The sequence below is a fragment of the Streptococcus parasanguinis genome, assembly GCF_016648855.1.
GTDB lineage: Bacteria > Bacillota > Bacilli > Lactobacillales > Streptococcaceae > Streptococcus > Streptococcus parasanguinis_L.
On record NZ_JACLQU010000003.1, the window covers coordinates 57,672 to 115,342 of the forward strand.

Here is a 57,671-nt window from a genome sequence, read left to right on the forward strand (position 1 = left end):
GGGAATCTCGAACTTCTTGAGTCGCTCCCACTTGGTCATCCCAAAGGCGATTCCTGCTTCTTCAAGGCTTGGATCAATCCCCTGTAAACCGGTGATGGTATTTTGAAGGATCGGGAAAATGGCATAGATGACAAGAGCTGTTAAGGCCGGAAGCGTCCCGATTCCCATAATAGGAATGAAGAGGCCCAAAAGAGCCATGGAAGGAATGGTCTGGAAGATCCCAGCTATCTGTAAAACCCAGTTGCTTGTTCTTTTGTGGATACTCAAATAAATAGCTAGAGGAACAGCTAGAAAAATCGCAAGGAGCAAGGTCAGTAATGACAGTTGCAAATGTTGCCCCAGTGCAGCGAGCCAGTCCCCAAAGCGTTCTTGAAAGGTTGCAAGTAGTTTAGACATGGTGAGCACCTCCAAATAGATCTGCGACAAAGTCGTTGGCTGGCTGGGCAAGAATGGTCTCAGAATCCGCTACCTGTACAATCTCTCCTTCTTGCAGCACTGCAATCCGATCCCCTAATTTTAAGGCCTCGTCCGTATCATGGGTTACGAAGATGGTCGTCATGCCGAATTCTTTGTGCAATTCTTTGGTAAGAGCCTGCAACTGCTTACGGGAGATGGCATCCAAGGCTGAAAAAGGTTCGTCCATCAATAAAATCTTTGGTTCCCCAATGATAGCTCGCACAATGCCAATCCGTTGTTGCTCTCCACCAGATAGCTCGCTTGGTAAACGATGGGCATAATCTGCAGGGGGCAGGCCTACCTTGTTCAAGAGTTCTTCTGTTTTAGAAGCGATTTGCTCCTTGCTCCAGCCCTTCATCTCAGGAATAAGAGCTATATTTTCCGAAACCGTCAAGTTTGGAAATAGGGCAATGGCTTGAAGGACATAGCCGGTACTGAGACGTAACTCCCGTTCATCATAGCCCTTGATACGTTTTCCATCCATATAGATATTGCCATCAGTCGGCTCCAAGAGACGATTGACCATCTTGAGCATGGTGGTCTTTCCAGATCCTGAAGGACCCACTAGCACCATAAATTCTCCATTTTCAATGCGGAGATTGACATCTTTTAAAATATCCTTTTCTGTATAGCGCAAGGCTACATGTTTGTATTCAATCATATTTTTCCTCAATAAGTTTTCTGTCTCTTAGAATATCCAATAGGCTGCTTGCTGGATGCCCTAGGACTTTTTCGACATCTGTAGAAACCCCAGCTTGTTCTCCAGCTTTAATCGCTGTATAGGTGCTGACCCAGGCATCGTACTCCCATGTTTGTGCTGGCCATTTTTTCCGTGACTCATAAGCTTCTTCTACTGATTCATCCACATACGTGATGGTTTTACCGCTCTCTTTTGAGAGGAGCGCTACGATTTCTTCCATGGAAAGGTTCTCTGGTCCTGTTAGATTCAAGGTTTGGTTTTCCCATTTCTTAGCATGTGAGAGAATCTCCGCTGCAACACTAGATGTGTCCTTACGGGCAACTGCTGAAACCTTCCCACTTCCTGCTGGACCACGAATCTCTCCATTTTCAAGTGCAATATCAATCAAGAAATCCAAATAAAAATTGTCTCTCAAAAAAGTATAGGTGAATCCTAATTCCTTGATATAGGCTTCCGTCTGGGCATGATCTCGAGATAGGGTAAAAGTTGCCTTCTCATCTGCCCCATAAAAGGAGGTATAAACGATATGTTGCACTCCTGCTAGCTTTGCGGCATCTAAAAAGTCCTTGTGCTCTTTGACACGCTCTGGATTTTCCCGAGCAGAGACCATCAATAAGACATCGATACCCTTTAAGGCCTCAACCACCTCTGGAGTATTGGCATACACCATCTTACGAATTTCCGCTGACGCGTAGACTGTTGCCCGCTCTGGACTTCTTGCCAGATGGATAGAAGCAATTCCTTTCTGATCTATGAGATCAGCTACATAAGAACCTAATTTTCCTGTTACACCTGTCATACCAATCATAAGCATTTTCCCCTCTACTATAATTCACTCTCTTTAGCTTTTAGATTTGAGATTATCCGCTCTTGATAGGCTTCAAATTCTCGGATTTCTTGATCAGAAAATCCTTGATAAAAAATCTCTCCCAGCTCTTTGCTGACACGGTCTCCAATTTCTTTTTGCGCCCAACCGAGGTCTGTCAAAGAGATATATTTTTTCCTTTTATCTTGCGTGCAAGGTTGAATCGTAACCAAGCCTTGTTCTTCCAATTTCTTAACCATACTGGTCAATGTATTATTAGCTAGCCCCGTCGCAAGAGCGATATCTGTCGCAGTAGCGCACCCCAACTCTTGCTTCCACAAAATCGTTAAAATTTTTCCTTGTTCACTTCTGTATTGAGCATCTGGTTCCTTGCTCAAGAGTTTTTGAAAGATACGCCCGTTTAACAAACGAATCTGTAGAGCTTGATAGCCCCCTTGCATCTTGTCCATTTTGTCTCCTTTTTATTTCTATATCGAAATATCAAAGTCATTGTACCATTGCTTATTACATCTGTCAACTATTTCGATATAGAAATAGTATTTTTTTGACAAGTGGCTCTTCAAAGGATTCTTGCACAGCTCCAAATGACCAGACTTTTTTACCCCTTTTACACAAACTTCTTTGGAATACGGTCAAAAATTCGCTATAATAGTAACAAATGTTAAACTCCTTTTGTAACGACACTTGGTTTTACGATGTGGTAATCTGTTAACTGTATGATAGAAAGATCGGAGTATTTGTGATGCATATCCCAGATAATTATTTGAGTCCTGCAAGTTGTGCCCTCTTAGCTGTAGCGGCTGCCCCTGCGATTGGCGTATCCATTGCCAAAGTCAAAGTTCAATTAAAGGAAAATAAAGAGTTGGCCCCTATGCTTGGCGTCGCAGCCTCTTTATCCTTCTTGTTAATGATGTTTAATGTTCCAGTTCCAGGGGGGACAACGGCACACGCTGTCGGTGGTGCCCTGCTGGCCATCCTGATTGGTCCCTATGCAGCTTCCCTAGCCTTATCTGTCGCCTTGATCCTCCAGGCCTTCTTATTTGGAGATGGAGGAATTCTAGCCCTTGGAGCCAATATCTTTAATATGGCCGTTGCCATGCCTTTTATCGGCTATGGGATTTACAGTTGGTTCCGCAAACACCATCATGAATCTCTTGGAGTGATCGTGGGTTCCTATGTTGCCATCAACGCCGCAGCTCTCTTAACAGGGATTGAACTTGGCTTGCAACCCTTAATTGCATCTGAAGCTGGACAACCCCTCTACAACCCTTATGGATTAGAAGTCACGATTCCTGCCATGATGGCTGCCCATCTTGTGGTCGCCGGCTGGGTCGAAGCCTTCTTCACCTATGTGATTTACCGCTTTGTCAAACAAGTGGCCCCATCTGAATTGTATACACCAAGTAGCAAAAATACGACTTCATTTGTCAAAAAAATCCGCTGGGTCCTCTTGGGTCTGATCGTTTTGAGCCCTCTCGGTCTCCTAGCAGAAGGAACGGCTTTTGGAGAATGGTCTTCTGAAGAATTAGGATCCTTGCTCAAGGGAAAAGTCCCAGCTGGTATCAAAAATGGATTTTCTTTTGAAGCCTTGTTCAGTGATTACACCATTCCTGGAACTAAAATTGCGATTGGCTATATTCTATCAGCCATTACAGCTGTTCTCATTTTCTATATCATTAGCAAAATGATTCGATCAATAAACGGAGCAAAAACTTCTCATGCGTAAACTTCCTGACTGGCTCCTTCAAGAGCAAACGACTCTAGAAGCATCCAAAAGCCATCACTATTTACAAATGAACCTTCACACATTGCGCCATTTTCTTGGCAAAATGAAACAAACGACACCCGCATTCAAGGCCAAAACTTCCTCTTGGATGCGGCTTGTTTACTTTTTAACCCTAGCCATTCTCATTACAACAGCCCACCATACGATCCAGCTCTGGATCCTCGGTATCCTCTTACTACTTCACATTGCTATGCTTCCAGGAGAAGCCCTTCTTCACCTGTTTAAGGTCCTCGTCAAGGTCCTTCTTTTCTCTGCCATTGTGATTTTACCGAGTATCTTATTTCAAGGATTTCAAAATGGTGGACTCTTTTTGTTACGTGCAGGGATCATTGTTCTCAATATTTCTCTCTTCTTAGCCACTACCACAAGCGTCCAACTGGTGGATGCCCTAAGGCAGTTGCATGTCCCAAAGACCTTTGTCCAGACCATTGATATTACGCTAAAATATAGTTATATTTTAGGAAAACACCTTCACCAACAAATCGAGTGTGTCCAACTTCGAACCGTTGGTCAAAAAGTGAGCCTCCATCTTTTTGGCTCTCTGCTGGGTCTCTTGTATCTCTCAACAAAGAACCATACCAAAGAGGTCTACGAGGCCATGTTGCTGAGAGGATATGGCATGGACAGGAAACAAAAAGAGCCCTTCTGTTGGAAAAAAGAAGATGGCCTTTTACTACTGGAATTAGTCTTCCTTATTGCCGTCACCACTCTATTCCGTTAGAAAGGATAGCTTATGATTACCATTCAAGATGGAAATTACCATTACACAGATGAGATTGGAATCCACGATATCCAACTACAGATCAAGCAAGGAGAAACGATCGCTTTGATGGGACCAAACGGAGCGGGAAAATCCACACTTTTCAAAATTCTGGTTGGACTTTTACCCCTGTCTTCTGGTCAATACCACTTTAAGGATTGGACGATAGATGACACTTTCTTAAAAGATCCCCATCGTGCTGGTCAGTTATTTCAACAGGTGGGGCTTATTTTTCAAAATAGCGATACGCAACTCTTCAACACAAGCGTCTATGATGAACTCGCTTTTGGCCCACGTCAACTCGGCTTAGCTGCAGTTGAAATCGACCAACGCGTCAATGACACACTGGCTCTTTTAGAGATTGAACACCTGAGAGATCGCATTCCCTACCATCTCTCCGGAGGGGAGAAGAAGCTAGTCGCTATCGCCAGTGTCCTCACTATGAATCCTAGTCTCTTGCTTTTTGATGAGCCTTTTAACGGCCTCTCCCCCAAATACCAAAAGCTGATCATCGCCTTACTCCAAGATCTCAAAACAGCAGGAAAAACAATTGTGATTTCCTCCCACCATTTCGACCAAATCGCTCCGATTGTGGAACGGGTTCTGCTTTTTTCAGAGGAACACACCATTACAGGCAGCTACGATCGAGCTGATTGGGAACATCATCCAGATATTCAACAATCGTTTTCGACATGTTAAAAAGCCTCGGTAGGGTTCTTCCTACCGAAGCTTTTTTGATGAAAGAGATAAGGGTTAATGTCCTTTATGCTTGTCTCTTCGTTTTTGCTGTTTGCGTTCGAATTTCTCTTGTTTGAGCAATTGTTTTTGGACACTAGATTGATGTTTTGAAATCTTTTTCCTTTCCTCATACTGCGACTGCAATAGTTCTTTCGACTTGGAAGAAATTTTCTTCTTTACTTGTTTCTTCACAGTTCGCTGTAATCGTTTAGGATTCTTGATTTTTACATGTTGCTTAACTGTAGCTTCTGGACTAAAAGATAAATGAGTAAACTGAGTCTGTAACATCTCTAGAATTTCATCATCTTTTGGCTCCTGACCAAATGTCACACGACAAACTTGATAAGTTTCTCGATACACTTGTTCGAACAAACCATGCCAAAATCCATCTTCAAAATAAACTGTCAATCCAATTGAAATTGTTTCCACGACAGCACCTCCTTAAATCTATCCCTAAGAATGGACAACCAAGGAGGAAGGTTACTGATAGGCTTGCCTACGTCTGGACTACCAACCAGAACTGTGTTTTTATCTTAGTTGGAACTATTATAGCATATTTATAATCTATTTTTATTTCTTCTTCAAATGCCTATCAAAAAAATGAATCGTAGCTAGCCAAGAATCCTTACTCTCTCTCATCAATAAACGCCAATCTTTTCGATAACGGTGATTTGGTTGATAAGCCACTGTCAACATGTGACCTGTTTCATGATATTTTTTAAATGTAATGTGGTGTCCTTTATAATCTGAGACAATATCATCAATTGCTGACGAGGCATCCCATATTTCATCAACAGTACTTCCGAGCAATAAGATAGGTGAATGCATTTGACCAATATCTATCTTAGCAGTACGATCTTTAGGGAAGCTTTTTCTAAAAAGTTTGCTAAACAGATAATCTCTAAGTCGAAACTTTTGATAGGGAAGTTCTCTTTGCAAATACGTCCAAGAAGAAGTATGGGAGTTCCATTTCCCTTTTATCCCTTCATACACCACATCAGAGGGTGAATTTAGTACCAAACATTGAACGTCATTAAAAATGCTCTCCTCAGCTAAAACTAACTCTGCTCCCTTAGACCGTCCATAGATTCCAATTCTTTCACTATCTACTTGATGATGCTGACGTAGATAATCCTTTGCTTCCACAAGGCACTCTAAAGGAATACGTTCCAAATGTTTTGGCAACCCCTCTAAACCAAAGTAGGCAACTGCTAGGCAAATATAACCTCTAGAAGATAGAAGCTGAGCTATATTCTGTGCCTTTTCAATCCTTCCTTCACTACCGCTCACAATAATCAATGCTGGTGCTTTTATTGCCTTTTGATCATAAAAGAGTCTCCCTTGAAAATGTTTCCCGTAAATATCTTGATGACTAATTTGCGAACTCATGTAATGTCTTGTGAAAGTTCTCTCTGCAATGACAGTACTTCCTTGCATAATTTTGACTTCCACAAAAAAATGATCTAATAAGGGAATTTTAGAAAGAGAGTTTGACAGTTTCTTTTCCTTATTGGTCAAGGGCTTGGCATTAAAGAATAACCCCATTATTGCAATATCTTCATCAGAGCCAGAACAAGATGGAGTTTGTGAAATATCAATAATACCATTCATATCCGATACAAAAGTCGCTGTTGATTTCCATAAGACATCATGAGCTAATAGCATGGGAGCATTGATACAATAATAATCGGATAGAAACATTTCGACTCGATATGTTTCTCTTGGTTTTAAGCCATCGATGACAATATTAAAAGATTCGTCTGCTAAATCAGACTCTGAAATCAGTTCAATTTTTATATTCATATCTTCCTCTTTTTGTTAATATAATTAACAATATAGTTTTAAAATTACCGTGATTTTTACCACGGTAATTCTTGCCATACCTTTTCAACATCATCCATCAATTTCATAATCATTTGAAGGTCCTTTTCACTATAGTTATTTAAAACTGAAAAAATGGCTGTCTCTATATATTCTTGCTGTTCTTTATGAATGTTAAAAACGTCAACCCCTTTTTGGGATAATATCAGATATTTATTCTTTTCATTATCCGATGCAAATTCAAAAGCAACGAGGTCTTTCTGGGTTAAACGTCTAACACTCTGAGTAATGGCACTCCTAGATACTTCAAGTAACTCAGATAATTTCACTAGATTCACAGGCTGATTGCGGCCTATCAGGTCGATCAAATGGACTTCATTAATAGTGATTGATTTATCAATACTGTTCCTATGCTGAGCTTTTTTCAACTGTTCAAAAGCTAAAGCAAAGCTGTTAAAACGATTATTAAACTTATGCAGTTCTTTCTTATTCATAACGCCCCTCTTTTGTTAATGATATTAACAAAAATACTATTTGTTGTCAAGCTGAGCCTAAAAAATCCTCCAAAGCTTAGCTCTGAAGGACTTTTAAATTTATTTCACAACAATATTTACAAGTTTGGTTGGCTTCAATAGTCCAGTGGACTATTGAAGGAGGCAGATATGGCTAATAAACTCGTTATTTAACGACAATATTCACGAGCTTATTCGGTACCGCAATCACTTTCACAATTTCCTTGCCATCGATCTCTGCTTTGACTTTTTCGTCAGCGAGAGCGACTTCTTGCAATTCTTCTCGTGATAGGTCTTTAGCGACCATGAGTTTAGCACGGACTTTACCTTTGATTTGGACGACGATTTCAATTTCGTCTTCAACCAATTTGCTTTCATCCCATGTTGGCCAAGCTACATAAGAGATAGACTCACCTGTTGCTGCGACTGTTTGCCAGAGTTCTTCTGCCAAGTGAGGCGCAAATGGGGCTATCAATTGGATAAAGCCTTTGGCGTAATCCACATAGAGTTTGTCTTCCTTATTCGCCGCATTGACAAAGACCATGAGCTGAGCAATGGCTGTGTTGAATTTCATCGACTCTATTTGCTCAGTGACAGCCTTAACAGTTTCGTTATAAACCTTGTCAAGAGCGCCATTGTTTTCCGCAACGATTTCTTTACTTGTAATCAAACGGTAAACACGGTCAAGGAATTTACGGCTTCCTTCCAAACCTTCTTCTGACCAAGCGATAGAAGCATCTAGTGGTCCCATGAACATTTCATAGACACGAAGGGTATCCGCACCGTATTGTTCCACCACATCGTCTGGGTTAACCACGTTCTTGAGGGATTTAGACATCTTGGCTGGTGCTTGCTCCAACTCTTCGCCTGTTTCCACATGGAAGAAGGAACCATCACGTTTTTCAACCTTGTCAGTTGCCACAAGAGCACCACGGTGGTCACGGTAGCTTGTTCCTAAGATCATTCCTTGGTTAAAGAGTTTTTGGAAGGGCTCTTTAGTCGGTACAACACCAAGGTCATAGAGGAATTTGTGCCAGAAACGAGCGTAAAGCAAGTGGAGAACAGCGTGTTCTGCACCACCCACATAGATATCGACTGGCAACCATTGTTTGAGGAGGTCCTCATCGGCTAATTTCTCAGTGTTGTGTGGATCGATATAACGGAGGTAATACCAGCTTGAACCTGCCCATTGTGGCATAGTATTTGTTTCACGACGACCTTTAACACCATCTTCACGAGTCACTTCAAGCCAGTCTGTCAAGTTCGCCAATGGGCTTTCTCCAGTACCTGAAGGGCGTATGTCCTTGGTTACTGGCAAGACAAGTGGCAATTCACTTTCTGGAACAGCTGTTGAAGTTCCATCTTCCCAATGAATAATTGGGATTGGTTCACCCCAGTAACGTTGACGGCTAAAGAGCCAGTCGCGGAGACGGTAGGTAACCTTTTCTTGACCAAAGCCTTTTTCTTCTAGCCAAGACACGATTTTAGCAATCGCTTCTTCTTTGTTGAGACCGTTCAAGAAGTCAGAGTTGACGTGAAGTCCATCTTCTGTGTAGGCAGCCTCTTCAACGTTCCCACCTTCAAGTACTTCTACGATTGGAAGACCAAACTGTTTAGCAAATTCCCAGTCACGTTGGTCATGGGCAGGTACGGCCATAACAGCACCTGTTCCGTAGCTGGCAAGAACATAGTCCGCAATCCAGATTGGGATTTCTTTACCATTGACAGGGTTGACGGCATAAGCACCAGTCCAAACCCCTGTTTTTTCCTTAGCAAGGTCTGTACGAGCCAAGTCTGATTTAAGGCTAGCTTGGTGTTTGTAGTCAGATACAGCCTCAGCTTGTTCAGGTGTCGTGATAGCATCTACTAGTTCATGCTCAGGCGCTAAGACAGTGAAGGTCGCACCAAAAAGAGTATCTGGACGTGTCGTAAAGACGGTGAATTCCTTGTCTGTTCCTTTTACTTTAAAGGTGACATTGGCACCAGTTGATTTCCCAATCCAGTTGCGTTGCATGTCCTTGATAGACTCTGGCCAGTCAAGGTCATCCAAGTCCGCCAACAAACGTTCCGCATAGGCCGTGATTTTAAGCATCCATTGGCGCATTGGTTTGCGGACAACCGGATAGCCACCACGCTCAGATGTTCCATCTGGAAGAACTTCTTCGTTGGCGATAGCTGTTCCTAGTTCCTCAACCCAGTTGACTGGCACTTCCGCTTCATAGGCCAAGCCTTTTTCGTAAAGCTTAGTGAAGATCCATTGTGTCCACTTGTAGTAGTTCGGATCTGTCGTATTGACTTCACGGTCCCAGTCGTAAGAGAAGCCAAGCGCATTGATTTGGCGTTTGAAGTTAGCAATGTTTTCTGCTGTGAATTCCGCTGGGTCATTCCCTGTATCCATAGCGTATTGCTCTGCAGGCAAACCAAAGGCATCCCATCCCATTGGGTGAAGGACATTGTAGCCTTGGGCACGTTTGAAACGGCTGAGGATATCAGTCGCTGTGTAACCTTCTGGGTGTCCTACGTGAAGACCCGCTCCAGATGGATAAGGGAACATGTCCAATGCATAAAACTTAGGTTTTGAAGCATCTGTTCCTGTCTTAAAGGTGTGATGGTCAGCCCAGTATTTTTGCCACTTAGGCTCGATTTCTTTATGATCGTAAAAACTCATAGCGTCTCTCCAATTTTCGTGATGCTCCTATTATACCATTTTTAGGCGATTTTTAAAGGTTCAGACAAAGAAAAAGACAGGTCCCATATGGGACCTGTCTTTCCTGTTTTCTTCAAGAAAAGTCTATTTTACATGCTTTTCAAGTTCTTCTTGCGCTTTTTTATTGGATTTTTCTTTTTCTTTCTTCCATTGTTCACGCGCTTTGTCGTAGTCTTTTGCCGATACGACCTTGTCTTGAACTTCCAAATATTTATAGTTGAAGGATTGACCCTTGTGGCCTGTCCAAGCAAAGGCTGCAGAGTATGGCACAGTCTTACGGACGCCTGGAGAAGCCCCATCTGAATGGATCGGAATCAAGAGGGCACTATCGGTCAACCAAGCTTGAGCCGCAGCATATTTTTCGTAACGCTTGTTCACATCTGTGGTTTCTTTTTGAGCATCCTCAATCAACTGATCATATTCATCAAAACCAGCTGCTTTTGCGGCCGCATTATCCGTACCAGCATCGAATCCAAAGTAGGCATTGGCATTTTCGCCAGATTTACCACTAGTGATGTCGATGTAAGAAGATGGGTCCGTATAGTCTGGTCCCCAACCCAAGTTATTGTTCAAATCCCAGTCTTGTTGCGAAGCATTTTCAGCAAAGTAGGTGACCCGTTGAAGATCATCATCTGAGATCATTTTCAGATCAATAACAATATTTTCTGCTCCTAAAGTTGACTCGATCGACTGTTTGAAGGATTGGGCTTGTTTGATTCCTTCTGTATAAGTTGAAGAAGTTGGAAGGTCCAAATGAATTGGGAATTCAACTCCTTGAGCCTGCAAATCTGCCTTAGCTTTGGCAAACTCTTCTTTGGCCTTAGTTGGATTGTAGAGGGTATCTTTTCCATCTGCGACAGAGACCCCTTTCCATTCATCCCCATAAGCTTCCAAGTCTTTTTCTACTGCATCCCCAAATTGTTGGCCATTGATTTGAACAAAGTTTGGTGGCGTAAAGGTATTACGGATGACCTTATTGGCAGCAGCTTCCCCGTTCGCCTGAGCTACATATGCCTTACGGTTGAAGGCAAACATAATGGCTTGACGGAAGTCTTTATTTAAAATTGCTTTCTTAGTTGAAGTCTTTTGAGCATCTGTGGTCTTGGCTGTAATTTCATAAGACTGACGGTCAATGTTGAAGGAAAGGTTGTAGGTTGAGGAACCTTGGTCACTAAAGACGATATCGTCTTTGTGCTTCTTCTCTACACTCTTATAGTTAGAGCCACTTGGGAAGACACGGGCAACCGTATAGTCGCCTTTATCAAATCCACGGATCAAGGATTCTGAATCTTGTCCATCATAATAGGTCAACTTGACTTTACTGATCTTGACATTATCCGCATCCCAATATGTTGGGTTCTTTTCCAAGGTCGCAGAAGATTTAGAAGTGATGGACTTGATCAAATAAGGACCGCAGTAGAGGATACTAGATGGAGAAGTCCCTTGACCATAGTCATCTCCTTTAGATTTCAGGAATTCTTCGTTAACCGGCATCAAGATCCCCATCGTAGTCTTAGAATTCCAGAAACTTTCTGGTTGGCTCAAGGTATATTGGACTGTGTAATCGTCAATAGCTTTCACACCAACAGTTGAGAAATCAGATGTCTTCCCTGAAACATAATCATCCAAGCCTTTGACAGATTTTTGGACCAAGTAAATCGCTTGTGATTTCTTGTCTGCCGCGTGTTTGAGGCCTGTGACAAAGTCTTGGGCTTTGACTTCTCCATATTCTTCCCCTTCAGAAGTCATCCATTTGACCCCTTTACGGAGTTTATAAGTATAGGTCAAGCCATCCTTGGAAACAGTCCAGTCTTTAGCAAGCGATGGGATCAAATTCCCATACTTGTCCACTTCCAACAAGCCATCTATCGCATTTCCTGTAAACTCGGAAGTCGATTTTTTATTAGAAATCGAATAGTCGAGTGTATCCGGATCCTGGGTATAGACATAGCTAAATGTCTGACCACCAGAGCTACTAGATTTTCCTCCTGAGCAGGCTGCCAGTACACCAGCTGATAAAAGCAGAGCGCTGGTAGCTAAGAGTACCTTCCCTTTGTTCATATAAATCACCTCATTGTAAAAAATGTTATACTCAATTTAAATTATAGCACTTTCTAGGGAAATGTAAACGCTTTTACTGCGAAATTATTCTATTTTTTCTTTATTTTTTCAATTTCTACTTTTTCTAGAATTTTTTCAAGTTGAATCTCTGGCCTGTATGATATAATGGAATCTATGAATTATGTGAGACATTTACACAAACGACTAAAACACAGCCTCTTGTCCCTCCTTGTAGGAGTCTTGACATTAGGCCCTATTTCCACTGCCTTTGCGGACGACATCTACCAGCAAGAAGATGTCATGAAAATCGCAGCTGATGCTGGACTGGTATTGGATGATTTTTACAAGCCTAAGGCTGACATCGTCATCGACGCCAATACTGGAGCTATATTGTACGGAGACAATATCGACACGGTCCGGGACTCAGGAAGCATGGCCAAACTCATGAGTGCCTATGTAGTCTTTCGGGCCCTCAAAGAAGGCAAGATCAAATATGATACCGTGGTTACAGCAACAGAGGCAGACCAAGCCATCTCGGAAAACAATCTGTTAAGTAACTCACCTATTGTAGCTGGTGTTGACTACAAAGTATCTGAATTGATCAAGATGCTCTTTGTTCCATCTTCCAGTGCGGCCGTGATTATGCTGGCCAACGCCGTTACTGACAATGATCCCGATAAGTTTTTGGACTTAATGAATCAGTACGCACAAGAAATGGGGATGAGCCATACCAAATGGCACAATCCAAATGGGGCGATGATTTCGGTCCTTCAGGGCTACTACAATCCTCAGCGCTACGACGTCAATGCCAATAACGAAATCACAGCGCGGGACATGTCTATTCTGGCTTATCACATCGTAAACGACCTGCCAGAAATGTTGGAATACACCAAGCAAGCTCATACTACGATCATGGAAGGAACCCCTTACGAGCAAAGCTACGATAATTACAACACTTCCCTCGAAGGTGGAAAATTCGCCCTTAAAGGAACAGATGGACTCAAAACTGGATCCAGCCCGACTGCTGACTACAACTACACCGCGACAACCAAGCGGGGTAAACAGCGGATTATCGAAGTGATTTTGGGGGTTGGGAACTACGATGTCGAGATCGCCGAAAGCTACCGCAATCAAATCGGGAATACCTTGGCTGAGAAAATGTTCGCAGACTACCAGTATAAAAAAATCCTCTCTGCAGGCGATCATACCATCGACGGGAAGACCATTCACTTGAAGCAAGACTTCTATGCGACCGTTAAGAAGGGGACGAAGCCAGCGCTAAAACTAGAAAATAACCGCCTAGTCGTCCAGAACGGCTTGCAACAGGTATCTCCAAGCATTAAACCGGGAGTGGCCGTCAGTGAGTCTAAAGCAACGACCTCTAGCAGTAAAAGCAAGGGACTCGATGTTATGTGGCTCTTCTGCTTCCTGCCTGCCGGAATTTTATACCTGATCTTTAAACAAACCGATCCAAAAAGAAGAAAATAGAAAAAGAACTCCCATTACCATAAGGTATGGGGGTTCTTGGTTTGTCGACAAAGCCATCTTAGGCCAAACCTTGAACGTAGGCATCTACTGCTACGATGGCTTGGGCAATATCAGAAGCCTTCACTTCAAATGGCATTTGATGGATGGTTTCTCCTTCGATGGTGGCCTGTTGGCCAACCTTGAGAAGATCTTCATAACTTGCAGTTTCAAGATGCATTTCTTTCAGAGTGGTTGGCATACCGATTTGTTGATAGAAACGAATGTATTTATTCAATTCTTCCTTAGGACGGTTTTCTAAGAACAATTGAACTAACGTTCCGTAGGCTACTTTTTCACCGTGAGTCAAATGGTGGATGTCCCCAGTAAGGGCTGTAAAGCCATTATGGATGGCATGGGCAGCTGCTAACCCACCACTTTCAAACCCAATACCACTAAGAAGGGTATTGGCTTCAATGATGTTTTCAAGAGCAGGGGTTACGACTTTGGCTTCACAAGCAGCCATGGCTTGGAGTCCATCAGCAAATAAGGTTTCTTCACAACGTTGTGCAATGGCGACACCCGCTAAGGTTTGTCGTTGACCCAACATGGTTTTTCCATTGGCTTGCATTACCGCACGCGCTTCGACCCAAGTCGCTAATCCATCTGCGATTCCAGAAGCGAGCAAACGTTTTGGTGCTTGAGAGATGACTTTGCTATCCACCAAGACCAATTCTGGGTTTTTAGAATAGAAAATATAGCGAGCAAAGGCACCTTCATCCGTGTAGATAACTGACAAAGCGGAAACGGGAGCATCTGTAGAGGCAATGGTAGGGGCAATCACAACTGGTGATTTTAAAAGATCGGCAATAGCTTTCGCACTATCGATGGTCTTTCCTCCACCAAGTCCAATGACCAAATCACAGCCATTTTCTTCTGCCAAACTAACCACACGATTGATTTCGTTATCAGAAGCTTCTCCATTAAAGAAGACTGGCAAGACTGTAAATCCATACCGAAGGAGATATTTTTCAAATCGTTCTCCTACGATTTCATAGACTACTGAGTCGCATAGTAATACAGGATGACTCCCCAGTTCTAAAATAGGTTTTGCATTTTCAAATAAGGCATTTTCCCCTTGAATGTAACGTGACGGACTTGCAAAATTTCTCATATACTCCTCCTTTATCAAATTATATTCTGATGATGAATAGCTGACCAATCATTTGCAAAATCATTCACCGCTTTTTCAATTGACGGCATTCCAAAAGCCGCTTCAAAGACATCAGCCCCAGCAGTGATGGCTTGTGCCCCTTCTTTGAATGCTCGATTGACTTGACCGACATTCTTAAAGGATGCTGCTAGAATTTTGCTTGATGATTGATTTTTTTCGATTGAATCTGCCAATTGTGCTATTACCTGTGCTGAATCAATATTCAAGTTCTCCATTCGATTATAATAGGGAGCAAGGTAATCTGCGCCTGCTTCAATAGCCAAAAGACCTTGAAATACAGTATAAATTGCGGTTGCAGTAATTTTATAACCTTCTGATTTTAATGTTTTGATAGCTGCCAACCCCTCAGGAGTAACCGGAACTTTAATAAAAACATTTCCGCCACATTCTTGTCGAATTTTCGCAGCATCTTTTAAAATACCGTCATAATCTTTCGCAACAACTTGCACATGGATAGAAGGAGCTTCACCAATGATCTCCCGAACCTCATGAATCCGTTTAAAGAAATCGATTTCTCCTTCTTTTTTGGCAATTGTTGGGTTAGAGGTTACCCCAGCAAGAGGTAACACTCGAGCCCATTTTTTTATTTCATTTATATTTAAAGTATCAAGCATAAATTCCATATACATACCTCTTTACTATAGAGTATGCTCTGTCCGTCCAATAATATCATCTTGTGTAGCTCTTGATAGTACATTGAAGAAAGCTGAGTAGCCTGCAACACGTACAATTAAGTCACGGTGTTTTTCCGGATGTTTTTGAGCATCTAATAACGTTTCTCTAGAAACCACATTATATTGAATATGGTATCCATGTAGACGATTAAAGAACGTACGGAGTAAAGCAATAAGTTTTAATTTATCTTCTTCTTTGGCTAAAGTTTGTGGGTTTACTTTTTGGTTCAGTAAAACACCACCAACTATTTCATCTGTTGGCAATTTAGAAACTGATTTTAGAACAGATGTTGGGCCATGTTGGTCCATATTGTGGGATGGAGAGCATCCTTCTGCTAGTGGAGTTCCAGCATTACGACCGTCCGGAGTAGCTAATGTTCCACGACCTTGTCCTACATTGGCTGAAATAGAAGATGTACCTGAGTAACGGATACCACCGATTGGCCCACGTCCATAGCGAGTATTTGGATATTTAGCAATTTCATCCACATAAATATCGTATGCTTCTCGAACTAAGCTGTCTGCATAGTCATCATCGTTTCCATACTTCGGTGCATCATGGATAAGCATCTCTTGGATTTCTTTTCCACGTTCGCCCTCGTAATCGGTTTCCAGAGCATGCCATAGTTCTTGTGGTGTTAAGCGCCCTTCTTCAAATACCAGTTTCTTGATCGCTGCAAGCGAATCGGATAAGTTTGCAATACCCACTTGTAAACCAGAAATATAATCGTAGACAGCCCCACCTTCTTTTAGGTGTTTTCCACGTCCAATACAGTCATCTGTCAAAGCTGAACAGAGGATATCTGGCACTTCTCTTTCAAGAGATAGGTCGATAGAGTTTTCTACGATCACACTCATGCGGGTTAAGTGGCGTAAGGTCTTGTCCCATGCTGTTTGCAATTCATCGAAGCTCTTCATGTCTTTAAAATGACCAAAGCTTGGTGCAAAGCGCTTGCCAGAAGCAGGATCGATTCCGTCATTCATCGTAATGAGCAAAACTTTAGGGAAGTTCATATAACTCATACCTGTACAGCGATATCCCCACTTACCTGGAACAGCTGTTTCTACACAACCAATTGCACTGTAATCATAAGCATCTTCTTCAAGCACGCCTTTTGAAATAAAGGATGGAATAATGATCTCATCATTATTGAAAGCAGGCATACCGAATCCGAGCTTCATAACTTCAATACATTCGTTCATGAAGCGGGCATCCAAACCAGCATGGTAACGAACAGTTAAGTTTGGTTGAGGAAGGTGAGTTTGAGCAACAGACTTCAACACTAAATAAGACAATGGGTTAACAGCGTCTTTCTTATCACGCGTTTGACCACCAATCGTAACATTTTGATAAAGCGGACTACCTGCAGATGAGAAGGTATGTGCTTGACTACGTACTTTGTTAATTGTAATAGTCTTAATCCAAAGGTTGGTCAAGCGTTCAACAATACTCTCTTCAGTTTCCCGTCCACTTTCCAAATCAGCTTTAACGTATGGATACATATATTGGTCAAAACGGCCATATGAAAGTGAGTGTCCATTTGATTCAATCTGAAGAATACATTGGATAAACCAAACAGACTGAACAGCCTCTGCAAATGTACTTGCAGGCTCGTATGGAACTTTTGAGCAAATCTCTGCAATTTCAAGCAATTCCTTCTTACGTTCAGGAGTTGCTGTCTCAGCAAGTTGTTTAGCAAGTTCAACAAATCGTTGAGCATAGGTCTTAACAGCATCAACTACGATAAAGATAGAATCGTAAAAATGGTACTTATCAATGCTAGCTGGATCCGTTAGATCTAGGGCTGCTTTAGCTTGGCGGGCTCTTTCTTCAAAACCTTTCAAGCCATATTGCAATAATTTTTGATAATTGACTGCTAAGTGGGCATCTCCTGAATTCATCTTCCCTTCCATACCGAAGAATCCTGTTTCCATATAGACAGATACTTCTTCAGGTAGAAGAGCTCCAGCTCTTGCACGTAAGTTATTATTTTCCCAGAACGGTGCGATACTACGGAGCTGCTCTTTCGTTTCTTCCGTAATATAGAAGACGTCACCATCCCGCTTTTCAAAAAGATCCAATTCCTTCAGAACGAACTCTAAAGTATATTCTGGGAAGATCGGAGCATCTTTATTAGAGGATGCTTGGTTTCCAGCAATCATGGATTCATCCTCAATATAGATTGTCATATTTTCAAGAATCTCTTTCAACATATAGGCACGTTTAAGAACATTTGGTTGTTCCTTATAACGATCATATGCCTTAGTTGCAAGAACGGCACGTTCAGCGTCGATATAAGGCTTCTTGTTTAAGACATCTTCACGATACTTATTCATGCGTTCAGTGAGGCTTCCAAAATATTCTGTTTTAATGCTTGTACTTGCTACTTCTACTTGTTTCATTTTTTCAAAACCTTTCTTTTGAAATTATTTTGTTTTCTTTCGTAACTATAGTAGCATTAAATTTTACGAATTTCAATGAATTATGGATAATACCTATAAATTCTATTCTAGTCGCACATCTGTGCACTCCTAATAAACGCACTATTTTTCAGCTTGTAATTCGTTGTTATAGGCAAGATTATCTTGGAATTTGAAGAATGGGAAATATACGACAGTCGAGGTTGCGAGAACCAGCACTTGAACGAAAGCACCTTGCCAACCTCCAACCATAAATCCAGAAATAATGGCTGGTGTACTCCAAGGAAGGGTCACACCTGAGAATGGATGCATGAACCCAATAGCAATTGAAGTATAAACAATTATCGCTGCTAAAATTGGAACGATAATAAATGGAAGGAACATCACTGGGTTCATTACAATTGGGAAGCCAAATACGACGGGTTCATTAACATTGAAGATTGCAGGAAAAGCTGCAACTTTCCCAAGTGCCTTATATTGTTTTGACTTAGCAGCAAATAACATAGCAACAACCAAACCAAAGGTTATACCTGATCCAGACAAAATAAGGAAACTATCTAGGAATTGTTGAGTTACAATGTGAGCACCATTTTCAACGGATAGCTTCCCAGCTGCCAACATTGATTTATTGGCATCCAGGTTAGAAAGTAGTAAGGCTGTTACTACACCATTGACAACTGATTGTCCGTGCACACCAAACCACCACAAGAACGAAATAAAGAAGGCAATTCCAATCGCTCCGTAAAGTGATCCTGTTAGACCTTGTAGAGGAACCTGAATGACATCATAGATCATTTCAATGAAAGTACCGCCACTTGTCACTACTTTTGATACGATATAGACAATCATTGATAGTAAGAAAATCACGAAAGCAGGAATCATCGCTTCAAATTGTTTGGCAATGGCTTGAGGTACTTGTTCTGGCATTTTAATAACAATGTGTCTTTGGATAAACACAGTATAAATCGCACCAACTACCAGACCTATAATAATAGCCCCGATAATCCCTTGACCACCAAACCATACTTTTGCAATGGCATCACCAATTGGTTCTCCCTTAGCTGGTACATAAGAAGATTTTAACAAGATAAAGTATGAAGATAGGGACAAAACTCCTGCTGGCAAGGGTTCTACTCCACTGTTTTTAGCATATGAATAACCAATGGAGAAGCACGAAATTAAGCCCATGATGGCGAATGTTCCTGAATAAACCTGCATAAATGGCTCTGTCCACGTATCGCCAAATACACTAGCAATAGCCTGATTAAGGCCTTCAAATGGTAATTGCCCAATAATCAGGAACAAACTACCAACTACCGTTAATGGAAGGATCGCTAACATCCCATCTTTAAGAGCAATAATTCCTTTCAAGTTTACAAACCGCATGATTGGAGCGATAATTTTCTGAGAATTAAAATTAGACATGGGAAGCCTCCTTATTTTTCTCCTAGCAATTCTAGAGCTAGATTTAGTACTTTCTTACCATCCAACATCCCATAATCTGCCATAGGGATGACAGCAATAGGAATATGGTTTGCCTCACAAATCGCTTTTGATTTATCCAAAGTATAAGCTACTTGAGGGCCCAACAAAGCGACATCGATTTCAGGAGCAAAATCTGCTAATTTCGCTTGAGAATAGGCATCGATTTCAGCATCAATCCCTAATTCCTTAGCCGCCACCTTCATATTATTTACCAACATTCCTGTTGAAAATCCTGCTGCACAAAACAATCCAATTTTCATCTTCTTTTCCTCCTTATTGTTTCGCTGAAAGTTCTTTACGTAAGTCAATCATTTCTTTGATCAAGTTAATCTCTGTGATTGAAGTCATTAAGTGATCTTGTGAGTGCACAAACAAAGCTGTAATCTCTGTCTTTGTCCCACCTGCTTCCTGGGCTAAAAATTGTGTTTGCAAGTTATGCGCTTCTAGCAATGCTGCATCTGCTTTCGCAATTTCGTCTTCAGAAGATGTAAAATCGCCCTCCTTAGCATATGATAAAGCTTGGTAAATATGCTGTTTAGCATCACCCGCATTTAAAATCAATCCCATAATAATTTGGTCTGCAACAATTATTTCCATGTGCACTACACTCCTTTATCAATCTACTGAAAGCGCTTTTTCTATTGTCAATATACCATTTATATTTTTGCCGGTCAATAAAAATCACAACATTTGATTATTGTTTTTGTTTTTTGCACATTTGTGCTATTTAACTCAAAAAAATAAGGACTGCATTCCTGCTGTCCTATTTTTTAGTAAATTGCTGATCACCATCTAATTCTAAGACTTTTAAGATCGTTGCTTCATCTGTGACTAAATGATTGATATAGTTGGCTTTCAAAACCGATAAAAGTGCTTTTGCTTTCTGATCACCGTAGGCCAAAGAGATGGTGTTTGGTACCTCTCTCAATTCCTCCAATGTGATAGATATTGTTCTTTCCTGTAATTCAGGATAAACGGGGATACCTTCTTGATCAAAGAAACGACAGCATACTTCTCCTACAGCATGTTCTGACTCCAATTTCTTAAAATCATTTGATGTCAGCATATCAAACCACTGAGGATTCTTGCTATCTGCATAGCCACCAATCCCTACAGCCGCAACATCCAAACAACGCCAACTAGCTTTCAAATCCTCAAAATACTTAGAAGATAAGATGCCTTCCGTCACCTCAGAATTTTCTTGAATGACACTCGCGTTTATAAAATGACATTCCCCATGAAATTTACTCGCCATACTGTAGATCAGCGTATTGACATGGTAGCGAGCATGAATATGACTGGGACCTCCAGCTAGGGGATAAAACTGTACACCATCCAAGCGCTTCGTTCCAACTTGTTCTACCATTAATCTGAGAGACTTGCCCCATGAAAATCCGACTGTCATTCCATCTTCAATCAAATTACGAAGCATGACCGCACTTGCTTGCGCCAGTCGCTTTTCAAGGCTTTCTCGAGGTTCATCAACTAGATTCGGTATAATCTCGATAGCTTTTAAGCCATATTTTTGTTTGATATAATTTTCTAAATGGAAGAGGCGAGTATCAAAGTTTTCGATTTCAATTTTTACTACGCCCTCTTTCTTGGCCTCTGCTAGCATTCTGCTGACAGTTGTACGGTAGATTCCAGTTTCTGCTGCGATTTGCGATTGACTTTTGTCTTCAACATAGTATAGATAGGCTAATTTAGCAAGTAACTTTTTCCGTTCATCTTTCAATTGGCTTCTCCTTCTTATACTAAAGTTAAAATTGTTTGTGAATCCTCAAGTTTTTCTTTCGCTTCTTGAGATATATTCTTATCTGTTATGACTCTCGAAACTTGTGAAAGTGCAAATCGTCTGACAGTTCCACATTTCCCAAATTTACTTGAATCTGTTAAGACAATCACTTCTTTAGAAACATCGGACATAGCTTGAACAACTTCACTTCTCATCATATCTTTCCCAGTAAAGCCAAGTTCGTCATCATATCCGTCTACCCCTACAAAAGCAAAGGGAACTCTAAAAGAGCGGATTAATTCTTTCAAAAGCGGACCTACAGTCACTCTCGATTCTTTTTGAAATTCACCACCAAGTAGGATGATTTTACAAGAATCATATTCCTGAATATAATCTGCAATAAAGTAAGAATTTGTCACAATCTTGACATTCTTTTTTGTTTGGCAAATTTCTTCCGCTAGCAAGGCACATGTAGAGCCCGATTCAATCAAAACCGTGTCGTTATCCTTAATTAATTTAGCAGCTTCCCTGGCTATTCTTTTCTTGGTATCATATTGAAAGGACAGTCGAACATTGATATCATCTCCACTATTTAAAACAGCATAGCCGTGTTCTCTATGCAATAATCCTTTGGATTCTAGCTTGTCCAAATCCTTTCGAATGGTCACTTTAGAGACTTGTAATTTCTCAGACAAACTATTAACATCAATCTTTTCAAATTCCGATACTAATTTCAATATTTCATCTAAACGTTGCATTGTTTTTACCTCTTCTCTATTTTAGCAAATTTTCGAGTGAATTCAAAACAAAATAAACTTTCGTTCGTAATTGAATTAGTTTCTTAAATAATGTATAATGGACTTACTAGATTGATAGGAGAGCAAAAATATGGAACAAAATCGCGGCATAATCTTTAATATCCAACACTTTAGTATCCATGATGGCCCTGGAATCCGAACTACTGTATTTTTAAAAGGATGTCCCCTACGTTGTCCATGGTGCTCCAATCCTGAATCCCAGCGTGCAAATCCTGAAAAAATGTTGGATGCTGTTACTAAAAAGGAAACCATCACAGGAGAAGAAAAAACAGTTACCGAGATCATAGATGATGTCTTAAAAGACGTTGACTTCTACGAAGAATCTGGTGGTGGCCTTACCCTGTCTGGTGGAGAAATCTTCGCTCAATTTGAATTTGCCAAAGCTATCTTAAAAGCTGCGAAAGAAGTTGGACTTCATACTGCAATCGAAACGACAGCTTTTGTTGAACATGAGAAATTTGTCGATCTCATTCAGTATGTTGATTTTATTTATACAGACCTTAAACATTACAATACACTTAAACATAAGAAGGTTGTCGGAGTCAACAATCATCTGATTATTAAAAATATTCATTATGCCTTTGCTCAAAACAAAACAATCGTTTTACGTATTCCAGTCATTCCTAATTTCAATGACTCTTTAACTGATGCTGAAGAATTTGCTTCCCTTTTTAATTCTCTCAACATCGATGAAGTACAACTTCTCCCATTTCACCAGTTTGGAGAAAACAAATACAAGCTTTTAGGACGTCGCTATGAAATGGAAGGAATAAAAGCCCTGCATCCAGAAGATTTATATGACTACCAGCAAGTTTTTTTAGATCATGACATTCACTGTTATTTCTAATCCACTCAAAAATCCCCAAAACTAGTTTCAGTAGATTGAAACTTGGCTTTGGGGATTTTTATTTTTTTACGACCGTCGAGAAAAAGAGAGATTGCCTGGTGGGCATGGCCCACATGGTCAATCTCCTATTTTCTTCTCGCTTTTTTTACGGGCTTAGTATCTTAGACTACCAAATGATCACGCGGTCTTCTGGTGCGCGCCACATGCCGTCGCCTTCTTTGACATCAAAGGTTTCAAAGAATTCGTCAAAGTTTGGTAATTGAACATTGGTACGTAGTTTTCCTGGTGCGTGGACATCGACACTTGCGAGGAGTTGCATGTACTCTGTCCGAGCTTTCATGCGCCAGATGCGAGCAAAGTTGGTGAAGAATTCTTCTGCTGAGAAATCTTCCTCTTTCTTCGCTGCCTCAAGGGCTGCAGCGATACCGCCGAGGTCTGCCACGTTTTCAGAAACGGTCAATTTCCCGTTGATCTTAGCACCGTAAGAGTCTTGCCCTTCAAACTGATCGATAACTTTTTGTGTACGAGCGGTAAAGGCTTCGTAATCTTCTGGTTTCCACCAGTCTTTCAAGCTACCGTGCTCGTCAAAGGAAGCACCATTAGTGTCAAAGGCGTGGGAGATTTCATGGGCAATGACTGCACCGATTCCACCGTAGTTGGCTGATGATGATTGGTGAAGGTCATAGAAAGGTGCTTGTAAAATCGCTGCTGGGAAGACGATTTGGTTCTGTTGCGGATCATAGTAAGCATTGACCAGATGGGCTGGCATGTGCCATTCGCTCCGATCAACTGGTTGGTTCCACTTGCTCCAAGTATGGGCAATGGAAATTTCGTAAAGGGCTTGAGCATTTTCCACCAAGGTCTTGCTTTCGTCGATGATTTTTTTGGCGTATGTTTCTGGTAATTTTTCAGGGTAGCCGATATGTGGTGTGATGACATTGAGTTTGACAATGGCTTTTTCACGAGTTTCAGGAGCGAGCCAGTCTGCTTTTTCTAAGCGCTCCTTATAGACGTCAATCATGGTCGCTACTTTATGCTCTACGTCTGCTTTTGCTTCTGGTGAGAATTTTTCTCCCGCATACCAGAGTCCAAGTGCTTGGCTATAAGGTCCTTCTGCCAAGGCCAGAGCTGCTTTTTCTTTTGGACGAGGTTCTGGAATCCCCGTGATGATCCGTCCATATTCACCAGACAAGACACGGATTTCTTCCGTCAAGAAAGACGTCCAATCTAAAGCTGCACCGAGTTTCAATTTAGCATGAATGGTTTCCCAGTTGGCTGCCGAGTAGTATTTTGGTGCGAATTCCTTCCAGAAACGCTCTTCTGGCACGATGATTTTATCTGGTGTTTGTCCGATCACTTCAGTAAAGAAGGCATCGAGTGGCAATTCTGGGACCAAGGCCTTGAAATCTGCCCACTCATAAGGATGATAGAGTTTGTTGTACTCGGATCTTTCTTCATTTGACAAGACATATTTGGCCAATTCTGCATCCGCCGCAATGACCTTATCCAGGATATCCTTGATTTCTTCCTCTGAGAATTCAAATTTAGGTAAGAGTTTTTCCATCATTTGGCGCCAGATAGCCAGTAATTCTGGGCCTTTTTCGTTGCCTTCTTCATAATAGGTTGTATCTGGCAAGATGAGAGCAAGAGACTCTCCCCACAAGACATTCATTTGGGCATTCATAAAGTCTGGTGACACGCTAAATGGCATGAGATTTGGTTTGCCAGATAGTTCATAGGTCCCCAACTTGCTGGTATAGTCTTCAAAAGAAGACAGAGCCTTAATTTCATTGATCAAGGGCATAGCTGGAGCGACACCGGCTGCTTCTCGCGCATCAAAATCTGCCACCATTTTGTGGTATTTGACGAAGTTTTGCAGAATGCTGTCTTCAGGCAGCTCTTCTCCCCGTTGCCATTTTCCAGTGATATCCAACATCAAGTTTTCGATATCTTGGATCAAGTCCATAAAACCACCAGTTGACGGTTTGTCATCAGGAATCACAGCTGTCTCAGCCCATTCCCCATTGACGTAATCATAAAAATCATCTTGTAAACGTACCATGATCTTCTCGCTTTCATTCTTTTCTAATAACCTTATCAAAAATAGGAACTTTTTTCAATGATTACAAGAAATTTAACCTAAATTATTTTAAAAATTAACTTGACTTAATTTTTTTATTTATGTATATTAATAGTAAAGGAGCAAAATCATGATTCAAATTGAACATCTAAGTGTTGCTTACCAGCAAACACTGGCCTTGGAGGATCTTTCCCTCACCATCCAGGGTCCAACCATCCTAGGCATTCTTGGACCCAACGGAGCTGGAAAATCAACCCTGATCAAGGCCATGCTAGGACTTCTCCCTCATTCGGGAAAGGTCCTGCTCGATCAAAAAGATCTCGGCCAAGCTCTTCAACGGGTGGCCTACGTCGAACAGAAATCCGCTATTGATTTCCACTTCCCCATCACGGTGCGGGAGTGTGTCTCACTGGGTCTCTATCCCCATCTTTCTATCTTCAAGAGAAAAAGCAAAGAAGATCTCCAAAAGGTGGAAAATGCCATGAAGCTTGTCAATCTTCTTGATCTAGCAGATCGCCAGATTGGTCAGCTTTCAGGAGGGCAATTCCAACGGGTCCTAATCGCCCGCTGCTTGGTTCAAGAAGCAGAGGTCATCTTTTTGGATGAGCCCTTTGCAGGGATTGACTCCGTTAGCGAAGACATCATCATGCAAACACTAAAAACCTTGAAAAAGGAAGGCAAGACCATCCTGATCGTCCATCACGATCTCAGCAAGGTCCCAGCTTATTTCGACCAGGTCCTCCTCCTTCACCGCAAGCTGATCGCTTTTGGAAAAACAGAGGAAACCTTTACCAAGGAGAATCTGCATGCAGCCTATGGGCATGAACTCTTTATAGGAGGTGGAGTCGGATGATTACAGAATTTATCGATGGATTACAGCAATTCCACTTCTTACAGAATGCCCTGATCACAGCCATTGCCATTGGTATTGTCGCTGGAGCTGTCGGATGCTTCATTATTTTGCGAGGCATGTCTCTCATGGGAGATGCTATCTCGCACGCAGTCCTTCCAGGGGTGGCCCTGTCCTTTATCCTTGGCATCAATTTCTTTATTGGCGCCATTGTCTTTGGGCTTCTAGCTTCCATCCTTATCACCTATATCAAGAGTAACTCCATCATCAAGAGCGACACAGCGATAGGGATTACCTTTTCTTCTTTCCTTGCCTTAGGAGTCATCCTGATTGGAGTCGCAAAAAGTTCCACCGACCTCTTCCACATCCTCTTTGGGAATATCTTGGCCGTGCAAGACCAGGATATGTGGATGACCATCGGTGTTGGGGTGGCGGTCTTGCTGGTAATTGTCCTGCTCTTTCGCCCCTTGCTACTTACTTCTTTTGATCCCGTTCTAGCTCAATCCATGGGCGTCCGGGTCAAGATCTATCACTACCTCCTCATGGTGCTCTTGACTTTGGTTTCTGTCACTGCTATGCAGAGTGTCGGGACCATTCTGATCGTCGCCATGCTCATCACACCTGCTGCGACAGCCTATCTCTATTCCAATAGCCTCTGGTCCATGATGCTTTTGTCCTCTAGCCTAGGTGCTCTTGCATCCGTTCTGGGACTCTTTATTGGCTATAGTTTGAACATCGCCGTTGGATCTTGTATTGTCCTCACTTCTGCCGTCTTCTTTCTCATCAGCTTTTTTATCGCTCCTAAGCAGAGAAAGAACAAGCACGCTCTTTCATCTCATTAAAGGAGAAACACATGAAAAAAATCGCTTCTGTCCTCGCCCTCTTTGTGGCGCTCTTATTTGGCCTTCTAGCCTGTAGCAAGGGGTCTTCTTCTGGAGCTTCTGGTAAATTGAAAGTGGTCACCACCAATTCGATCCTTGCAGATATGACCAAAAATATTGCTGGGGATAAGATCGAACTCCACAGTATCGTTCCCGTCGGCAAAGATCCCCACGAATACGAACCACTACCAGAAGATGTCAAAAAAACTTCGCAAGCAGACCTGATCTTCTACAACGGGATCAACCTTGAAACCGGTGGCAATGCTTGGTTTACCAAGTTGGTCAAAAATGCCAATAAAGTAGAAAACAAGGACTATTTTGCTGTTAGCGAGGGAGTCGACGTCATCTACCTGGAAGGCCAAAACCAAGCTGGAAAAGAAGACCCTCACGCTTGGCTCAACCTTGAAAATGGGATTATCTACGCTAAAAACATTGCCAAACAATTGATCGCCAAAGATCCCAAAAACAAGGACTTCTACGAAAAGAATCTAGCTGCTTATACTGAAAAACTCAGCAAGCTCGACCAAGAAGCCAAGCAAGCATTCAATAACATCCCAGCAGAGAAGAAGATGATCGTAACCAGCGAAGGTTGCTTCAAGTACTTCTCCAAAGCCTATGGCGTCCCATCTGCCTATATCTGGGAAATCAATACGGAAGAAGAAGGCACACCTGACCAAATCAAAACGCTGGTAGAAAAGCTCCGTCAAACCAAGGTGCCGGCCCTCTTTGTTGAATCCAGTGTCGATGAACGTCCTATGAAAACTGTGTCTAAGGATACCAATATCCCTATCTATGCAAAGATCTTCACTGATTCCATTGCCAAAGAAGGAGAAAAGGGCGATAGCTACTACAGCATGATGAAGTGGAACTTAGACAAGATCGCAGAAGGTTTGAGTCAGTAGCCCCTTCAGATTTCTAAACAAATCAGTGGCCCCTCCTCCGGTATTGCGGTACAATAAAAACAAAAAAAGGAGTCTTTTTATGGCAACATTTTTAGGAAACCCTGTTACCTTTACCGGATCTCAACTTCAAGTTGGCGATACTGCTCATGACTTTTCATTGATTACTCCAGCTCTGGAGAAGAAATCTTTAGCTGATTTTGCTGGCAAGAAAAAAGTTCTCAGCATCATCCCATCCATCGACACAGGGATCTGTTCGATGCAAACACGTCACTTCAACAAGACCTTATCGGACTTGGAAGACACTGTCGTCTTGACGGTCTCTGTCGACCTTCCTTTTGCTCAAGGTAAATGGTGCGCTGCTGAAGGGCTCGACAATGCTATCATGCTCTCAGACTACTACGACCATTCTTTCGGAAAAGCTTACGGCCTCTTGATCAATGAATGGCACTTGCTTGCGCGCGCTGTCTTGGTCTTAGATGCAGATAATAAGGTGACTTACGTTGAATACCTAGACAACATCAACAGCGAACCCAATTACGACGCTGCAATCGAAGCCGTCAAAGCACTTGGATAAATGAAAAAAGAGGTCTGCGACCTCTTTTCCATTGCTATAAAATCCGATGAAGTCCATTCTGTAGGAGGACGCGCCAGCGTAAGCGAGGGATGCCTCTGAGGAAACTCCGCACGCGCTGTGCCACTTGTTGCTTGTAGCTCTTGCCTCCTTGTGCAAAGACCCCTTTTCGACTCCAGTAGCCTTCGACACTGCGATCATTTTTAGGGGCTAGATAGCGAACACCTTGACGATAAAGGACCTGCTTCCGAAAGGCTGGGTCCCAAGCTTTGACGGGGTCAATATCTAAGTCCTTATGGGTCCGTCCCCTAGCCAGCCCGTAGTTAAAACTAGCCCCATTGACAATGCCATTTTCAGAAACTTCTACTGGATCGACTTCATTGAGAAAACGCCCGGCTTGATCGAGAATATACTCCGTATGGAAATTTAACAAGACCTTGAAATTGACTTGTTGGGAGGCCCCTGATGGATAATGAAGGTGACCATCTGGCCCTAGGGAGACCTTATTGTGAAGGCGGGCAGCCGCATAAGCATCCACCGTGACCGCTCTAGCCTTTTGTATGTAAGCTTGTAAGGCCTCCTCGTCAGTCTGTCCAGCTCTGGCCTTATGCGTCCGAACCCATTGGGCTTGGTAACTTGAAAGTAGGTAGCGTAACTGGTGAACCTGGCGTTTCAAGAGCTGATCTCCCGACTGATCTGATAAGGAATCCTTTTCAAAGGCGATTTGCACGACGTGTGAAAAAGCCTTCCAAAAGTCGGAACCTGGCGGACAATCTGGAGCCATCCTACTCAGAAGAAAGGCTGTTTCTTCACAAGTTCCGGACAGGTCACTTGGCATAAGAAGAATTTTCATGACTCCCCTCAGCAAGTCTTGGGCAGCTGTTTCCGTTAGATCTTTGATCTCTTGAAACCACATATTTTGAAACAGAGGACTGGCAAAGAAAAAGACAGACTGGTATTGTTCTTGATAGGCTTGTGGATCTCTCAATCCCTGCAAGTGCTTCTCTAGATAGGCTAAACTACTCTCTCTCCAGCCTAATCTCACTAATTCCCGTCTGTTCATAGTGCCGTCCTTTCTATGCTTCTATACTACCATCTTTTGGAGCTTGAGACAATTCTCATTACTCCACTAGCGTTTTTGAGGAGATTTTTGATATACTAGAAGTGAGCGAAGAAAAGAGGAAAGCATGACACCAAACAAAGAAGATTACCTCAAGTGCATTTATGAAATTGGCACAGAAGTAGAAAAAATTAGCAACAAGGAAATCGCGAGTCGCATGCAGGTCTCTCCACCCGCTGTGACCGAGATGATTAAGCGCATGATCTCAGAGGGTCTCTTGGTGAAGGACAAGTCTCGTGGGTATTTGCTAACGGATCTAGGATCGCAGTTGGTCTCTGATCTCTACCGCAAGCACCGCTTGATCGAAGTATTTCTTCTGGAAAAACTTGACTATACAACTGAAGAAGTCCATGAAGAGGCAGAAGTTCTCGAGCATACCGTTTCTGAACATTTCATTGACCAGCTGGATCACATGCTTGGAACTCCTAAGACCTGCCCTCACGGTGGGACAATTCCAAAGAAAGGCGAAAGGCTTGTCGAAGCCTACCAAGACCGTCTCAGCGAAGCGACCCAACCTGGTCTGTATATTCTGCAAAGGGTCCATGACACCTATGAATTGCTAAAATTCTTAGACCAGATCCATCTCCAGATTGGGAATACTATCGCGTTTCAACGGTATGATGACTACACAGGCCTCTATCACTTAATCATCCATGGACAAGAAATTTCTATCAACCAAGTGATCGCCCAACAACTCTATATCGAAAAACATGCAGTCTAAACCGACTGCATGTTTTCTTACTTATGGATTTTTTGTATCTAACAAAATCGTCACTGGACCATCATTGATCAATTCAATCGCCATATCGGCCCCAAAGATCCCTCGTTTGACAGGGACTTCTTTTTCTAATTGATCATTAAAGGCATCATATAACTGACTGGCCATATCTGGCTTGGCAGCCCCTGTAAAAGCAGGACGGTTGCCTTTTTTGGTATCCGCAAAGAGGGTAAATTGAGAGATCGACAAGATTTCCCCTTGGACATCTTTGACCGAAAGATTCATCTTATCTTCCTCATCTGAGAAAATACGCATCTGCGATACCTTGCGGACCGCATAATCCAAATCCTTCTGGTCATCCTCAGGCCCCACTCCCACTAGGAGCAACAAGCCTTGCTGGATCGCATTGTAGACTTGACCATCAATGGAAACCGAGGCACTCTTAACCCGTTGAATCACTAATTTCATTTGATTATCCTATTTTATAAATCTATTTGGCATTCACTACTAACCTTCAAAGAACATCAACTTCAGACAAGGCAGTGAGACGCAGGCAGACTATCCGAAAACCAAAGGCTGTTCAGTTGCTTTTAGGGCAAGGCAGCGAGACACAGACAGTACTTCAGTACGGCAAGGCGAGCTAACGAAGCTATAAAAGATAACTGAGTAGCCGTTTAGCCGTTAGTACGCTTAACAGAGTACACCTCCGGCACACTCTTAATCTTATCCACAACCGTTGTCAACATCGATAGGTTCGGAATCCCAAAGGAAATGTGGATATTGGCAAATTTCATGTCTTTGGTTGGTTGGGCATTGACAGTTGAGATCATCTTAGCTGTATTGGAGAGGACTTGGAGTACATCGTTAAGAAGTCCGGCACGGTTGAGTCCATAAATATCGATATGGGCGATGTAGTCTTTAGTCGTGTTGTTATCTTCCCATTCTACATCAATCAAGCGTTGCTCGTAGTTGTCTTGAGCGCGAAGATTCATGCAGTCTCGGCGGTGAATCGCGACACCACGCCCTTTGGTGATGTAGCCGACAATTTCATCGCCTGGAACTGGATTACAGCACTTAGCAATCCGAATCAAGAGGCCAGAAGCTCCTTGGATAACCACGCCGCCTTCATGACGGACCTTCAAGGTATCTTTTTTATTTTCAACCTTGACCTCGCCACCTTTGACCAGCTCTTCTGCTTCTGCGCGTGCCTTAGCCCGCTCTTCTTCTCGGCGTTCATCCTCCGTCAAGCGGTTAAAGATGGTAATAGCCCCAATCTCTCCAAAACCAATCGCCGCAAACAAGGCTTCTTCTGTCTTATAGCTTGATTTTTGTAGCACTTTGTCCATGTGCTTTTTATCCATGAACTTATTGGCTACCAAGTCATGCTCGTGGAATTGGGCCATCAAGAGGTCACGGCCACGGTTAATAGACAATTCCTTGTCTTGATTTTTAAAGAATTGACGGATCTTGTTGCGCGCCTTGCTAGTTTTAACAAGGGTCAACCAGTCACGACTCGGACCAAAGGAATTGGCATTGGTGATAATCTCCACCTGGTCTCCCGTCCGAAGTTTGGTATTAAGGGGCACCATCCGGCCGTTGACCTTGGCACCAATCGCTTTTTCCCCAACCTTGGTGTGGATTTCATAGGCAAAATCGATCGGCCCAGAATCTTTCGGAAGCGAGCGCACGGTTCCATCTGGTGTGAAGACGTAAATCTCTTCTGCCAGGATGTCTTCTTTTACATTTTCAACAAATTCTTTGGCATCGCCTGACTGGTCTTGGAGTTCCATCATCTCCTTAATCCAGTTCATCCCAATAGCCGATTCCTTGCTGTTAACTTGACCCTTGATCCCTTTTTTATAGGCCCAGTGAGCCGCAACCCCGTACTCAGCAACCTCATGCATTTCCTTGGTTCGGATCTGGAACTCAATCGGTCCTTTAGGGCCGTATACAGTCGTATGGATGGACTGATAGCCATTGGCCTTCCGGTTGGCAATATAGTCCTTAAATCGACCCGGCATTGGCTTCCAGAGCTCATGGATATAGCCCAGCATGGCATAAACATCACTTGGAGTGTCCAGGATGCAGCGGATGGCAATCAAGTCATAGATTTCATCGAAGCGTTTCTTCTTATCCTGCATTTTGCGATAGATCGAATAGATATGCTTTGGTCGACCATAAATTTTCCCATGCAGATGGCGTTCCCCAGCATAGGTCTCGATCTTGTGGACAACCTCTTCGACCAACTCTTCTCGCTCGCGACGTTTTTCCTTCATCATATGCGAAATCTTGTAGAATTCAACTTCATTCAGATAACGGAAGGACAAATCCTCAAGCTCCCACTTGACGCTGGAAATCCCGAGACGGTGGGCTAGTGGCGCATAGATTTCCATGGTCTCACGCGAAATTCGCTCTTGCTTATCCTTGCGCAAGTGCTTCAGAGTACGCATATTATGCAAGCGGTCTGCCAATTTGACCAAAATGACACGGATATCTTGAGACATGGCCATGAGCATCTTGCGGTGGTTTTCCGCCAACTGCTCTTCATGGGACTTGTACTTGACCTTCCCGAGCTTGGTCACCCCATCGACAATCACGCGCACATCATGACCAAATTCGCGCTCTAAATCATCTAAAGTCGCATCCGTATCTTCTACGACATCATGCAAAAAGCCGCAGGCGACCGTCACAGCATCCAGTTTCAGCTTGGCAAGGATTCCTGCTACTTGAATTGGGTGGATGATATAAGGCTCGCCAGACTGACGGAATTGCCCATTATGGCAATCAACCGCATAGACCAAAGCCTTTTGCACAAAAGCAACATCTTCAGGTGATAAATATTTTTTTGTAAGGGCAACGACTTGGTCCCCTGTTAAATTCTCTTCTTTCGGCATGTACTTTCTCCAGTTTCTTGGATACTATTTTAACACTTTTAGCAGCAGATGGGAACCAATGAAGCTACTTTAATATACGGATACTTCTCGAAGATCATTCTGGGATCCACCTTGCTTTCATCATTCTTGTAAAAAAACTAACGAAGCGATTTCTTCACTTCGTTAGTTCATTAATTCTGTGACAACACTCACTGCGCTAAGAGCGTAGAGTGGGGCTGTTTCTGCTCGCAGGATGCGAGGTCCAAGTCCTGCTAACACTGCTCCTTTAGCTGTAAAACTTTCAATTTCTGCAGGGGAGAGGCCTCCCTCTGGACCAAAGATAAAGAGCAATTTGCTTCCAGCTTCCAATCCGGTCAGAGACTGAAGTAAAGCTGCCGCCTCTCCTTCTTTAGCCGACTCTTCATAAGCCACCACGATCCGATCAAACTGGTCGAACTGAGCCAGAAAGTCTGCCTTTTTCTCAAAAAGGGTAATACTTGGGACCAAATTCCGCTTGCTTTGCTCGGCTGCTCCAAGGGCAATTTTTTCTAACTTTTCGACCTTCTTGCCCAATTTTTTGCCATCCCACTTAGCGACTGACCAGTCCGCAGGGAAGGCCCAGATTTGGCTAGCACCGAGTTCGGTTACTTTCTGAGTGATGAACTCGAGCTTGTCTCCCTTGGGAAAGCCTGATGCGATGGTCACTTGGACTGGCAGCTCCACATTGTCTGCTAATTCCTCGATTAGCTCCAACTGACGGGATTCTACATTGACCACGCGCGCCAAGCGCTTGATCCCATCATCAAAGACCAAAATCACCTCATCATCTTCTTTCAGGCGCATAACCTGAAACATGTGCTTGCTGGTTTCCTTGTCCTCGATAGTGACAGATGAGCTAGCCAAACCTTTTACAAAATACTGCTGCATGCTAGCCTCCAATCACACCGGAGACATCCTTGGTCTTCTTGAAGACGCAGGCATTCCATTCCCCTTGGATCATGTGGGTTTCAAGGAAAAATCCAGCTGACTCAGCCGACTCACGCACCATGTCCCACTTGTCCTTGATAATGCCACTCATGATCAGGTAACCTTCGTCCTTGACCAAACGATAAGCATCCTCTGTCAGATGGATAAGGATATCCGCCAAGATGTTGGCCACGATGACATCTGCCTCAATCTCCACACCCTTGAGCAAATCGCCTGGGGCTACATGGATGTTTTCCATGCCCGGATTGAGCTCAATATTTTCCTGAGCGACGCGAACCGCTACATCATCCAAGTCATAGGCAAAGATTTCCTTGGCACCGAGAAGGGAGCTGGCAATGGAAAGGACGCCTGATCCTGTCCCCACATCTAGCACTGTCTCCCCGCCACGAAGGACTTGCTCCAAGGCAAAGAGGCTCATTTTGGTTGTTGGGTGGGTTCCTGTTCCAAAGGCCATACCAGGATCCAGCTTGATAATCTTTTCTCCCGCCGTTGCCTCATAGTCTGTCCATGACGGCACGATGGTCAAGTCATGAGTGATGCGAGCTGGTTCATAGTATTTCTTCCAGTTGTCTGCCCAGTCTTCCTCAGCCAAGGCAGTCGTCCCCATCTTGACCTCTCCTAAATCCATAAAGTCAGTCAATTCTGCGAGCCGAGTCTGCAAGTCCGCTTCAACCGCTGCTACATCAACCGTTTCCGGGTAGTAGGCTGTCACCACGATTTCTTCTTGCTGCTCGACATCAGGAAATATCTCACCAAAGCGATTGACGTTGCCCACATAGTCCATGCTGTCTTCGATTGCGACCCCTTGGGCGCCTAATTCGATCAAGAGGTTGGAGACTAGTTCCTCACCCTCACGCTTCACTGTAACTTTTAGCTCTTGCCATGTTTCCATCATTAATATACCAAGCCCGTAAAACACAAAGCCAAAATAGGAAATTCTCTGAAGACGCTTGTGTCTAAGAGAAGTTTATCTTTTTGGCACAGTGTTTAGGGCGGGTTCAGTTTAGAAATTTAACCGAACCATCCTTTCTATTTCTCTATCAATTTTTTCATGTAGACCATATCCATGCCTTCTTTTTCAGGCTCGATATGGGTTTGACGATAGCCGTTTTTCTCGTAAAAAGTAACCATGCCTGCATCCTGTAACACCGTACACAAATCCCATTGTGAAACGGTTGAAAATTCCTCTTCTAGCAAGCGCAATCCTTCAGAACCATACCCTTTTCCTTGATACTGGGGCAAAATCGCTGCGGTCCCCAACCAAGCTTTCGTTAACTCTTCATTGGTCTGAACTCGTAAAAATCCGATGTTTTCTTCATCTTTTTTTACAAAGTAGTAATAGCTATTGGGACGCTCGACTAGTTTCCACTTAATTCGTTCACGGTCCTCCAGATAAGGATCGTATTCGTCTTGGTATTTCTCATAGACTGCCTTAAAACTGGCTCTTTGAATGGCAATAATGGTTTCTAAATCCTCTGCTCCTGCTTTCTCAAGTGTTATCATAAACTTTTCTCCACATAATCCCTCACTCGTTCTTGCAATTGGGGAACAACTCGATCTGAAGTTAAAAACTCTTCAAAGCTCACTAACTTATAGCCCTGTCCCTCATCTCCAAAGATGATACTTTCGAACTGTTCCTGCGTCAACTTCCCAACTAAAAAGACAGATTTCTTGTTCCCATCTAGCATACTGGGATAGATCCCAGACCAGATGACGTCATCTTTCGACAGTTGGATGTTCAATTCCTCATAAACCTCACGCGCCACACACTCAAAAGGTGTCTCATTTCCTTCCCGACCACCACCTGGCAAGTCCCACATATTGGGGTATGGAATCGTTTCTTTATCATCGCGCAAGATGGTCAAAATTTGCCCCTCACAAATCAAGGCAATTTTACAACCCGTAAATTCGAATCGTGCTTCTAAGCAATCCTCAAGCATGAGCTTTCCCTCCTAGTATCTCGGATAAGGATAAAAGGTGCTTTCTTCTAGGCCAACTTTGCCTTCTTCAAAAACTTCTTGGTTCCAGACGATCTCAAAGCTCTCTGCTTCTTCGTCTGCTAAGAAATCCATGAGCTCATCCAAGGCCAGCTCAGCTGTATCTCTAAGGAAAGTCGCAAAATAGGCTAGAAACTCACGAGACAAGCCTTTTTTAGGCTCATAAGGAATCGCTGTTAAATAGGCATCTTCCTCCACATGAGACTTGGCTGGATTGTAGAAGATAACGGCTTCTTCAAAGAAAATATCCTCATCAGATTCTTCGCCAGCTTCATCAACCAGGGCAACCCCTCCCGTATTCTGTGCTTCCAAGAGAAAAGCCACTTCTACCGCATGGTTTTTCTTATCCCAATTGATCTCAAAATCAAAAGGAAAAACCTTGTCCATCTCCTCTTCTAAAACATCCAAAAATCCGTATTTAGACATAGCGTCCTCTTTCTAATTTCCCACTCTTAGAGCGGAATATGATACAATAGTTACTACAATCTTACCATAAAAAACGCCTCTTTGAAAGGAGACAAAGCTAGAAAGGAGAATGAAATGCCCGACAATCTCGCACTCCGTATGCGACCACGAACGATCGATCAAGTCATCGGTCAACAACACCTGGTCGGAGAAGGCAAAATCATCCGCCGCATGGTCGAAGCCAATCGTCTGTCCTCCATGATTCTCTATGGACCTCCAGGGATCGGAAAGACCAGTATTGCTTCTGCCATCGCAGGAACGACCAAGTATGCCTTTCGGACCTTTAATGCAACGGTTGACAGTAAAAAGCGCCTCCAAGAAATCGCAGAGGAAGCCAAATTTTCTGGTGGCTTGGTCCTGCTTTTGGATGAGATCCATCGCCTTGATAAAACCAAGCAAGATTTTCTCTTGCCTTTGCTCGAAAGCGGTCTGGTCATCATGATCGGTGCAACGACTGAAAATCCCTTTTTCTCTGTCACACCCGCTATTCGTAGCCGCGTACAGATCTTTGAGCTGGAACCTTTGACGACGGAGGAGGTCAAGCAAGCTCTGAAAACGGCGCTAGATGATCCCGACCGTGGCTTTGACTTTCCTGTCGTGCTCGATGAGGATGCTTTGGATTTCATCGCTACCTCAACCAATGGAGATCTTCGCTCGGCCTTTAATTCTCTCGATCTGGCGGTGCTGTCGACCTCTGAAAATGCAGAAGGCATCCGCCATATTACGCTAGAGATCATGGAAAACAGCCTCCAGCGCAGCTACATCACTATGGACAAAGATGGAGACGGCCACTACGATGTCCTCTCTGCTCTGCAAAAGTCTATCCGTGGTTCGGATGTCGATGCTAGTCTTCACTACGCCGCTCGTTTGATCGAAGCTGGAGATCTACCCAGCCTAGCTCGTCGCTTGACCGTCATCGCTTATGAGGATATCGGCCTGGCCAATCCAGATGCGCAGATTCATACTGTGACGGCGTTGCAAGCAGCGGAGCGCATCGGCTTTCCTGAGGCCCGCATTCTCATCGCCAACATCGTCATCGATCTAGCCCTTTCGCCTAAGTCCAACTCAGCCTACGTTGCCATGGACAAGGCCCTATCTGATCTGAGGACATCTGGCAACCTTCCCATTCCTCGTCACCTCCGCGATGGTCATTATGCTGGAAGCAAGGAACTAGGGAATGCGCAAAACTATAAATATCCCCACAACTACCCTGGCAACTGGGTCAAGCAGGACTACCTGCCAGACAAGCTCAAACACACGTCCTACTTTATACCCAATGAAAACGGCAAGTACGAGCGTGCTCTCGGAGCCACCAAGGAGAAGATTGATCAATTTAAGAAAAAGTGACATCGGTTTCAAAAAAATGAGATTTTTTCTTGAAATATTTCCAAAATGTGGTATCATATACATATAGAAACGCTGTGGTGTACGAACTCACACTTAAGTGTTGACCGACTATTTTTTGTATTATTAGGGAAACAAAAGACTTCTGGCAGTATGCAGGCCGTTTCACGCGGAAGCAGCTAAGTCAGAGCGAGTTGCCCACCTGCTTAATTGCGCGGGTTCAATACAAATCGTGAAGTTTCGGCACCAATACAGCTTTTTATATTTGCCTCCTTAGCTCAGTTGGTAGAGCAGTAGACTCTTAATCTATGGGTCACAGGTTCGAGCCCTGTAGGGGGCATCAAACTTCAACAGTAAAAGCCTTGATAACCAAGGCTTTTTTGCTTGTCTATAACTGATTTGCCCCATCATTTGCCCCACATTTTTTTATGAGCAATCTTTCCAGACATCTCTGATTATGAAAAACAAAAAAGCTATCCTACCTTTGCAAATTTGGATAAGATAGCAGAATATTTTAATGCAACTCCAACTCAACTTTTTGGAACGAGTACAGAGATTGAATTAGAAAAGAGTGTTCTTGAATCGAATGAATACTCTGATAAAGTAAGTGAGATTTTAAAGGCTGTCAAATACATCGAACATTTTCTACAAAATGATGGACAGTACTTAGAGGATTTACTTTACCTAACGAGAGGCAAACAACTATACACAGAAGATGGAGATGAATTGTATATTGATCCAACTTCTCAGAAAAGAACACTCCATAACCAATATGAACCTGGTTTTATTGTAGCAAGAGAGAAATCCCCACTAGAACTCTTAATTGAAAATAAGGACCTATTAGATTAAATAAAGAGGATAAAGGAATCCAGCATCTATGTCACGTAAAGGAAACAGCCCAGATAATGGCATGATGGAGTCCTTCTTTGGCATTCTTAAGTCTGAGATGTTTTATCGTTATGAGAAGACCATTCACTCACTTGAGCAATTGGAACAAGCTATTGTAGACTATATTGATTATTACAACATCAAACGAATTAAGATAAAACTAAAAGGACTCAGTCCTGTGCAATACAGAACTAAATCCTTTGGATAAACTAATTGTCTAACTTTTTGGGGTCAGTATAAAATCCTCCCCTAACAATAAATTATTATTTTACAACTTTTATTACAAATATTGTGTTTTTAATCATTAAATATAAGCCAACTATCTATTTTATCTTTTGGTTTTTCCCAACTTGCAATAACACGTATTCCTTTCATTTCTGTACTGGAAATACCTAATTTTCCTCCTTTTCCTAATAAATATAATGTATATTGCGAATCAGTATTTGCTTCATAAGAACCCTTGATAAATTTTTCATCTGTACTAACTTTCCAAGCATCTAATCTAGGAATACTAATTTTTATATCTGTTTTTTGAGCAGCTATATCCAATGATATTTCTCCTTCTTTAATTCCCCTTATGCTTACTTCTTTATTTTCTTTTAAATCTATTTCCCCTGACTTTGCTATGATTCCATCTTTAGATACTACAAAAACAATAGCTTTGTCTTGTTTTTCTTTGACTAGATCTTTTGGAAAATAAAATTTTTCTCCATTTGTTCTATTCAAAATACATTTTTTCCCCATCGCAATACCCACTGTATCTATTTTTTCTTTTGTTTCATTTTTTACTGTAAATGCAACATCAATATCATCACTATTTCTGTTCATGTAAAAGAATAAACCACAAATGCACAGTGCTATAACCGGTACTAATAAAGCAATCTTCCTTTTCATCTTAACACCTCCCTTATAGCTGACTTTTCAATAATATAATTCTTATGTGCTACTTTTTCAAAGTCCTTATCATGACTTACAACTACGATCGTCTTACCTTCATTATTTAATCTAATAAGTGTATCGATTACAATTTTTTTATTCTCATAATCAAGAGAACCTGTCGGTTCATCCGCCAACATAATTTCAAACGGTTTTATCATATTTCTTGCAAGGGCTACCCTTTGCTGTTCTCCACCTGAAAGTTCATAAACCTTCGATTTTAATTTGTCTGAAATGCCCATTTTATTCAAGGCAGCTTCTATAAGATTTTTCTTATTTTTTTCTTGATTGTATTTGGCAGCAAGCATCATATTTTCCTCAACCGTCATTTTTTCTACCAAAGCAAAATTTTGAAATAAATAAGCAATTTTTTCTCTGCGTAATAGCTCTCCTACTTTAGGATCTTTTATAGGATCTCGATTTGAAAAACAGGTTACACTACCACTATCATAATTTTCTAATGTCCCAATTATATTCAAAAGTGTTGTTTTTCCTCCTCCACTTTTCCCAAAGATACAAACAAAATCTCCTTTATAAATATCCAAACTAATATTTTCCAAAATACTGTGTTCCCCATATTTCTTAGAGACATTTCTTAAGGTTATTTGCAATTCCTTTTCTTTTTGCATTTAACACCCCTCCTTTAACCTAAGTACAATGCTTCTTTCACTTTTCTTTAGTTGTAAAATTTCTATGCCAAAACATATAAGGCTTCCACAAATACCTATTATTAAACTAATCAAAAGTTTAGACATACTCCAACCATCTCTTGGTATAAACAGTCCAACATCACTTATTACTCCTGTTACCATAATAACCATAAATAAAATAATAATACTTATGATATAACCAACGATATTTTCAATAATTTTCTTATGATGTATATCAAAAAATCCATATCCCAACAACCTAGAAACATCTATTCGTTGTCCATGATTATAAAAATATGTTTCTTTATCTATTTTTAATAACGTTGCTAAAATAACAATAGATAAGACAAGACCAATAACATATATACTTGCCTCCATCTTATATTCGTCTATTCTTGAAACTATATCATCGTAGACTGAGCTGATATAGAGTATAAACGGCTCAGATTCTGTTTCTTCAATTATGTCCTTCAAACTCTCGTATCCTCTACTAGGCTCTTTAACATATGGATGTAGCTGCCCATTTACTAAAGATGATAGTTTGATTCCATAATCTGGGAGTAATTCTTTCCCATTTACTGCTACCAAAACATAATTTTTCAAGTTTGCTTCATCAATTCTTTTGCCACTATCAAAAGAAAATACACTTTGATTATCTTTCAGCCTTACATATGTTTCTGTAATTGTACCTTGTTTTTTTATATTTTGAAAAATATGATCTTCATGAATTTTTTCTTTGTCAAATTCAGTAATTTTAACATCTTCTGGAACAAAAACAATCCACTCATTTTCATGTATTTTATATTGTTCTATTTTATTCGTATCTTTATCTAAGAGATTAGCAATATGTAAATAATTTTTATTTACATAGGCATAATTGCCTTGAAACGGTTGTTGATTTAGATACTCCTCATCATCATTCATTCCCTCTTTTCTAACGTTTGGGGCATTAAATAATATTGCTCCACTATCGTCCAAACTATTCCATAAGTTATTCAGCTTTGGAATAACAATCTCATGGAACTTATCATCATCTTTTTCATAACTCCAAGACCATGCACAAGCCAAATTTGCATAATATTTTGAGCTTTCCCAAGTTGGAATGTATTGTTTCATACTCGAGTAATCAGCGAGTCCTAAAATACTTACAATTGCTAAATAAAGAACCATAACAATCGACCCTGTTTTTATAAAAAAAGAACTTCTATGATAACTTCTTCTATAACCTTTCAATAAGGCAATAACATTAATTCCTTTTAATTTGAGATAAATCAATATAAACTCTATTGATATTAGCCCCCCTATTATAAAAGCAACTAAAATAAGTATTGTTTTCATTGATATCATAAATCCTAAAATATCACTAGGAGCAACTAAATATTCTATAATTCCAATCGTCAGTACAAGTCCCACTATTGCTGGTATTGCAAGAATATTTAAAACCTTAGAAATAGCTAAAGTTAATTTGTCGTATCCTAGTAAAATTGATATCGATAATTCCTTTGAAAGCATCCCATTATAAATAATTAGACAAAAGACAGTAGCTACAAATATAATAAAAATCATAAGCATATATAGATATGCTTGTTTCTGTGTGAATTCACTAGAAACAGTAAAATCCGGATTAACCACGACCTCTGTTTTTAATTTTTCATTTTGATTTATTTCTTCAATAAACTCATTAATATTTACTTCCGTACCTCTTACATGATAATCCCCATTAACTTTTTCCTTGCTGACGTTTTCAAAAGGAATTAAGCTTATATCTTTTGACGTGAGTAAACTCATTGATTTTACATTCTCAAAATCATTCAATTTGTCTTTGCTATCAGTAATAGATATATTTCTAAAAGATTTCTTGAACCATTCAGAATCATTTAGATGAATGTAAATCTTTATTTTCTGTTTATCAAATCTACTATTCTTAGGAATATATTCTTCCTTTATGAAGCTTAAATCATTTTTATTGGCGATTTTCTGCAATTCAATTATTGTTTTATCAGCTATTTCTGGCTTTGTTACAATGTTTACAGTAGTATTAAACTCTTTTATGAATATATTTAAAAACATACCGTCTGAATAGAAAAACTTTCCTATACCAATCACTATAATTAGTAAAATTGCCAGTATACCCACTGTTTTTTTCATTCTGCATCATCTCCAACTTTATAAAAATAACGAGTATGAGTAATGCCACAATACTAAAATAACAACGTGGTACCGCTCAAACTCGTTCAACTATTTTTATTTATTGTTATTTAACATCAGCCCAAGCTCTATTACCACTTGAAGCTTTTTCCCAAGAAGCTTCTGCTCTACTTCCAGCGTTTATCCAACCCGAATAAGAGAATTTACCACCAGCACCTTGTACTGTAGTTTTATGTGTTTTATTATTGTGATCGTATTTAGACCAAACATATACACTACCTACACCATGTCTCCATTTTCCACCTAAAAAACTTTTCCATCCGCTATCATAACTGAACAACCTTGGCAGAGTATAATCTTCTTCAAATACTTCCACCTCATAACCAAGACCTTCAACATATGGTAAGTTTGTTTTTTCTGCTGCCAATGCTGGTACGAATGATACTAACATAAAACCTGTTAATAATACTAATGACAATGATTTTTTCATGATAAAATTCTCCTCTCTCAAATACTTAAACTTTTTGTAAAATTTTTCTTCCGAATAAAGTTTTCAAAAACTCTACTCAATCTCCGTTCCTATACCTATGAGGATTATTATAATTCATAAAACTCTACCTCCTTTTTATATATTTATAATCACAGATGATGATTCAAATTAATAATTCCATTCAAATATAAAAGAGCTATCCTTATTTATATTATAGAATAGCTCTTTGCTTTATACTTAACGGTATCTTTAAATAATTCTTGCGTTTTCTTTGCGATTTAATTTAATATATATGGAAGTATTACTTTAGCACAAACTCTTTTATTCTCCTCTCCAATTTCAAAATTTCCACCCAAGTGTTTTACAATGTCACTTACAATTGTAAGTCCAAGTCCCGATCCATTATTGCTTATTCGTCTTGATAAATTTCCCCTATAAAACTTTGAAGTAACCATATTCCAATTCACATTTAAATTTGGAGAAACATCGTTTATAACACTTATTTTTAACATTCCATTAATTTCCTCAACCTTTATATTTATGCTTGTTCCTTTCACAGAATAATTAACTGCATTTGTAATCAGATTCTCCATTATTCTAAGTAAAAGTTGTGGTTCCGTTTTAATCTTACTGTTTTCCAAATTTAAAAACTCCAAAATTAAAAGATGATCTTTTATAGATAAACTTTTTTCTTCTTCCCACTGGCTAAAAAAAATTTTTATATCTACATCCGTTAAATTTAGTGGAATTTCATTTAAATTGAATTTTAAATATGAAAAAAAATCTTCACTTAAACGATTTAAATATCTTATGTTCTCATATATAACATCAACAAACTTATTTTTTTGTTCTTCAGAAAGATTTTTTTCGTCTTTTAATAGTGTTATATAACCTATCATATTCGCAAGAGGAGTTTTTATATCATGAGCTAAATACGTTAGCAGATCTGTTTTTTCTTTATATACCAGTTCATACTCCTTTTCAAGTTCTTTATTGTAATTATGAAGTTCTATAAACAAATCTCGTTCCTTTGATAATGACTCATGAAATGGTATTAAATCTTTATCTTCACTTTTAAGATAATTCAGTCCAGATTCAAAATATTGATTATATACATAAAACCTTTTTTTCTGTATTATAAATGTCCCTATCAATATAGCAACCGCCCCTAGTAAAAGTATTATATATTTACCTATTTCAAAATAAAAGGAAGCAAATTTATCTAATGGCAATTCTGGATCTACACTGTCAACAAAAGAATTATCCATTATTTTGTAAATAATGAAAAATAGGATTGTACTTAAAAATATCCATAGTATTTGATAAATAATACCTTCCACAAAAAAACGGTTTTTCTTACCCATTGATTTTATACCCCACTCCCCAAACAGTTAATATGACTGATTTTAACCCAATCTTTTCAAACTTACTTCTAATTCTTCTTACATGAACCATAACTGGGTTAACTTCATTTTCTAGCACCTTATCACCCCATATTTTATAGTGTATATCATCCATATTATACACTTTACCAGGTTCTTCCATAAGCAACCACAAAATATCAAATTCTTTTGGTGTTAGTTCAATCTCTATATTACCATAGTAAACTTTATGTGTTTTAATGCTAATCTTTAAATTATTAACTTCTCTATCACAATTAATTGTATTTACAATATTTTTTGTAAATACATAATTTCTTCTAAAATGAGAATTAATTCTCGCAATCAATTCAGATGGTTCAAACGGTTTTACGATATAGTCATCTGCACCTATATTCAATCCTTGCACTCTATGAATAGGATCTTCTAAGGCAGTAAGCATAATGATTGGCATAGTGGACGTTTCTCTTATCTTTTTGCATATTTCAAATCCATTTATATCAGGAAGTAAAATATCCAATAATATCAAATCATATTTATTTTTTTCAAATTCCTCTAACGCCTCTTTTCCAGTATGAAAAATGCTGATTTCCCAATTCTCTGATATTAAATACATCTTTATAAGTTCTGCTAAGTTAGTATCATCTTCTACAAGCATTATTTTCATTTCAGTCATTCATTTCCACCCTCCTTAAAACTAAATACATCATTTGGAGTACATTCCAATGCATTACATATTTTTGCCAAATTTTTAAATGTGATTGGCTTATTTTTTCCCATCTGTGCCATGACATTAGTTGTAATCTGTGCAATAACAATAACTTCTGTTTTCTTTAATCCCTTTTTGGCGAGTTGTATCCACAAGGTTTTATAATTTAATGCTATGCGTTTCCTCTTTTCTTTAGATATAATTTTCATGTGTATTATACCATAACCATTGAGTACACTCAATTTTTATTTGAGGATTAATTTTGTTCTGAAATTTTAATTATACCGTCATATATTTATTTTGATAATTTAATAGTAAATATTATATGATTAGTATCCATCTAGTCTGAACCATCTCTTCTGATTTATCCTCCGATTTGGTTTCATACTGATTTTTATTTATAACAACACTATATATCTAGTATGGCATAATCATTAGGTATTATAGGTTTTTCAAACCAAATTAGAAACCTTTATGAGTCATTCGTTTTTGCCCCATTTTTGCCCCACTTTTAAATTATGTCATTGAAAATACCTAAAAGTAGTTCCCTAAAATCAGCTATATTTCAATATTTTTGATTACTTTCAATATAAAAATTTCTTATAAATTCATAACAAGAGGCAACCAACTATACACAGAAGATGGAGATGAATTGTATATTGATCCAACTTCTCAGAAAAGAACATTTCATACCCAATATGAACCTGGTTTTATTGTAGCAAGAGATAAATCCCCACTAGAACTCTTAATTGAAAATAAGGACCTATTAGATTAAATAAAGAGGATATGTACTGATCCCAAAAGTTAGATTTTTTTCTGTCTAACTTTTGGGATCAGTACATTTTCAACTCTCTTATTTATTTTCTTATCTCACATAATTACTTCACATGTCCAGGCTCATCAAATTCATTTTTTTCAATAACATATGCCACATTTGCATCCTTATTGATCAAAGAACATATATCTATTATATTACAAAAAGCTCTCTGACCGCAAAATTCCGTTAATTTACAACCTTATTCCTACTTTCTATTTTACTTTTCTGACAGATAAGATTATAATAAGGAGTATTTATTTTCGGAGGTTTTTATGTCATTTCTATCAAAAAATTGGGCAGGACTGTTAGTCTGTCTGATCATTTCTATCATCTCTTGGGTTTTAGGAGGCTTTCTGCCTGTTGTGGGAGCACCTGTTTTCGCCATTTTTATCGGAATGATTCTCTACCCCTTTCTCACTCCCTATAAACAACTGGATGCTGGTTTGACTTATAGCTCCAAAAAATTGCTTCAGTATGCTGTTATCTTACTTGGTTTTGGACTCAATATCTCTCAAGTTTTCGCAGTTGGAAAATCTTCCCTTCCTGTCATCCTTTCGACTATTTCTATCGCTTTAATTATTGCTTTCTTTTTCCAACGATTTTTTAACATGGATACAAAGCTAGCTACCTTGATTGGGGTAGGCTCTTCTATCTGTGGCGGTTCTGCCATTGCAGCGACTGCTCCTGTTATTCACGCCAAGGAAAAAGAAGTAGCCCAAGCCATTTCTGTTATCTTTTTCTTCAATGTCTTGGCAGCTCTTATCTTTCCAACTCTAGGTTCTTGGCTCCATCTCTCCAACGAAGGTTTTGCTCTCTTTGCGGGTACTGCGGTCAACGATACTTCCTCTGTAACAGCCACAGCTAGCGCCTGGGATAGTCTGTATCATACCAATACTCTAGAATCTGCAACCATTGTCAAACTGACTCGTACCTTAGCTATTATCCCTATTACTCTCTTCCTCTCCTATTGGCAAAGCCGTCAACAAGACAACAACCAAGGAGTAAAGCTTAAAAAAATCTTCCCCGTTTTCATTCTCTACTTCATCCTAGCTTCTCTGCTAACTACCGTCCTTACTTCTTTTGGTGTTAGCAATAGCTTCTTTTCACCTCTCAAACAGCTCTCCAAATTCCTCATCATCATGGCTATGAGTGCTATTGGTCTCAAAACTAACCTCGTTGCTATGATCAAATCCAGTGGAAAATCCATTCTTCTTGGAGCCCTTTGCTGGATTGCTATCATCCTGACTAGTCTTGGCATGCAATTACTCATCGGTATTTTCTAAGAAAAAAGGGAGCCTAAAGGCTACCTCAGAACGTAGACAGACGTCATTTTTGGCGTTTGTCTTTTTGTATGTTCAAAGATATTTTGTCTTATCATCTACTATTCCATCCAAAAATCTGATTTAAAGCAAAATAAAAAGGGATATTCCCTATCCATTTCGATAATTTTTTCATTAATTTGTTTTTCCATTTTATCCTCCGATTAGTCTCGCACTGATATTTATTGATAACAACACTATATTTCTAGTATAGCATAATCATTAGATATTATAGGTTTTCAAACCAAATGAGAGTTATTCGTTTTTGCCCCACTTTTGCCCCATTTTGAAATAATTGCATTTAAATTCTCTTTAATTATCTTCCGAAAATCACTTATATTTCAATATTTTTAATTTCTTTCAAGATGAAAAAGCCTCCAAAATCCATGTAGGGGGCATTTTTTATGCACAAAAAGCCTTGAAAACCAAGGCTTTTTTGCTTGTCTTAAGAGTATTTAGCTCACTTTTTTAGATACTATAATGTAGCGTACGAAGTTAAATCATTCTGCACCATTGTTATTCCATTTAAAATAAAAACCACCTTTGAACCCTACCAAACAATTGACAGTTCTTCACCGAATCCGCTATGATAAGGGTACTTGAAATTCCGAGTTTTCGTAGCATTTTAAATGTAAGGAGTCCAAAATGAAAATCTATTATTCAAAATATGTCGGATATGGCTTTTTGGCTTTTGCCTGTGCGCTCTTTATCCACTTAGCTTTTTTATCGCTCCTAGGTTTTGAGGGAATTCCCAAAGTCAGTTTCGTCACCCTCATTCAGATCCTTTTATTTCTAATTGCGATCTATGCAACCATTGCTGGGATCAAAAGACTGACCAGCCGTCAGATCGCTTTTGAACTGACTTCTGATGGGATCCATGCTTATCAGGGAGTGATCCTGACAAAAGATATCTTTATCCCCAAGGAAGATTTGGTGAGTGCAGCCTATAAAGTGGCTGACGTTAGTGACCCCGATCACCAAAATAGTAAGAGTTATTTTATCGAATTTCAGCTGAGGGAAAATACTGCACTAGAAAATCTCTCAAAATCTAATACGATCATTGACACAGAGCACCATACCGTAAAACTCTTCGTCAATTTTTGTAAATTTAAGGAAGAAGATTGGCAAAACCTATCCAAGTACTTGACGAACGAATACCATTTACAAATATTCGACTAACTTGATTGTAGCTATCAAATCAAAAAACTTTTACCTTGTTCAACCGATCTTATTAAACGTAAAAAATGAATTCATCTTTTTCTAGTGAAAGGGTTTTCTTCCCGGTGTGTAATATGATATAATAACCATATAAATGAAAAAGGAGTTTTTTTATGAAAAAAACAGGTAAAGTTTTAGGTTTGGGAATTTCACTATTAACTATCTCAACTTTAATGGCTTGTAGCTCTATTTCAAAACTACACTCGTCATCAAAAGAAGATAAAACAGAAGCTACTTCTAGCACTTCCGAAAAGAAAGGGATCATAGATAAAGCAAAAGAAAAATTGGGTGTTGACAAATTCGACCCTCAGGATACATCTGATCAAACAATCGAATCCATCAAAACCTATGAGGATTACTTGATAATGTATGAAAAGATTATACAAGATTATTTTGATCAATGTGAAGCTGTGTATAAGGAAAAAGGCCTAGGCGATGATGCTTCTTTTGAAGAACAGAAAAAATCTTTAACTCAATCAATGGAAGATCAGAAAAAACAATATGGTGCATTAAAGAACTCTCCAATTCAAGGAAAAGAGCATATTGTCCAATTTCTTAAAGAATACAGAGACTCTCTCAAAGAGTTGGTTGATCAATTAGCAGCTAGCTAAGCAAGAGAATCTTCTAATTTCCAAGGAAAACCGGTCCCTGGGGTCGGTTTTTTTATGAACATTCATTTAAAACAAATTTGCTCTATAGGGGAGAAAAAAATGGATTATCAACTATTACCTCATGAATTTATGATAATGCACAGCGACCACGTTTGTTTTGGGAACTCAACCACTTTAACAGACGAATTGATTTTGACAAATCTAAATTTAGTCCATATTAAAAAAGGAATCTTTGGAGGAAAGAAAAATCAACAATTGATTCCTATTAATCAAATCAAATTGTTCGAGGGAAAACCACAGGTTTCGGTCTGTAAAGTAAATGGATCAAAACGCTTAGAAATATACTACAATGGAGGCCAAGTCGTTTTTGGGTTCGATAACGCTAAAGATACCGACAAATGGGCTTCCAATTTAATTAAGCTTGTAACAGGAGATACAAGTAATTTTGATAAGTTAGGAGATAGTAGCCTGTTTGGAGTAGATGTTTTAGCTGAAACTCTAAAAGATACTTTTAACGTCTTTAAAACAGGATTAGGAATTAAAGAGAAAGAGCCTGAAAGAATCACCACAAAGTGTACTTTTTGCGGAGCTCCTTTGTCAGGATTAGCTAAACAAACAGTAAGATGCTCATATTGCGATATGGAACAAAATCTATAGGAGAGTAACAAATGGGATTTATTAAAGCAGTAACAGATTCAATTGGTGGTACATTTGCTGATCAGTGGAAAGAAATCATTACAGTTCAAGCTTTTGACGAACATACAGCAGTAAGCCCTGGTATTCTTCAGGAAAAAAACAACGGTAGAGGGGTTAATAATAAGGGATCTGTAGGCGTTATCTCCAATGGTTCTAAAATTTTTGTCCCAGAGAATACAGCCGCTTTTATCTTTAGCCAATCCGGAATCGAGGAAATCATTACTAAACCAGGTGGATACGAATACCAAAATGGAGAAAATAGTATCTTTAATGGTGACGGAATAAAAAAATCACTTTTCGATAATGTAGTAAACCGTGTTGGTTTTGGTGGCCAGAGTGATCAACAAAAACAGATTTCTTTTGTAAATTTACGAGAGATCCGGGATATTAAATTCGGAACCCGCGGACCCGTTATGTATAACGATTTGTTTTATGGAGCTGACTTAGAAGTGCGAGCATTCGGTACATTCTCTATTCAAATTACAGATGCAGAACGATTTGTCCGCAACTTTCTTCCTGCAAATGTTAGTTATTATACGTTTGATAGCCTGCAAGCGAGGTCCCAAATTGTAACTGAATTTTTACAATCTTTTATTGTAGCTCTAAATTCTCTATCTACTACTTACCGAATTTCACAATTACCATCACAAGCAACAGTTCTAGCAAACCAAGTAGCTTGTGATAATCAATATGCTGGAACTTGGAAAGAACGTTTTGGTTTTGAAATTATAAAAGTAGCTATTGCAAATATCGAATTCTCACCTGAATCTAAGGAGTTAGTAAAACAATTTTCATCCAATAAGATGAACTTAAAAGCATATGATGATGTATCACAGAAATCATCTAATATTGCAGCCCAACAAAAGATCGCTTCGGGAATTGAACAGCATGGTCTCGGAGATGGCCCTGGAATGATCTTTGGAATGAATATAGCTCAACAATTAGATGACAGAGCAAGCAAGCCGACGATGACTTTTGACGAACAAATAGAGATGCTGACAAAGTTAAAATCACTTTTAGATGCAGGCATTCTATCTCAGGATGAATTTGACCAAAAGAAAAAAGAAATCATGGATTTATAATAAGAAAATGAGTAGGGGTAACTCCTACTCATTTTCTTATTTAACTGCTCTTAGTTCCCCATTTTTCCTTTGGGTACGAGCAGATAGAAAAATAGCAAATTCAATCCAAAGACGGCAACAAAGAGCGCTAATTGGGTGGCATCAATCGTTTGTTTCTCAGTCAAATCTTGGATCAGCTTTGTATAATAATAGCCTGGGAATACCCGCTGTAGCTTGCCAACCAAGTCCATAAATCCTCCACTTGCGCCAAGCGTATCAAAGGGAATAATGGTCATGGCTGCCAAAATAATAACTGGAAAGCCAATGGTATCAATCGTCTTGGCATCTACCCTCACCCCAAGTACAAAGCCAATCACACTAAAGTAGATCCCCATCAAGGATAAGAGGAAAAATTGTACCAACAGGCTAGTCGTCACTGGAAAGTGAAAACCTAGAACAGCAACTACTAGTACTGCTAAAAAGATCAGGCTGTTCAAAATCAGTTGTACGATCGATTGATCCCATAAATAGTTCTTGACACTATAGCTTGTAAAGCGGGATTCAAAAGAATAAAACCCGATATCTGAGGCGATTCGCTTACTAAAAGTTGCAAGGCTATTGCCAATGACGCCTATAAAGACGGCAATGCCTAATAAAATACTTGGCGAAACCCCTTTTTGAAGCTGATAAAAGAAGATATACCAGCCTATGGGTAAAATAATGGTGAATAATACAAAGCGCTTATTTCGTAAAACTTGCTTTAATTGAATCTTTTTCATGCTTGTTCCCTTCCTTTATTCATCTCTTCTCGGAAATACTGCTCAATGGTTTGACCAGCCTGGTGAATATCCTCAACAGCCTTTGTGGCAGCAATTCGACCATCTTTTAAAATCAAGACTTTTGTAAAAAAGGCATCGATTTGGTTAAAATCATGGGTCACCACAACAGATGTAAACTCTTGCTGCTCCAGTAATTTCCAAAAATTATCCACTGCTTCCAAGTCCATGCCAGTCGTTGGCTCATCTAAAAAAATCAACTTTGGATGATTCAAAATAGTTAACAACAAGGACAAGCGTCTCTTTTGACCACCGGAAAGACTGCCCACCATCTGCTCTCTTGATTCTCTCAATTCGACCATCTCTAAGAGTCCATTGATATCAGCCTGCTTCTGCTGATTCATCCGGCTTTTTAATTCGACGAATTCAGCAACGGTTAGATCCTCGATGAGCAGATCTCCCTGAGGCATCATCCCAATTTCTCTTTGAAAATCAAGCGAAGTCTTTATCGTCCCCGAATCAGCCTGGAGCTGCCCTGCGATAATGTTGAAGAGGGTGCTTTTACCTGCTCCATTATTTCCCAGTAAGGCAATTTTGTCTCCTTCTTCTATCGAAAAAGACACCCCTTTTAATACTGTCTTCTCCTTAAATGATTTTGTAATAGATGCTACCTGAAACATACGATCCCTCTTTTCTTATTGATCTTGTGTACAGTATACTTCAAAGGGACATGCTTTGTGGCTCTCTGTCAGAATCGGTCAGAAAATCGTCGTGAATGGTCAAAAAAGAGGCTGGGACAAAAGTCCTAGCCTCTCAATTATTTTCGGATTGTCGAGCAAGACGCAGTGGTTGAGTGGGCTCTACTACACTGATTTCATCAGCTTTTACAGCCCTACTCAACTGTGCGGAGGTGGGACGACGAATTCGAATTCTAACGAATGACCGATTTCTGTCCCACTCTCTCTTCCATTATTCCTTCCAAAAGGTCAGGCTCTGGGTAAATCGGTAATTTGAACTCTTGGTAGACACTGTCGTTTTGGGATACTTTTCCAGTAATTGTTGGATCTTGTACAAGCCAAGACCGCGGCCATCTCCTTTACTTGAGTAGTCCTTTTCAAAAATTCTCGCCAGATCTATTTTTTCAGCTTTTGTACTATTTTCAACTATTAAGATGAGGGAGTTTTCCTCATGGAGCATGGCAAGAGTCAGCTGTGGGTCATCTGATTCAAGACTCGCTTCGATAGCATTGTCACAAAGGATGGATAAGAAGGTGATGAAATCTAAAACCTCGATGAATAGATTACGAACAGGTTCATCGATCTCGACAGAGATCCCAATCCCTTTATTTTGAGCTTCCAACAATTTTGCGGACAGAACACTTTTTACAGCTGGATTTTCGATGTGACTGAGTTTGGCAATATCAAACTTGCTATCGTAAAATTGCTGGCCACTCTCTCGAAGAACATTCTCATAGACTTCCCTGATCGCATTAAGATCTTCATGCTCAATACTTAATTTGAGACTGGTTAAAATATTCAGGTAGTCATGACGAAAGGCACGAATCTCCCCATAGAGCATTTCGACGTGTCGGCTATAGGTGGCTAACTCCTGTAGTTGCCTATCTTTCTGCTCTAGAATTTCTTGTTTCAATCGTTCTTTGGACACTGCATTAAAATACAAGAGGAGCATGAAAAATAAGATCAAATAAATACTATTTAACTGTCCCCGTAAAGCATCTGCATACGGAATAGCATTCTCAAAAGCCACCAGACCTACAACACTGACTAAATACACAAACATAGAAAGATCCATTGGGAGTAAGAAACGATTAAAATACTGACGTTGGAATCCTACTTTTAGATCTGTAAAATCTAGTTTTAACAGCTTGGTGATTCCTAAATAGACAGGAAAGACTAGCAATTCAAGTAGAGCATCGTACCAGCTGACAGACGCCTCATGAACAAGTATAACCCCCAGCATTGGAAAGACATAAAAGGCTAAGAGACGCCCAATGAGACTCTCCATGACAACTGGGTAGAGCCCATAAAAAATGTTCAAGAGGTGTCGTATGTTACGATTTCGATAGAAACTATAGGCAATAAATACTAAGAAATAGCCAAAAAAACCTACCGGTGGCACAAGGGTAAAGACGACTGCAAAGAAGAAGGGGCACAAAAAGAGCCAGCGCCAGGCGAACTCTTGTCTACTAATATGACGATAGATCAGCATGCTGACGAAGAACTTTAGGTAAGACATTAGAATATCTAACAGCAATTCCTTCTCCCTTCTATTTTTTCAAAGCTTCCAGTAAGCCTCTATACTTGGTCCGTGAGATCAAGCAATTGTCCCCATTTTCAAAAAAAGCTTTCTTGGCTTCCTTATCAATCTTCGTAATATTTTGTGGATTCACCACAAAGGAGCGGTGGCACCGATACAAGCGGGGATCTGCTTTTTCGATATCGGCAATACTAGCGTAAAATTCCAAGCGCTCATCCTGGGTGTGTAAAATGACCTTGTGAATAGTTGGAGACGTTTCAACATACAAAATCTTATTAAAGGGAACTTGTACACGCGCCATCGCACTCTCAAATGTAAAAGCATCTTGTGCAATCGTGGTCCCAGCTTGCTCCAAGGTATAATCGATGGCTGAGCTGATTCTCTCTCTGAACTCTTCCTCACCCAGCGTTTTATCGATAAAATCCAAGGCGGCTACTTTGTACTGAAAGGTAATGGGCATGAATTCAGAGTGAGTGGTGACAAAGACAATGGTCGCATGGGGGTCTTTCTTACGAATCTCTTTTGCAATCTCCAGACCTTTTTTCTCCTCACCTTTAATCTCGATATCTAAAAAGAATAGGTGATGAGCGCCTCTCTCTGTGATAGCATCTAGCAACTGGCTTGATTTCCCAAACACTTCTGGCGCTTTGCATTGCAAGGACTTCTGAGCGATAAGTTCCTGCAAGACCGATTCGATTCGTGATTGCTGGATCCACTCATCTTCTAACACAAAAATCTTCAACAAAGTCTTCACTCCTTCCCCTCGACGAATATGTTCTATTTTACCATAAATAATAGCTGCTGAGCCACTCTTTCAAAGTAGACTCAAAAGGCATTCTATCTTTTTCTCCTTAACAAGAAAAAACTCTCCCGGAGGAATCCGGAAGAGCTTGCGCAAGGGGAATTTGAAAAATATTTTTTAATATGAAAAAGGTCGATAAAATCTACACTATGTTCAAACTCTCATTTTACTAACAGCGATATTACGATCAAGTTTTATTGTCAATAGACATGTATGTGGGAAGTTCTCCCCTTGCAACAATGTAGACCTGTGATCTACTCTTAATAGTATACACTAGAATTATTACAAAATCAGTTAATTTGTATTGCAATTTGTTGGCAAATATTCCTCCGCCTGAAAACACAACAAACGCTTGATTCCCAAGCATCTACGCAAGTCCTCTTTAACTAGTATTTATCATTTCTGTTACAAAATTTAAAATAAAAATATTATTCCATAACAAATGAAAATCCCAAAGCACGATAAAAAGAGGCTGGGACAAAAGTCCTAGCCTCTCATTATTTTTGGATTGTCGAGCAAGACGCAGTGGTTGAGTGGGCTCTACTACGCTGATTTCATCAGCTTTTACAGCCCTACTCAACTGTGCGGAGGTGGGATGGCGAAATCGAATTCTAACGAATGACCGATTTCTGTTCCACTCTCTTTGAGCTAGTAAGACACTTCGGCAAGGCACCATAGTGCTTGCCATAACAATAAATACACCTGATAAATTAATCAAGGGGTTACGACGTAAAAAGGGAGGAACGATATTTTCCTCCCTTTGAGCTAGTAAGACGATTAGCCAGACCCCACAATAGCGACTGGCGTCAAATGATGAGAGGTATAGCCTCAATCGTGTAACAGTTACGACAGAAAATAAAGAAGGCCGATCTTGCCTTCTTTGTTTTACATAGGTTACGACGTGAAAAGGGAGGAACGATATTTTCCTCCCTTTGAGCTAGTAAGATGATTAGGTAGACCGCAATATAGCGGCTACCGTCCAATGATTCGGTGCTTTAGCACCAATCATTGGTATCAGGTTACATCATCCCGCCCATCATGCTTGGATCCATTCCTGGTCCTGCTGGGGCTGCTGGTTCTGGTTTGTTGGCTACGACTGCTTCGGTCGTCAAGATCAGACTCGCTACGGAAGCGGCGTTTTGAAGGGCTGAACGGCTCACTTTAACTGGGTCGATGATTCCTGCATCAATCATATTCACCCATTCACCTGTTGCAGCATTGAAACCTGTTCCGACTTCGGCATTTTTCAAGCGATCAATCACAATAGATCCTTCGTAACCGGCATTGTGGGCAATTTGGCGCACAGGTTCTTCCAAAGCACGAAGAACGATATTGCGTCCGGTCGCTTCATCTCCTTCCAACTCAAGGGCTGCGACTGCAGAGATGACATTGACAAGAGCTGTACCACCTCCGGCAACGATCCCTTCTTCAACGGCTGCGCGAGTCGCATTAAGGGCATCTTCGATACGGAGTTTCATTTCTTTCAATTCTGTTTCTGTTGCAGCACCGACCTTGATTACGGCAACACCACCAGACAATTTAGCCAAACGTTCTTGTAATTTTTCACGGTCAAATTCAGAGGTTGTGGTTTCGATTTGTGACTTGATAACAGCCACACGGTTAGCGATCGCTTCTGGATTACCAGAACCTTCGACAATGACAGTACTGTCTTTATCGACTGAAACTTTAGCTGCTTGACCAAGCGCTTCAATGGTTGCATCTTTCAATTCCAAACCAAGGTCATCTGTAATGACTGTACCACCTGTCAAGATGGCAATGTCTTCTAGCATGGCTTTGCGGCGATCTCCAAATCCTGGTGCCTTGACAGCTACGACATTAAAGGTACCGCGGATCTTGTTCAAGACAAGTGTTGGAAGAGCTTCGCCATCGACATCATCTGCGATGATCAAGAGTGGACGGTTGCTTTGAAGAATGCTTTCCAACAATGGCAAGATTTCTTGGATATTTGAAATCTTCTTGTCAGTGATCAAAATGTATGGATTTTCAAGGTCTGCCACCATTTTTTCATTATCAGTGACCATGTATTGTGAGAGGTAACCACGGTCAAATTGCATGCCTTCAACGACTTCCAGTTCTGTCTCCATTCCACGTGACTCTTCAATCGTGATAACCCCATCTTTGCCAACTTTTTCCATGGCTTCAGAGATGTACTCACCGACTTTTTCAGAACGAGAAGACACAGCAGCTACTTGAGCAATCGCTTCCTTGCTCGATACTGGGATCGCATTGTTTTTTAAAGCTTCTACTGCTGTTGCAACAGCAGTCTCAATCCCACGGCGGATGCCAATTGGATTAGCTCCTGCAGTGACGTTTTTGATCCCTTCACGGACGATGGCCTGAGTCAAGACCGTTGCGGTCGTTGTACCGTCACCTGCGATATCATTGGTCTTAGAAGCCACTTCTGACACCAATTTGGCACCCATATTTTCAAAATGGTCTTCCAATTCGATTTCTTTTGCGATGGTCACCCCATCATTTGTGATCAAAGGTGAACCAAATGATTTTTCAAGAACCACATTGCGACCTTTAGGGCCCAACGTAACTTTCACTGTATCTGCTAAGACATCGACACCACGGACCATTGCAGAACGTGCATCAGATGAAAATTTAATATCTTTTGCCATTTCTCTTACCTCTTTCTTCTCTTACTCTACAATTGCAAGAATGTTTGCTGTTCCAACGATGGTGTAGGTTTCTTCCCCATCTTTAACTTCAATTCCTGCATGGCTTTCAACCAAAACGTGGTCTCCTGCTTTTACAGCTGGGGCGATGAGTTCGCCACTTAGGGTACGCACACCTTCACCAACGGCAACCACTTCAGCTGTTTTTGTATCAGCCTTGCTCGCACCTGCTAGGACAAAACCTCCAACAGTCTGTTCTTTTTCTTCTACTTTTAAGACCACACGGTCTCCTAATGGTTTTAACATGTTCATTCCTCCATACGTGTTTTTAGCACTCTCTATACGTAAGTGCTAACTTATGTTTCTATTGTATCACTTGGTCAGAAATAGTCAAGAAAAAAACACCTCAAAAATAGATG

General features: G+C 40.5%; 56 protein-coding genes, 1 tRNA gene, 1 other RNA gene and 2 pseudogenes (1 of these 60 only partly in view). 21 read left to right on the forward strand and 39 right to left on the reverse strand.

Going from position 1 to position 57,671, the window contains the following annotated elements:
• The 4 genes in view from H7T92_RS02945 to H7T92_RS02960 are tightly spaced (at most 17 nt apart) and all read right to left on the reverse strand, a layout consistent with a single transcriptional unit that may run on beyond the window.
• Window positions 1-396, reverse strand: the beginning of a protein-coding gene (locus H7T92_RS02945) for an ABC transporter permease/substrate-binding protein (protein ID WP_201036996.1). Its footprint begins 1,125 nt before the window's first position; only the first 396 of its 1,521 coding nucleotides appear in the window; it begins with the start codon at window positions 394-396; the stop codon falls past the left edge of the window.
• Complete coding sequence (locus H7T92_RS02950; protein WP_201036998.1) at window positions 389-1,117, reverse strand: ABC transporter ATP-binding protein; 729 nt, start codon at window positions 1,115-1,117, stop codon at window positions 389-391. The genes H7T92_RS02945 and H7T92_RS02950 overlap by 8 nt, the downstream gene beginning before the upstream one ends.
• A complete protein-coding gene (locus H7T92_RS02955) occupies window positions 1,110-1,964 on the reverse strand; it encodes an SDR family oxidoreductase (protein WP_201037000.1) in 855 nt (284 codons plus the stop codon). The genes H7T92_RS02950 and H7T92_RS02955 overlap by 8 nt, the downstream gene beginning before the upstream one ends.
• Before the next feature lie 17 nt (window positions 1,965-1,981).
• Window positions 1,982-2,431 carry a MarR family winged helix-turn-helix transcriptional regulator gene (locus tag H7T92_RS02960; RefSeq protein WP_201037002.1) on the reverse strand — a complete coding sequence of 150 codons (450 nt, stop codon included), beginning with the start codon at window positions 2,429-2,431 and terminating at the stop codon, window positions 1,982-1,984.
• A gap of 293 nt (window positions 2,432-2,724) precedes the next feature.
• Between H7T92_RS02960 and cbiM the strand changes: the two genes are divergently transcribed.
• Genes cbiM through H7T92_RS02975 form a run of 3 tightly spaced genes read left to right on the forward strand, consistent with a single transcriptional unit; the run spans window position 2,725 to window position 5,227 of the window.
• Window positions 2,725-3,708: a cobalt transporter CbiM gene (gene cbiM / locus H7T92_RS02965; protein WP_201037004.1), complete on the forward strand. Its 984-nt coding sequence runs from the start codon at window positions 2,725-2,727 to the stop codon at window positions 3,706-3,708.
• Window positions 3,701-4,489 (forward strand): energy-coupling factor transporter transmembrane component T, encoded by a 789-nt coding sequence (locus H7T92_RS02970; RefSeq protein WP_201037005.1) that lies wholly within the window; start codon window positions 3,701-3,703, stop codon window positions 4,487-4,489. Before cbiM ends, H7T92_RS02970 begins: the two co-directional genes overlap by 8 nt.
• A gap of 12 nt (window positions 4,490-4,501) precedes the next feature.
• Entirely contained in the window at window positions 4,502-5,227 is a 726-nt protein-coding gene (locus H7T92_RS02975) for an energy-coupling factor ABC transporter ATP-binding protein (protein ID WP_201037007.1), read from the forward strand.
• Between the two features lie 54 nt (window positions 5,228-5,281).
• Here H7T92_RS02975 and H7T92_RS02980 read toward each other — a convergent pair whose 3' ends face one another.
• The 5 genes from H7T92_RS02980 to H7T92_RS03000 all read right to left on the reverse strand — a co-directional run bounded on the left by H7T92_RS02980 (window position 5,282) and on the right by H7T92_RS03000 (window position 12,367).
• Window positions 5,282-5,695 (reverse strand): YjdF family protein, encoded by a 414-nt coding sequence (locus H7T92_RS02980; RefSeq protein ID WP_201037009.1) that lies wholly within the window; start codon window positions 5,693-5,695, stop codon window positions 5,282-5,284.
• 141 nt (window positions 5,696-5,836) lie between these two features.
• A complete protein-coding gene (locus H7T92_RS02985; RefSeq protein WP_201037011.1) occupies window positions 5,837-7,069 on the reverse strand; it encodes an acyl-CoA thioesterase/BAAT N-terminal domain-containing protein in 1,233 nt (410 codons plus the stop codon).
• Window positions 7,070-7,125: 56 nt separating this feature from the next.
• Window positions 7,126-7,581 carry a MarR family winged helix-turn-helix transcriptional regulator gene (locus H7T92_RS02990; protein WP_178894497.1) on the reverse strand — a complete coding sequence of 152 codons (456 nt, stop codon included), beginning with the start codon at window positions 7,579-7,581 and terminating at the stop codon, window positions 7,126-7,128.
• A gap of 184 nt (window positions 7,582-7,765) precedes the next feature.
• Window positions 7,766-10,267, reverse strand: coding sequence for a leucine--tRNA ligase (gene leuS / locus H7T92_RS02995; protein WP_201037012.1), 2,502 nt, complete (start codon window positions 10,265-10,267; stop codon window positions 7,766-7,768).
• 123 nt (window positions 10,268-10,390) lie between these two features.
• On the reverse strand, window positions 10,391-12,367 hold the full coding sequence (locus H7T92_RS03000) for a peptide ABC transporter substrate-binding protein (protein ID WP_049473107.1): 1,977 nt from the start codon (window positions 12,365-12,367) through the stop codon (window positions 10,391-10,393).
• A gap of 165 nt (window positions 12,368-12,532) precedes the next feature.
• Here H7T92_RS03000 and H7T92_RS03005 point away from each other — a divergent pair, with 165 nt between their 5' ends.
• Complete coding sequence (locus tag H7T92_RS03005; RefSeq protein ID WP_053090707.1) at window positions 12,533-13,855, forward strand: DUF1958 domain-containing protein; 1,323 nt, start codon at window positions 12,533-12,535, stop codon at window positions 13,853-13,855.
• Window positions 13,856-13,913: 58 nt separating this feature from the next.
• Here the strand turns inward: H7T92_RS03005 and H7T92_RS03010 are convergent, their stop codons facing one another.
• The 8 genes from H7T92_RS03010 to H7T92_RS03045 form a co-directional block, all read right to left on the reverse strand.
• Window positions 13,914-15,005, reverse strand: a complete 1,092-nt coding sequence (locus tag H7T92_RS03010; protein WP_118228543.1) for a glycerol dehydrogenase — start codon at window positions 15,003-15,005, stop codon at window positions 13,914-13,916.
• Between the two features lie 14 nt (window positions 15,006-15,019).
• Complete coding sequence (locus H7T92_RS03015) at window positions 15,020-15,688, reverse strand: fructose-6-phosphate aldolase (RefSeq protein ID WP_049486453.1); 669 nt, start codon at window positions 15,686-15,688, stop codon at window positions 15,020-15,022.
• 15 nt (window positions 15,689-15,703) lie between these two features.
• Window positions 15,704-18,142 (reverse strand): glycyl radical protein, encoded by a 2,439-nt coding sequence (locus H7T92_RS03020; RefSeq protein WP_023027619.1) that lies wholly within the window; start codon window positions 18,140-18,142, stop codon window positions 15,704-15,706.
• A 141-nt stretch (window positions 18,143-18,283) separates the two neighbouring features.
• Entirely contained in the window at window positions 18,284-19,585 is a 1,302-nt protein-coding gene (locus H7T92_RS03025; RefSeq protein ID WP_049486454.1) for a PTS sugar transporter subunit IIC, read from the reverse strand.
• 11 nt (window positions 19,586-19,596) lie between these two features.
• Window positions 19,597-19,905: a PTS sugar transporter subunit IIB gene (locus H7T92_RS03030; protein WP_013904534.1), complete on the reverse strand. Its 309-nt coding sequence runs from the start codon at window positions 19,903-19,905 to the stop codon at window positions 19,597-19,599.
• A gap of 13 nt (window positions 19,906-19,918) precedes the next feature.
• Window positions 19,919-20,242, reverse strand: a complete 324-nt coding sequence (locus tag H7T92_RS03035; protein WP_049486455.1) for a PTS lactose/cellobiose transporter subunit IIA — start codon at window positions 20,240-20,242, stop codon at window positions 19,919-19,921.
• 166 nt (window positions 20,243-20,408) lie between these two features.
• Complete coding sequence (locus H7T92_RS03040) at window positions 20,409-21,380, reverse strand: sugar-binding transcriptional regulator (RefSeq protein ID WP_049486456.1); 972 nt, start codon at window positions 21,378-21,380, stop codon at window positions 20,409-20,411.
• Window positions 21,381-21,394: 14 nt separating this feature from the next.
• Complete coding sequence (locus H7T92_RS03045) at window positions 21,395-22,138, reverse strand: DeoR/GlpR family DNA-binding transcription regulator (RefSeq protein WP_048717589.1); 744 nt, start codon at window positions 22,136-22,138, stop codon at window positions 21,395-21,397.
• 130 nt (window positions 22,139-22,268) lie between these two features.
• Between H7T92_RS03045 and H7T92_RS03050 the strand changes: the two genes are divergently transcribed.
• Window positions 22,269-23,045 carry a glycyl-radical enzyme activating protein gene (locus tag H7T92_RS03050; protein ID WP_048691616.1) on the forward strand — a complete coding sequence of 259 codons (777 nt, stop codon included), beginning with the start codon at window positions 22,269-22,271 and terminating at the stop codon, window positions 23,043-23,045.
• 166 nt (window positions 23,046-23,211) lie between these two features.
• Here H7T92_RS03050 and H7T92_RS03055 read toward each other — a convergent pair whose 3' ends face one another.
• Entirely contained in the window at window positions 23,212-25,107 is a 1,896-nt protein-coding gene (locus tag H7T92_RS03055) for a M13 family metallopeptidase (protein ID WP_118095953.1), read from the reverse strand.
• Window positions 25,108-25,255: 148 nt separating this feature from the next.
• On the opposite strand from H7T92_RS03055, the gene H7T92_RS03060 reads away from it, so the two are divergent.
• The 4 genes from H7T92_RS03060 (at window position 25,256) to tpx (ending at window position 28,332) form a co-directional block, all read left to right on the forward strand.
• The gene (locus H7T92_RS03060) at window positions 25,256-25,978 is read left to right on the forward strand and encodes a metal ABC transporter ATP-binding protein (RefSeq protein ID WP_151191177.1); all 723 of its coding nucleotides are present in this window, start codon (window positions 25,256-25,258) and stop codon (window positions 25,976-25,978) included.
• Window positions 25,975-26,817, forward strand: coding sequence for a metal ABC transporter permease (locus H7T92_RS03065; RefSeq protein WP_118397261.1), 843 nt, complete (start codon window positions 25,975-25,977; stop codon window positions 26,815-26,817). The genes H7T92_RS03060 and H7T92_RS03065 overlap by 4 nt, the downstream gene beginning before the upstream one ends.
• Before the next feature lie 11 nt (window positions 26,818-26,828).
• Complete coding sequence (gene fimA, locus H7T92_RS03070; protein WP_201037013.1) at window positions 26,829-27,758, forward strand: metal ABC transporter substrate-binding lipoprotein/fibrin-binding adhesin FimA; 930 nt, start codon at window positions 26,829-26,831, stop codon at window positions 27,756-27,758.
• Window positions 27,759-27,837: 79 nt separating this feature from the next.
• Window positions 27,838-28,332, forward strand: a complete 495-nt coding sequence (gene tpx / locus H7T92_RS03075) for a thiol peroxidase (protein ID WP_201037015.1) — start codon at window positions 27,838-27,840, stop codon at window positions 28,330-28,332.
• A gap of 34 nt (window positions 28,333-28,366) precedes the next feature.
• Here tpx and H7T92_RS03080 read toward each other — a convergent pair whose 3' ends face one another.
• Window positions 28,367-29,392 (reverse strand): DUF3114 domain-containing protein, encoded by a 1,026-nt coding sequence (locus H7T92_RS03080; protein WP_201037017.1) that lies wholly within the window; start codon window positions 29,390-29,392, stop codon window positions 28,367-28,369.
• 124 nt (window positions 29,393-29,516) lie between these two features.
• On the opposite strand from H7T92_RS03080, the gene H7T92_RS03085 reads away from it, so the two are divergent.
• On the forward strand, window positions 29,517-30,170 hold the full coding sequence (locus tag H7T92_RS03085; RefSeq protein ID WP_023919592.1) for a metal-dependent transcriptional regulator: 654 nt from the start codon (window positions 29,517-29,519) through the stop codon (window positions 30,168-30,170).
• Window positions 30,171-30,191: 21 nt separating this feature from the next.
• On the opposite strand, the gene dtd is transcribed toward H7T92_RS03085, so the two are convergent.
• The 7 genes from dtd to H7T92_RS03120 all read right to left on the reverse strand — a co-directional run bounded on the left by dtd (window position 30,192) and on the right by H7T92_RS03120 (window position 36,450).
• A complete protein-coding gene (gene dtd / locus H7T92_RS03090; protein ID WP_003004672.1) occupies window positions 30,192-30,635 on the reverse strand; it encodes a D-aminoacyl-tRNA deacylase in 444 nt (147 codons plus the stop codon).
• Between the two features lie 206 nt (window positions 30,636-30,841).
• Window positions 30,842-33,061 carry a RelA/SpoT family protein gene (locus H7T92_RS03095; protein ID WP_070465231.1) on the reverse strand — a complete coding sequence of 740 codons (2,220 nt, stop codon included), beginning with the start codon at window positions 33,059-33,061 and terminating at the stop codon, window positions 30,842-30,844.
• A gap of 162 nt (window positions 33,062-33,223) precedes the next feature.
• Window positions 33,224-33,967 carry a 16S rRNA (uracil(1498)-N(3))-methyltransferase gene (locus tag H7T92_RS03100; protein ID WP_201037018.1) on the reverse strand — a complete coding sequence of 248 codons (744 nt, stop codon included), beginning with the start codon at window positions 33,965-33,967 and terminating at the stop codon, window positions 33,224-33,226.
• A gap of 1 nt (window position 33,968) precedes the next feature.
• The gene (gene prmA / locus H7T92_RS03105; RefSeq protein WP_201037092.1) at window positions 33,969-34,919 is read right to left on the reverse strand and encodes a 50S ribosomal protein L11 methyltransferase; all 951 of its coding nucleotides are present in this window, start codon (window positions 34,917-34,919) and stop codon (window positions 33,969-33,971) included.
• A gap of 137 nt (window positions 34,920-35,056) precedes the next feature.
• Entirely contained in the window at window positions 35,057-35,530 is a 474-nt protein-coding gene (locus H7T92_RS03110; protein ID WP_070594745.1) for a GNAT family N-acetyltransferase, read from the reverse strand.
• A complete protein-coding gene (locus H7T92_RS03115) occupies window positions 35,527-35,967 on the reverse strand; it encodes an NUDIX hydrolase (RefSeq protein WP_201037020.1) in 441 nt (146 codons plus the stop codon). The genes H7T92_RS03110 and H7T92_RS03115 overlap by 4 nt, the downstream gene beginning before the upstream one ends.
• A gap of 12 nt (window positions 35,968-35,979) precedes the next feature.
• Complete coding sequence (locus tag H7T92_RS03120) at window positions 35,980-36,450, reverse strand: DUF3013 family protein (RefSeq protein ID WP_003014200.1); 471 nt, start codon at window positions 36,448-36,450, stop codon at window positions 35,980-35,982.
• A 114-nt stretch (window positions 36,451-36,564) separates the two neighbouring features.
• On the opposite strand from H7T92_RS03120, the gene H7T92_RS03125 reads away from it, so the two are divergent.
• The 5 genes and pseudogenes from H7T92_RS03125 to H7T92_RS03145 all read left to right on the forward strand — a co-directional run.
• Entirely contained in the window at window positions 36,565-37,836 is a 1,272-nt protein-coding gene (locus tag H7T92_RS03125) for a replication-associated recombination protein A (protein ID WP_201037022.1), read from the forward strand.
• A gap of 66 nt (window positions 37,837-37,902) precedes the next feature.
• Window positions 37,903-38,095: non-coding RNA, 6S RNA (gene ssrS, locus H7T92_RS03130), on the forward strand.
• Between the two features lie 5 nt (window positions 38,096-38,100).
• Window positions 38,101-38,173: transfer RNA gene (locus H7T92_RS03135), tRNA-Lys, on the forward strand.
• Window positions 38,174-38,268: 95 nt separating this feature from the next.
• Entirely contained in the window at window positions 38,269-38,682 is a 414-nt protein-coding gene (locus H7T92_RS03140; protein ID WP_311625991.1) for a helix-turn-helix domain-containing protein, read from the forward strand.
• 22 nt (window positions 38,683-38,704) lie between these two features.
• Window positions 38,705-38,929: pseudogene (locus H7T92_RS03145) on the forward strand (IS3 family transposase); the annotation flags it as partial.
• 89 nt (window positions 38,930-39,018) lie between these two features.
• Here the strand turns inward: H7T92_RS03145 and H7T92_RS03150 are convergent.
• From H7T92_RS03150 to H7T92_RS03180, 7 genes are all read right to left on the reverse strand, one after another.
• The gene (locus H7T92_RS03150) at window positions 39,019-39,615 is read right to left on the reverse strand and encodes a conjugal transfer protein (RefSeq protein ID WP_201037025.1); all 597 of its coding nucleotides are present in this window, start codon (window positions 39,613-39,615) and stop codon (window positions 39,019-39,021) included.
• Window positions 39,612-40,286, reverse strand: a complete 675-nt coding sequence (locus H7T92_RS03155; RefSeq protein ID WP_006595091.1) for an ATP-binding cassette domain-containing protein — start codon at window positions 40,284-40,286, stop codon at window positions 39,612-39,614. The genes H7T92_RS03150 and H7T92_RS03155 overlap by 4 nt, the downstream gene beginning before the upstream one ends.
• Window positions 40,287-42,455, reverse strand: a complete 2,169-nt coding sequence (locus H7T92_RS03160) for a hypothetical protein (protein WP_201037027.1) — start codon at window positions 42,453-42,455, stop codon at window positions 40,287-40,289.
• A 106-nt stretch (window positions 42,456-42,561) separates the two neighbouring features.
• Complete coding sequence (locus tag H7T92_RS03165; RefSeq protein WP_006595093.1) at window positions 42,562-42,945, reverse strand: lactococcin 972 family bacteriocin; 384 nt, start codon at window positions 42,943-42,945, stop codon at window positions 42,562-42,564.
• A gap of 278 nt (window positions 42,946-43,223) precedes the next feature.
• Window positions 43,224-44,309 carry a sensor histidine kinase gene (locus H7T92_RS03170; protein ID WP_006595094.1) on the reverse strand — a complete coding sequence of 362 codons (1,086 nt, stop codon included), beginning with the start codon at window positions 44,307-44,309 and terminating at the stop codon, window positions 43,224-43,226.
• On the reverse strand, window positions 44,302-45,000 hold the full coding sequence (locus tag H7T92_RS03175) for a response regulator transcription factor (RefSeq protein ID WP_006595095.1): 699 nt from the start codon (window positions 44,998-45,000) through the stop codon (window positions 44,302-44,304). The genes H7T92_RS03170 and H7T92_RS03175 overlap by 8 nt, the downstream gene beginning before the upstream one ends.
• Window positions 44,997-45,209 (reverse strand): helix-turn-helix domain-containing protein, encoded by a 213-nt coding sequence (locus H7T92_RS03180; protein ID WP_040803168.1) that lies wholly within the window; start codon window positions 45,207-45,209, stop codon window positions 44,997-44,999. Before H7T92_RS03180 ends, H7T92_RS03175 begins: the two co-directional genes overlap by 4 nt.
• A gap of 377 nt (window positions 45,210-45,586) precedes the next feature.
• Here H7T92_RS03180 and H7T92_RS03185 point away from each other — a divergent pair.
• The 6 genes and pseudogenes from H7T92_RS03185 to H7T92_RS03210 all read left to right on the forward strand — a co-directional run.
• Window positions 45,587-45,808 (forward strand): annotated as a pseudogene (locus H7T92_RS03185) (XRE family transcriptional regulator); the annotation flags it as partial.
• 314 nt (window positions 45,809-46,122) lie between these two features.
• On the forward strand, window positions 46,123-47,133 hold the full coding sequence (locus tag H7T92_RS03190; RefSeq protein ID WP_003009857.1) for a YeiH family protein: 1,011 nt from the start codon (window positions 46,123-46,125) through the stop codon (window positions 47,131-47,133).
• Window positions 47,134-47,814: 681 nt separating this feature from the next.
• Window positions 47,815-48,348 (forward strand): hypothetical protein, encoded by a 534-nt coding sequence (locus tag H7T92_RS03195; protein ID WP_201037030.1) that lies wholly within the window; start codon window positions 47,815-47,817, stop codon window positions 48,346-48,348.
• Between the two features lie 152 nt (window positions 48,349-48,500).
• Window positions 48,501-48,998, forward strand: a complete 498-nt coding sequence (locus H7T92_RS03200) for a hypothetical protein (RefSeq protein WP_118095969.1) — start codon at window positions 48,501-48,503, stop codon at window positions 48,996-48,998.
• 99 nt (window positions 48,999-49,097) lie between these two features.
• Window positions 49,098-49,655 carry a C1 domain-containing protein gene (locus H7T92_RS03205; protein WP_201037032.1) on the forward strand — a complete coding sequence of 186 codons (558 nt, stop codon included), beginning with the start codon at window positions 49,098-49,100 and terminating at the stop codon, window positions 49,653-49,655.
• An 11-nt stretch (window positions 49,656-49,666) separates the two neighbouring features.
• Complete coding sequence (locus H7T92_RS03210; protein ID WP_201037033.1) at window positions 49,667-50,776, forward strand: SPFH domain-containing protein; 1,110 nt, start codon at window positions 49,667-49,669, stop codon at window positions 50,774-50,776.
• Between the two features lie 50 nt (window positions 50,777-50,826).
• Here H7T92_RS03210 and H7T92_RS03215 read toward each other — a convergent pair whose 3' ends face one another.
• The 6 genes from H7T92_RS03215 to groES form a co-directional block, all read right to left on the reverse strand.
• The gene (locus tag H7T92_RS03215; RefSeq protein ID WP_201037035.1) at window positions 50,827-51,534 is read right to left on the reverse strand and encodes an ABC transporter; all 708 of its coding nucleotides are present in this window, start codon (window positions 51,532-51,534) and stop codon (window positions 50,827-50,829) included.
• Window positions 51,531-52,211: an ABC transporter ATP-binding protein gene (locus H7T92_RS03220; protein ID WP_201037037.1), complete on the reverse strand. Its 681-nt coding sequence runs from the start codon at window positions 52,209-52,211 to the stop codon at window positions 51,531-51,533. Before H7T92_RS03220 ends, H7T92_RS03215 begins: the two co-directional genes overlap by 4 nt.
• A 289-nt stretch (window positions 52,212-52,500) precedes the next feature.
• A complete protein-coding gene (locus H7T92_RS03225) occupies window positions 52,501-53,787 on the reverse strand; it encodes a sensor histidine kinase (protein ID WP_260314257.1) in 1,287 nt (428 codons plus the stop codon).
• Window positions 53,788-53,818: 31 nt separating this feature from the next.
• Window positions 53,819-54,553, reverse strand: a complete 735-nt coding sequence (locus H7T92_RS03230; protein WP_031577029.1) for a response regulator transcription factor — start codon at window positions 54,551-54,553, stop codon at window positions 53,819-53,821.
• Window positions 54,554-55,629: 1,076 nt separating this feature from the next.
• Window positions 55,630-57,255, reverse strand: coding sequence for a chaperonin GroEL (gene groL, locus H7T92_RS03235; protein ID WP_003004647.1), 1,626 nt, complete (start codon window positions 57,253-57,255; stop codon window positions 55,630-55,632).
• A 21-nt stretch (window positions 57,256-57,276) separates the two neighbouring features.
• Entirely contained in the window at window positions 57,277-57,558 is a 282-nt protein-coding gene (gene groES / locus H7T92_RS03240; protein WP_024055367.1) for a co-chaperone GroES, read from the reverse strand.
• Window positions 57,559-57,671: the final 113 nt, after the last annotated feature.

Coding starts and splice junctions, on each gene's coding strand:
- cbiM (WP_201037004.1), top strand. CDS start 2,725: ATGCATATCCCAGATAATTATTTGAGTCCTGCAAGTTGTGCCCTCTTA.
- H7T92_RS03225 (WP_260314257.1), bottom strand. CDS start 53,787: ATGTCTTACCTAAAGTTCTTCGTCAGCATGCTGATCTATCGTCATATT.
- H7T92_RS03125 (WP_201037022.1), top strand. CDS start 36,565: ATGCCCGACAATCTCGCACTCCGTATGCGACCACGAACGATCGATCAA.
- H7T92_RS03155 (WP_006595091.1), bottom strand. CDS start 40,286: ATGCAAAAAGAAAAGGAATTGCAAATAACCTTAAGAAATGTCTCTAAG.
- H7T92_RS03005 (WP_053090707.1), top strand. CDS start 12,533: ATGGAATCTATGAATTATGTGAGACATTTACACAAACGACTAAAACAC.
- H7T92_RS03110 (WP_070594745.1), bottom strand. CDS start 35,530: ATGATAACACTTGAGAAAGCAGGAGCAGAGGATTTAGAAACCATTATT.
- H7T92_RS03120 (WP_003014200.1), bottom strand. CDS start 36,450: ATGTCTAAATACGGATTTTTGGATGTTTTAGAAGAGGAGATGGACAAG.
- H7T92_RS03215 (WP_201037035.1), bottom strand. CDS start 51,534: ATGAAAAAGATTCAATTAAAGCAAGTTTTACGAAATAAGCGCTTTGTA.
- H7T92_RS02970 (WP_201037005.1), top strand. CDS start 3,701: ATGCGTAAACTTCCTGACTGGCTCCTTCAAGAGCAAACGACTCTAGAA.
- H7T92_RS03095 (WP_070465231.1), bottom strand. CDS start 33,061: ATGCCGAAAGAAGAGAATTTAACAGGGGACCAAGTCGTTGCCCTTACA.
- H7T92_RS03045 (WP_048717589.1), bottom strand. CDS start 22,138: ATGCAACGTTTAGATGAAATATTGAAATTAGTATCGGAATTTGAAAAG.
- H7T92_RS03000 (WP_049473107.1), bottom strand. CDS start 12,367: ATGAACAAAGGGAAGGTACTCTTAGCTACCAGCGCTCTGCTTTTATCA.
- H7T92_RS03020 (WP_023027619.1), bottom strand. CDS start 18,142: ATGAAACAAGTAGAAGTAGCAAGTACAAGCATTAAAACAGAATATTTT.
- H7T92_RS02955 (WP_201037000.1), bottom strand. CDS start 1,964: ATGATTGGTATGACAGGTGTAACAGGAAAATTAGGTTCTTATGTAGCT.
- H7T92_RS03220 (WP_201037037.1), bottom strand. CDS start 52,211: ATGTTTCAGGTAGCATCTATTACAAAATCATTTAAGGAGAAGACAGTA.
- H7T92_RS02960 (WP_201037002.1), bottom strand. CDS start 2,431: ATGGACAAGATGCAAGGGGGCTATCAAGCTCTACAGATTCGTTTGTTA.
- H7T92_RS03205 (WP_201037032.1), top strand. CDS start 49,098: ATGGATTATCAACTATTACCTCATGAATTTATGATAATGCACAGCGAC.
- tpx (WP_201037015.1), top strand. CDS start 27,838: ATGGCAACATTTTTAGGAAACCCTGTTACCTTTACCGGATCTCAACTT.
- H7T92_RS03050 (WP_048691616.1), top strand. CDS start 22,269: ATGGAACAAAATCGCGGCATAATCTTTAATATCCAACACTTTAGTATC.
- fimA (WP_201037013.1), top strand. CDS start 26,829: ATGAAAAAAATCGCTTCTGTCCTCGCCCTCTTTGTGGCGCTCTTATTT.
- H7T92_RS03055 (WP_118095953.1), bottom strand. CDS start 25,107: ATGGTACGTTTACAAGATGATTTTTATGATTACGTCAATGGGGAATGG.
- H7T92_RS03080 (WP_201037017.1), bottom strand. CDS start 29,392: ATGAACAGACGGGAATTAGTGAGATTAGGCTGGAGAGAGAGTAGTTTA.
- H7T92_RS03150 (WP_201037025.1), bottom strand. CDS start 39,615: ATGAAAAGGAAGATTGCTTTATTAGTACCGGTTATAGCACTGTGCATT.
- H7T92_RS03195 (WP_201037030.1), top strand. CDS start 47,815: ATGAAAATCTATTATTCAAAATATGTCGGATATGGCTTTTTGGCTTTT.
- leuS (WP_201037012.1), bottom strand. CDS start 10,267: ATGAGTTTTTACGATCATAAAGAAATCGAGCCTAAGTGGCAAAAATAC.
- dtd (WP_003004672.1), bottom strand. CDS start 30,635: ATGAAATTAGTGATTCAACGGGTTAAGAGTGCCTCGGTTTCCATTGAT.
- H7T92_RS03170 (WP_006595094.1), bottom strand. CDS start 44,309: ATGGGTAAGAAAAACCGTTTTTTTGTGGAAGGTATTATTTATCAAATA.
- H7T92_RS03175 (WP_006595095.1), bottom strand. CDS start 45,000: ATGACTGAAATGAAAATAATGCTTGTAGAAGATGATACTAACTTAGCA.
- H7T92_RS03015 (WP_049486453.1), bottom strand. CDS start 15,688: ATGGAATTTATGCTTGATACTTTAAATATAAATGAAATAAAAAAATGG.
- H7T92_RS03030 (WP_013904534.1), bottom strand. CDS start 19,905: ATGAAAATTGGATTGTTTTGTGCAGCAGGATTTTCAACAGGAATGTTG.
- H7T92_RS02990 (WP_178894497.1), bottom strand. CDS start 7,581: ATGAATAAGAAAGAACTGCATAAGTTTAATAATCGTTTTAACAGCTTT.
- H7T92_RS03200 (WP_118095969.1), top strand. CDS start 48,501: ATGAAAAAAACAGGTAAAGTTTTAGGTTTGGGAATTTCACTATTAACT.
- H7T92_RS03065 (WP_118397261.1), top strand. CDS start 25,975: ATGATTACAGAATTTATCGATGGATTACAGCAATTCCACTTCTTACAG.
- groL (WP_003004647.1), bottom strand. CDS start 57,255: ATGGCAAAAGATATTAAATTTTCATCTGATGCACGTTCTGCAATGGTC.
- H7T92_RS02975 (WP_201037007.1), top strand. CDS start 4,502: ATGATTACCATTCAAGATGGAAATTACCATTACACAGATGAGATTGGA.
- H7T92_RS03010 (WP_118228543.1), bottom strand. CDS start 15,005: ATGAGAAATTTTGCAAGTCCGTCACGTTACATTCAAGGGGAAAATGCC.
- H7T92_RS03060 (WP_151191177.1), top strand. CDS start 25,256: ATGATTCAAATTGAACATCTAAGTGTTGCTTACCAGCAAACACTGGCC.
- H7T92_RS03115 (WP_201037020.1), bottom strand. CDS start 35,967: ATGCTTGAGGATTGCTTAGAAGCACGATTCGAATTTACGGGTTGTAAA.
- groES (WP_024055367.1), bottom strand. CDS start 57,558: ATGTTAAAACCATTAGGAGACCGTGTGGTCTTAAAAGTAGAAGAAAAA.
- H7T92_RS03210 (WP_201037033.1), top strand. CDS start 49,667: ATGGGATTTATTAAAGCAGTAACAGATTCAATTGGTGGTACATTTGCT.
- H7T92_RS03035 (WP_049486455.1), bottom strand. CDS start 20,242: ATGGAAATAATTGTTGCAGACCAAATTATTATGGGATTGATTTTAAAT.
- H7T92_RS03100 (WP_201037018.1), bottom strand. CDS start 33,967: ATGCAGCAGTATTTTGTAAAAGGTTTGGCTAGCTCATCTGTCACTATC.
- H7T92_RS02950 (WP_201036998.1), bottom strand. CDS start 1,117: ATGATTGAATACAAACATGTAGCCTTGCGCTATACAGAAAAGGATATT.
- H7T92_RS02985 (WP_201037011.1), bottom strand. CDS start 7,069: ATGAATATAAAAATTGAACTGATTTCAGAGTCTGATTTAGCAGACGAA.
- prmA (WP_201037092.1), bottom strand. CDS start 34,919: ATGGAAACATGGCAAGAGCTAAAAGTTACAGTGAAGCGTGAGGGTGAG.
- H7T92_RS03085 (WP_023919592.1), top strand. CDS start 29,517: ATGACACCAAACAAAGAAGATTACCTCAAGTGCATTTATGAAATTGGC.
- H7T92_RS03165 (WP_006595093.1), bottom strand. CDS start 42,945: ATGAAAAAATCATTGTCATTAGTATTATTAACAGGTTTTATGTTAGTA.
- H7T92_RS03190 (WP_003009857.1), top strand. CDS start 46,123: ATGTCATTTCTATCAAAAAATTGGGCAGGACTGTTAGTCTGTCTGATC.
- H7T92_RS03025 (WP_049486454.1), bottom strand. CDS start 19,585: ATGTCTAATTTTAATTCTCAGAAAATTATCGCTCCAATCATGCGGTTT.
- H7T92_RS03160 (WP_201037027.1), bottom strand. CDS start 42,455: ATGAAAAAAACAGTGGGTATACTGGCAATTTTACTAATTATAGTGATT.